The 55,520-nt window shown below is 66.3% G+C and carries 53 protein-coding genes (2 of these 53 cut by a window edge); 14 read left to right on the forward strand and 39 right to left on the reverse strand.

Going from position 1 to position 55,520, the window contains the following annotated elements:
- Positions 1–975, reverse strand: the 5' portion of a protein-coding gene (locus OMP44_RS03910) for an NAD(P)/FAD-dependent oxidoreductase (RefSeq protein ID WP_280306555.1). 675 nt of this gene lie to the left of the window's left edge; only the first 975 of its 1,650 coding nucleotides appear in the window; its start codon is at positions 973–975; the stop codon falls past the left edge of the window.
- Positions 976–1,220: 245 nt separating this feature from the next.
- Between OMP44_RS03910 and rlmE the strand changes: the two genes are divergently transcribed.
- Positions 1,221–1,847, forward strand: a complete 627-nt coding sequence (gene rlmE / locus OMP44_RS03915) for a 23S rRNA (uridine(2552)-2'-O)-methyltransferase RlmE (protein WP_187979574.1) — start codon at positions 1,221–1,223, stop codon at positions 1,845–1,847.
- A gap of 274 nt (positions 1,848–2,121) precedes the next feature.
- On the opposite strand, the gene OMP44_RS03920 is transcribed toward rlmE, so the two are convergent.
- From OMP44_RS03920 to OMP44_RS03940, 5 genes are all read right to left on the reverse strand, one after another.
- Positions 2,122–2,445: a hypothetical protein gene (locus tag OMP44_RS03920; RefSeq protein WP_280306556.1), complete on the reverse strand. Its 324-nt coding sequence runs from the start codon at positions 2,443–2,445 to the stop codon at positions 2,122–2,124.
- Positions 2,446–2,676: 231 nt separating this feature from the next.
- Positions 2,677–4,335: a methyl-accepting chemotaxis protein gene (locus tag OMP44_RS03925; RefSeq protein ID WP_280306558.1), complete on the reverse strand. Its 1,659-nt coding sequence runs from the start codon at positions 4,333–4,335 to the stop codon at positions 2,677–2,679.
- Between the two features lie 101 nt (positions 4,336–4,436).
- Positions 4,437–4,613, reverse strand: coding sequence for a hypothetical protein (locus OMP44_RS03930; RefSeq protein ID WP_280306559.1), 177 nt, complete (start codon positions 4,611–4,613; stop codon positions 4,437–4,439).
- Positions 4,614–4,687: 74 nt separating this feature from the next.
- Positions 4,688–5,698 (reverse strand): alpha/beta hydrolase, encoded by a 1,011-nt coding sequence (locus tag OMP44_RS03935; RefSeq protein WP_280306561.1) that lies wholly within the window; start codon positions 5,696–5,698, stop codon positions 4,688–4,690.
- A 72-nt stretch (positions 5,699–5,770) separates the two neighbouring features.
- Entirely contained in the window at positions 5,771–6,523 is a 753-nt protein-coding gene (locus tag OMP44_RS03940) for a DeoR/GlpR family DNA-binding transcription regulator (RefSeq protein WP_280306563.1), read from the reverse strand.
- Between the two features lie 104 nt (positions 6,524–6,627).
- Between OMP44_RS03940 and OMP44_RS03945 the strand changes: the two genes are divergently transcribed.
- Positions 6,628–7,224 carry an NUDIX domain-containing protein gene (locus OMP44_RS03945; protein ID WP_280306564.1) on the forward strand — a complete coding sequence of 199 codons (597 nt, stop codon included), beginning with the start codon at positions 6,628–6,630 and terminating at the stop codon, positions 7,222–7,224.
- A 36-nt stretch (positions 7,225–7,260) separates the two neighbouring features.
- Here the strand turns inward: OMP44_RS03945 and OMP44_RS03950 are convergent, their stop codons facing one another.
- Positions 7,261–7,821 (reverse strand): DUF1993 domain-containing protein, encoded by a 561-nt coding sequence (locus tag OMP44_RS03950; RefSeq protein ID WP_280306567.1) that lies wholly within the window; start codon positions 7,819–7,821, stop codon positions 7,261–7,263.
- A 38-nt stretch (positions 7,822–7,859) separates the two neighbouring features.
- Complete coding sequence (locus OMP44_RS03955; RefSeq protein ID WP_280306568.1) at positions 7,860–8,492, reverse strand: pyridoxamine 5'-phosphate oxidase family protein; 633 nt, start codon at positions 8,490–8,492, stop codon at positions 7,860–7,862.
- Positions 8,493–8,798: 306 nt separating this feature from the next.
- Between OMP44_RS03955 and OMP44_RS03960 the strand changes: the two genes are divergently transcribed.
- Positions 8,799–9,503 (forward strand): glutathione S-transferase family protein, encoded by a 705-nt coding sequence (locus OMP44_RS03960; RefSeq protein WP_273862181.1) that lies wholly within the window; start codon positions 8,799–8,801, stop codon positions 9,501–9,503.
- Between the two features lie 108 nt (positions 9,504–9,611).
- Here the strand turns inward: OMP44_RS03960 and OMP44_RS03965 are convergent, their stop codons facing one another.
- Together OMP44_RS03965 and OMP44_RS03970 are read right to left on the reverse strand one after the other, a co-directional pair.
- The gene (locus OMP44_RS03965; RefSeq protein WP_273862180.1) at positions 9,612–10,757 is read right to left on the reverse strand and encodes a mechanosensitive ion channel family protein; all 1,146 of its coding nucleotides are present in this window, start codon (positions 10,755–10,757) and stop codon (positions 9,612–9,614) included.
- A gap of 495 nt (positions 10,758–11,252) precedes the next feature.
- Positions 11,253–13,268 (reverse strand): peptidase U32 family protein, encoded by a 2,016-nt coding sequence (locus OMP44_RS03970; RefSeq protein ID WP_280306572.1) that lies wholly within the window; start codon positions 13,266–13,268, stop codon positions 11,253–11,255.
- Positions 13,269–13,627: 359 nt separating this feature from the next.
- Between OMP44_RS03970 and OMP44_RS03975 the strand changes: the two genes are divergently transcribed.
- Entirely contained in the window at positions 13,628–15,001 is a 1,374-nt protein-coding gene (locus OMP44_RS03975; RefSeq protein WP_280306573.1) for an MFS transporter, read from the forward strand.
- Positions 15,002–15,076: 75 nt separating this feature from the next.
- On the opposite strand, the gene OMP44_RS03980 is transcribed toward OMP44_RS03975, so the two are convergent.
- On the reverse strand, positions 15,077–15,976 hold the full coding sequence (locus OMP44_RS03980; protein WP_058790481.1) for a LysR family transcriptional regulator: 900 nt from the start codon (positions 15,974–15,976) through the stop codon (positions 15,077–15,079).
- 97 nt (positions 15,977–16,073) lie between these two features.
- On the opposite strand from OMP44_RS03980, the gene OMP44_RS03985 reads away from it, so the two are divergent.
- Both OMP44_RS03985 and OMP44_RS03990 read left to right on the forward strand, forming a co-directional pair.
- Positions 16,074–16,694: an RraA family protein gene (locus OMP44_RS03985; protein ID WP_280306578.1), complete on the forward strand. Its 621-nt coding sequence runs from the start codon at positions 16,074–16,076 to the stop codon at positions 16,692–16,694.
- Positions 16,695–16,709: 15 nt separating this feature from the next.
- Entirely contained in the window at positions 16,710–17,579 is an 870-nt protein-coding gene (locus tag OMP44_RS03990) for an NAD(P)-dependent oxidoreductase (RefSeq protein WP_280306579.1), read from the forward strand.
- Between the two features lie 58 nt (positions 17,580–17,637).
- On the opposite strand, the gene OMP44_RS03995 is transcribed toward OMP44_RS03990, so the two are convergent.
- Positions 17,638–18,546, reverse strand: coding sequence for a LysR family transcriptional regulator (locus tag OMP44_RS03995; protein WP_280306580.1), 909 nt, complete (start codon positions 18,544–18,546; stop codon positions 17,638–17,640).
- Between the two features lie 103 nt (positions 18,547–18,649).
- Here OMP44_RS03995 and OMP44_RS04000 point away from each other — a divergent pair, with 103 nt between their 5' ends.
- Positions 18,650–20,176 (forward strand): NADH-quinone oxidoreductase subunit L, encoded by a 1,527-nt coding sequence (locus OMP44_RS04000; protein WP_280306582.1) that lies wholly within the window; start codon positions 18,650–18,652, stop codon positions 20,174–20,176.
- The gene (locus OMP44_RS04005) at positions 20,173–22,620 is read left to right on the forward strand and encodes a YbcC family protein (protein ID WP_280306584.1); all 2,448 of its coding nucleotides are present in this window, start codon (positions 20,173–20,175) and stop codon (positions 22,618–22,620) included. The genes OMP44_RS04000 and OMP44_RS04005 overlap by 4 nt, the downstream gene beginning before the upstream one ends.
- A 64-nt stretch (positions 22,621–22,684) precedes the next feature.
- Here OMP44_RS04005 and OMP44_RS04010 read toward each other — a convergent pair whose 3' ends face one another.
- The 3 genes from OMP44_RS04010 to OMP44_RS04020 all read right to left on the reverse strand — a co-directional run bounded on the left by OMP44_RS04010 (position 22,685) and on the right by OMP44_RS04020 (position 24,748).
- On the reverse strand, positions 22,685–23,101 hold the full coding sequence (locus tag OMP44_RS04010; RefSeq protein WP_280306586.1) for an NUDIX hydrolase: 417 nt from the start codon (positions 23,099–23,101) through the stop codon (positions 22,685–22,687).
- Between the two features lie 105 nt (positions 23,102–23,206).
- Positions 23,207–23,410, reverse strand: coding sequence for a hypothetical protein (locus tag OMP44_RS04015; protein WP_280306587.1), 204 nt, complete (start codon positions 23,408–23,410; stop codon positions 23,207–23,209).
- A gap of 183 nt (positions 23,411–23,593) precedes the next feature.
- Complete coding sequence (locus OMP44_RS04020; protein ID WP_280306589.1) at positions 23,594–24,748, reverse strand: epoxide hydrolase family protein; 1,155 nt, start codon at positions 24,746–24,748, stop codon at positions 23,594–23,596.
- A gap of 87 nt (positions 24,749–24,835) precedes the next feature.
- On the opposite strand from OMP44_RS04020, the gene OMP44_RS04025 reads away from it, so the two are divergent.
- The gene (locus OMP44_RS04025) at positions 24,836–25,444 is read left to right on the forward strand and encodes a TetR/AcrR family transcriptional regulator (RefSeq protein WP_187979548.1); all 609 of its coding nucleotides are present in this window, start codon (positions 24,836–24,838) and stop codon (positions 25,442–25,444) included.
- A gap of 118 nt (positions 25,445–25,562) precedes the next feature.
- Here OMP44_RS04025 and OMP44_RS04030 read toward each other — a convergent pair whose 3' ends face one another.
- Positions 25,563–26,513, reverse strand: coding sequence for a LysR family transcriptional regulator (locus tag OMP44_RS04030; protein WP_280306591.1), 951 nt, complete (start codon positions 26,511–26,513; stop codon positions 25,563–25,565).
- A gap of 100 nt (positions 26,514–26,613) precedes the next feature.
- Between OMP44_RS04030 and OMP44_RS04035 the strand changes: the two genes are divergently transcribed.
- Positions 26,614–27,876, forward strand: coding sequence for a cation:dicarboxylate symporter family transporter (locus OMP44_RS04035; protein WP_280306593.1), 1,263 nt, complete (start codon positions 26,614–26,616; stop codon positions 27,874–27,876).
- A 4-nt stretch (positions 27,877–27,880) separates the two neighbouring features.
- Here OMP44_RS04035 and OMP44_RS04040 read toward each other — a convergent pair whose 3' ends face one another.
- From OMP44_RS04040 to OMP44_RS04125, 18 genes are all read right to left on the reverse strand, one after another.
- On the reverse strand, positions 27,881–29,473 hold the full coding sequence (locus tag OMP44_RS04040) for an argininosuccinate lyase (RefSeq protein WP_280306595.1): 1,593 nt from the start codon (positions 29,471–29,473) through the stop codon (positions 27,881–27,883).
- Between the two features lie 59 nt (positions 29,474–29,532).
- The gene (locus tag OMP44_RS04045; RefSeq protein WP_280306596.1) at positions 29,533–30,771 is read right to left on the reverse strand and encodes an OprD family porin; all 1,239 of its coding nucleotides are present in this window, start codon (positions 30,769–30,771) and stop codon (positions 29,533–29,535) included.
- A gap of 247 nt (positions 30,772–31,018) precedes the next feature.
- The gene (locus OMP44_RS04050; RefSeq protein WP_280306598.1) at positions 31,019–31,702 is read right to left on the reverse strand and encodes an urea carboxylase-associated family protein; all 684 of its coding nucleotides are present in this window, start codon (positions 31,700–31,702) and stop codon (positions 31,019–31,021) included.
- A 19-nt stretch (positions 31,703–31,721) separates the two neighbouring features.
- Complete coding sequence (locus OMP44_RS04055; protein WP_280306600.1) at positions 31,722–32,381, reverse strand: amino acid ABC transporter permease; 660 nt, start codon at positions 32,379–32,381, stop codon at positions 31,722–31,724.
- Positions 32,381–33,034 (reverse strand): amino acid ABC transporter permease, encoded by a 654-nt coding sequence (locus tag OMP44_RS04060; protein WP_280306602.1) that lies wholly within the window; start codon positions 33,032–33,034, stop codon positions 32,381–32,383. Before OMP44_RS04060 ends, OMP44_RS04055 begins: the two co-directional genes overlap by 1 nt.
- A gap of 3 nt (positions 33,035–33,037) precedes the next feature.
- On the reverse strand, positions 33,038–33,679 hold the full coding sequence (locus OMP44_RS04065) for an urea carboxylase-associated family protein (protein ID WP_280306603.1): 642 nt from the start codon (positions 33,677–33,679) through the stop codon (positions 33,038–33,040).
- Between the two features lie 10 nt (positions 33,680–33,689).
- Entirely contained in the window at positions 33,690–34,307 is a 618-nt protein-coding gene (locus OMP44_RS04070; protein ID WP_133860910.1) for a DUF1989 domain-containing protein, read from the reverse strand.
- A gap of 8 nt (positions 34,308–34,315) precedes the next feature.
- On the reverse strand, positions 34,316–35,164 hold the full coding sequence (locus OMP44_RS04075; RefSeq protein ID WP_280306606.1) for a transporter substrate-binding domain-containing protein: 849 nt from the start codon (positions 35,162–35,164) through the stop codon (positions 34,316–34,318).
- A gap of 200 nt (positions 35,165–35,364) precedes the next feature.
- Positions 35,365–36,249, reverse strand: a complete 885-nt coding sequence (locus OMP44_RS04080; RefSeq protein ID WP_133860908.1) for a MurR/RpiR family transcriptional regulator — start codon at positions 36,247–36,249, stop codon at positions 35,365–35,367.
- A 130-nt stretch (positions 36,250–36,379) separates the two neighbouring features.
- Positions 36,380–37,087 carry a FadR/GntR family transcriptional regulator gene (locus tag OMP44_RS04085; RefSeq protein WP_280306608.1) on the reverse strand — a complete coding sequence of 236 codons (708 nt, stop codon included), beginning with the start codon at positions 37,085–37,087 and terminating at the stop codon, positions 36,380–36,382.
- A gap of 64 nt (positions 37,088–37,151) precedes the next feature.
- Complete coding sequence (locus OMP44_RS04090; protein ID WP_158897077.1) at positions 37,152–37,490, reverse strand: L-rhamnose mutarotase; 339 nt, start codon at positions 37,488–37,490, stop codon at positions 37,152–37,154.
- Between the two features lie 39 nt (positions 37,491–37,529).
- Positions 37,530–38,540, reverse strand: coding sequence for a zinc-binding alcohol dehydrogenase family protein (locus tag OMP44_RS04095; protein WP_280306610.1), 1,011 nt, complete (start codon positions 38,538–38,540; stop codon positions 37,530–37,532).
- Positions 38,541–38,651: 111 nt separating this feature from the next.
- Complete coding sequence (locus OMP44_RS04100; protein WP_280306612.1) at positions 38,652–39,668, reverse strand: aldo/keto reductase; 1,017 nt, start codon at positions 39,666–39,668, stop codon at positions 38,652–38,654.
- Positions 39,669–39,682: 14 nt separating this feature from the next.
- Entirely contained in the window at positions 39,683–40,627 is a 945-nt protein-coding gene (locus OMP44_RS04105) for an ABC transporter substrate-binding protein (RefSeq protein ID WP_280306614.1), read from the reverse strand.
- Between the two features lie 30 nt (positions 40,628–40,657).
- Entirely contained in the window at positions 40,658–41,644 is a 987-nt protein-coding gene (locus OMP44_RS04110) for an ABC transporter permease (protein ID WP_027602020.1), read from the reverse strand.
- Between the two features lie 36 nt (positions 41,645–41,680).
- Entirely contained in the window at positions 41,681–43,231 is a 1,551-nt protein-coding gene (locus OMP44_RS04115; RefSeq protein WP_280306620.1) for a sugar ABC transporter ATP-binding protein, read from the reverse strand.
- 352 nt (positions 43,232–43,583) lie between these two features.
- A complete protein-coding gene (locus tag OMP44_RS04120; RefSeq protein WP_280306621.1) occupies positions 43,584–44,951 on the reverse strand; it encodes an MFS transporter in 1,368 nt (455 codons plus the stop codon).
- A gap of 48 nt (positions 44,952–44,999) precedes the next feature.
- Positions 45,000–45,923, reverse strand: a complete 924-nt coding sequence (locus tag OMP44_RS04125; RefSeq protein ID WP_280306623.1) for a 2-hydroxyacid dehydrogenase — start codon at positions 45,921–45,923, stop codon at positions 45,000–45,002.
- 101 nt (positions 45,924–46,024) lie between these two features.
- On the opposite strand from OMP44_RS04125, the gene OMP44_RS04130 reads away from it, so the two are divergent.
- Complete coding sequence (locus tag OMP44_RS04130) at positions 46,025–46,933, forward strand: LysR family transcriptional regulator (protein ID WP_252977141.1); 909 nt, start codon at positions 46,025–46,027, stop codon at positions 46,931–46,933.
- Here the strand turns inward: OMP44_RS04130 and OMP44_RS04135 are convergent.
- Genes OMP44_RS04135 through OMP44_RS04145 form a run of 3 tightly spaced genes read right to left on the reverse strand, consistent with a single transcriptional unit; the run spans position 46,930 to position 50,452 of the window.
- On the reverse strand, positions 46,930–48,165 hold the full coding sequence (locus OMP44_RS04135) for an MFS transporter (protein ID WP_187979542.1): 1,236 nt from the start codon (positions 48,163–48,165) through the stop codon (positions 46,930–46,932). The genes OMP44_RS04130 and OMP44_RS04135 overlap by 4 nt on opposite strands.
- Before the next feature lie 47 nt (positions 48,166–48,212).
- A complete protein-coding gene (locus OMP44_RS04140) occupies positions 48,213–49,283 on the reverse strand; it encodes a sugar phosphate isomerase/epimerase family protein (protein ID WP_280306627.1) in 1,071 nt (356 codons plus the stop codon).
- A gap of 2 nt (positions 49,284–49,285) precedes the next feature.
- Positions 49,286–50,452 carry a Gfo/Idh/MocA family protein gene (locus OMP44_RS04145; protein ID WP_280306629.1) on the reverse strand — a complete coding sequence of 389 codons (1,167 nt, stop codon included), beginning with the start codon at positions 50,450–50,452 and terminating at the stop codon, positions 49,286–49,288.
- A 162-nt stretch (positions 50,453–50,614) separates the two neighbouring features.
- Between OMP44_RS04145 and OMP44_RS04150 the strand changes: the two genes are divergently transcribed.
- Positions 50,615–51,610, forward strand: coding sequence for a LacI family DNA-binding transcriptional regulator (locus OMP44_RS04150; protein ID WP_280306631.1), 996 nt, complete (start codon positions 50,615–50,617; stop codon positions 51,608–51,610).
- Positions 51,611–51,703: 93 nt separating this feature from the next.
- On the opposite strand, the gene OMP44_RS04155 is transcribed toward OMP44_RS04150, so the two are convergent.
- Positions 51,704–51,916 carry a hypothetical protein gene (locus OMP44_RS04155; RefSeq protein ID WP_133860897.1) on the reverse strand — a complete coding sequence of 71 codons (213 nt, stop codon included), beginning with the start codon at positions 51,914–51,916 and terminating at the stop codon, positions 51,704–51,706.
- A 283-nt stretch (positions 51,917–52,199) separates the two neighbouring features.
- The gene (locus OMP44_RS04160; protein WP_133860896.1) at positions 52,200–53,087 is read right to left on the reverse strand and encodes a LysR family transcriptional regulator; all 888 of its coding nucleotides are present in this window, start codon (positions 53,085–53,087) and stop codon (positions 52,200–52,202) included.
- 203 nt (positions 53,088–53,290) lie between these two features.
- Here OMP44_RS04160 and OMP44_RS04165 point away from each other — a divergent pair, with 203 nt between their 5' ends.
- Together OMP44_RS04165 and OMP44_RS04170 are read left to right on the forward strand one after the other, a co-directional pair.
- Entirely contained in the window at positions 53,291–54,673 is a 1,383-nt protein-coding gene (locus OMP44_RS04165; protein WP_280306635.1) for a glutamine synthetase family protein, read from the forward strand.
- Between the two features lie 11 nt (positions 54,674–54,684).
- Positions 54,685–55,520 carry the 5' portion of an aldehyde dehydrogenase gene (locus OMP44_RS04170; protein WP_280306636.1) on the forward strand. Its footprint extends 658 nt past the window's final position, so only the first 836 of its 1,494 coding nucleotides appear in the window; the start codon lies at positions 54,685–54,687; its stop codon lies beyond the right edge, outside the window.

The raw sequence follows: 55,520 nt of genomic DNA on the forward strand, positions 1-55,520 counted from the left end.
CTTGGCGTGATGCACCAACTTGTAGTCGGCGGCGCCCAGTTCTGGGTGACCGGCGTACTTGCCCAGGCGGGCCTGGTCGATCATGCCCTGGGGGTGTTCGATGCGGAAGCCAACGGCGAAGGGCTTGGCTTCGATGTACACGCCCTGGCGATGCAGCATGCGGAAGGTGTCGCGCGAGCTGTGGCCCAGGGCGAGCACCACGTGGCGGCTGTGCAGGGTCTCGCCATTGGCCAGCACCACGCCTTCGAGCTGACCGTCGTTGATCAGCAGATCCGTCACCTTGGTTTCGAAGCGGACTTCGCCGCCGAGGGCGATGATTTCCTCGCGCACGGCCGCCACCACGCCGGTCAGGCGGAAGGTGCCGATGTGCGGCTTGCTGACGTAGAGGATCTCTTCCGGCGCGCCGGCGCGGACGAATTCGTGCATCACCTTGCGGGCGTAGAACTTCGGATCCTTGATCTGGCTGTAGAGCTTGCCATCGGAAAACAGGCCCGCTCCGCCTTCGCCGAATTGCACGTTGGATTCGGGGCTCAGCACCTTCTTGCGCCACAGCGCCCAGGTGTCCTTGGTGCGGCTGCGCACCTCCTTGCCGCGCTCCAGCACGATGGGCTTGAAGCCCATCTGGGCGAGCAGCAGGGCGGCGAACAGGCCACAGGGACCGAAGCCCACCACCAGCGGGCGCTCGGCCAGATTCGCCGGGGCCTGGCCGACCGGGTAGTAGCCGGTGTCCGGTGCCGGGCGCACGTGCAGGTCATTGGCCAGGCGCGCCAGCACCGCCGCCTCGTCGCGCACCTCCAGGTCGATGATGTAGATGAACAGGATGACGCTGTTCTTCTTGCGCGCATCGTAGCTGCGCTTGAACACGGTGAAATCGAGCAGGTCGGCGTCGCTCAGCTTCAGGCGCTGGAGGATGGCCTGGCGCAATTCGGCGGGGGTGTGGTCAAGCGGCAGCTGCAGTTCGTTGAGGCGAATCATGGCAATAATCCTGGCCGGTGACTCCGGCAAAGGAAGGGACGAGGAGGGGTAGGGCGGCGATTGTACCCGGCGGCCCCGGCGCTGTCAGGCCGGGACGATGGGCGCTCCTTTGGGCGGTCTGACGGACGCTCGGGCGATCGCCGATTCGTCCAGCCGCGTTATCGGCTTATAATCGCCGCCACTTCGCGGCCGGCCAGACCTGGCGAACGGCCGCTTCTCACCCGCTTTCCCGTGGTAGTTCCAACATGAAAAGATCCAAAAGCAGCCGTCGCTGGCTGGATGAACACGTCAACGATCCCTACGTCAAACGCGCTCAGAAAGACGGCCTGCGCTCGCGCTCCAGCTACAAGCTGATCGAGCTCAACGAGAAGGACAAGCTGATCCGTCCCGGCATGCTGGTCATGGACCTGGGCTCGGCCCCGGGCGGCTGGTCGCAGGTGGCGGGTGGCATCGTCGGCGAGAAGGGCCGCGTGGTGGCCACCGACATCCTGCCGATGGGGGCCCTCGACAACGTCGACTTCGTCCAGGGCGACTTCACCGACGATGCCGTCTTCCAGAAGATCCTCGGCATGCTCGAAGGGCGCCAGCCCGACCTGATCGTCTCCGACATCGCCCCCAACATCAGCGGGGTCGCGGCGGCTGACCAGGCGGCGGCCATGTACCTGGTGGAGTTGACCCTCGACATGGTGCGCCAGGTGCTCAAGCCCGGCGGCAACTACGTGGTCAAGGTGTTCCAGGGCGAAGGCTCCGATGTCTTCCTGAAAGACGTACGCACCTCCTTCGAGAAGGTGTCGATCCGCAAGCCCGAAGCCTCGCGTCCCCGCTCGCGCGAGGTCTATCTGGTGGGCAAGGGTTTCAAGGGCCAGCTCTAGCCCTTGCTGCCGGCGCGGGCCTGTTCGCTGGCCCGCCGGGCTGATCGTCCGCTCCGTATTAATACCTGCCGCTACTCACTGAGGGTCTGCGCCGGATGCTGGATCAGCGCGCAGCGCATCGGCGCGTCCGGCGAAAACCTATTCCCCTCTCAGAAGATGCTGAAAACCCCATAGTCAGGGCCAGGACCGACGGCCCCTCCTCTTGGTCCAGGTCACACAACTGTGAAGCGATGTTTCCGGCGGGAGTTAATTCCTGGGCGACTGCTAGGGTTTCCTATTCATCTGCGCTCAAGCTGGGGTTGCGGTGAGCCTGTGCCGAAAACTGGGGGCGGAAGAGATGGATAGCTATGTATTCGAGACCGCCAGAAGATTGCTGACGGAGGTCTACGGATCGCTGTACGAGCTGGAAAGCGGGCATGGCTTCAGGTGAGTAAAGGCCGAGCGCGGCCAGATCTTCCTGTATCGGCCGGTCGCCGGACTGGCCGAGGGCAATCTGGGCGAGATTGCCTTCGAGGTCGAATCCCACGCCAGGCGCGCGGGCCGAGGGATCGTCGAAACCCGCCAGTTCTTCAGGCAGTTGAAGGTCGACAGTGGTCACGCCACCGAACGCGACAGTCGCTATGACTGGCCGCGGATCGGCTTCACCACTAAAGAAGAAGTCACGCCTATCGTGCTTCAGCTGAAAGCCTTTCTTGGCGTACGCAGCTGAGACTTTCAGGCAGATAGCGCGGCCAGGGATCCTGAATGCGTCCGCCGGCCGCCTTGGCAGCGAAGGTGCCCACCCGGGGTGAACACCCTCGTCAAAGGGCAACGTATTGCCGGCCCGATCTCAGGCCGGCTCTTCGAAACGGGCATAGCCCACGGGTATGCCGCCTTGGGTGGCATGCCGCGAGCTGTCGACCCGCGCAGCGGCGCGCTTGGCCAGCCCCGGTCCCGAGCGTTTGGGAGCGGGGCGCGTCAGGTCCTGCCCGCCCAGGGCGCTGTTCAGGGTGAAGAACTCCATCAGCTGCTGGAGCAACTCGGCCTGGCTGCTCATCTCTTCGGCAGTGGCGGCCAGTTCCTCGGACGCCGAGGCGTTCTGCTGGGTGACCTGACTGAGCTGCAGCATGGCGCCGTTGATCTGCTCGACGCCGGAGGTCTGCTCTTCCGAGGCGGCGGTGATCTCCTGCACCAGGTCGGAGGTCTTGCTGATGGAGGGCACCATCTCGTCCAGCAGCACGCCGGCACGCTCGGCCAGGGCCACGCTGCCCTGGGCGACGTTGCTGATCTCCTGGGCGGCGACCTGGCTGCGCTCCGCCAGCTTGCGCACCTCGGAAGCCACCACGGCGAAGCCCTTGCCATGCTCGCCGGCGCGCGCCGCCTCGATGGCGGCGTTGAGGGCCAGGAGGTTGGTCTGGTAGGCGATGTCGTCGATGATGCTGATCTTGGCGGCGATGGTCTTCATGGCCACCAGGGTGTCCCTGACGGCCTGGCCGCCTTCGTTCGCCTCGCGGTTGGCCTTGCCGGCCATGCCGTCGGTGACCTTGGCGTTCTCGGTGTTCTGGGCGATGGACGCCGACATCTGCTCGACGCTGGCGCTGGTTTCTTCGACCGAGGCGGCCTGTTCGGTGCTCGCCTGGCTGATGCTCTGGGCGGTGGCGGAGATCTCCTCCGAGGCGCTGGCCAGGCCATCGGAGGCGCTGCGGACGTCGCTGATGATCTGCGACAGGCGCTGATTCATGCCGTCCATGGCGCGCAGCAGCGCGGCGGTCTCGTCCCGGCCTTCGGCGTCGATGCGCTGGGTGAGGTCGCCTGCCGCCAGGCGATCGGCGATCGCGACGGCCGCGCGCAAGGGGCGGGTGATGCTGCGACTCATCAGGAAGCCGAGCAGGATGCCAAAGGCCACGCCCACCGCGATGATGCCGATCAGCATGACCCGGCTGCGGGCATAGATCTGGTCGGTGAGGTCGTTGGCGTCGCTGGCGTTCTGCTCCTTGCGCTTGGACAGTTCGGTCATCAGCACACCTACCTGGTCGCCAAAACGGCGAACACTGACCAGCTGACTATCCAGCTCAGGATCGGCATCACGCAGCGTCCGCTTGCCGGCGATCGCCATGGCCTGGTCCAGCTGAGAGGTATAGCTGCCGAGCAACTCGTCGATCTGCCGGAAATTGGCGGCCGATGCCTCGCTGCTAAAGAGAGGGCGGGCCTTGGCGAGATTGTCCCGCACATTGGCCAGCCCCAGCTTGACCTCCGCCTGGGCACGAGTGCGATCCTCTTCGGAGGTTGCCAGCAGGTAGTTGCTGCGCGCGCGGCCGATGAAGACCAGATTCATGTTGGCCTCCTTGATGTAGGAAAGCCCGAGCAATTCGTTCTGATAAAGCTGAGTCGCGAGATCGTTGATCTGACTGCTGTTGCTGAGGCCCGCCAATCCCACCACCAGGCTGATGGACGCCACGGCGATGAAGGACACGATGAGGCGGGTGCCAATCCGGAAATTCTTGAACATCTGAAAGCTCCTCGGAGAAGGACTAGCGGTCACAGCTAGCTGCAAGCGACGACGGGATAGTGACGTCAATAGTCAGGCTTTCGGTGCGAATATCTGGAAGTTTATGGTGGCTTTTTGCCGCCTTTACAAATGGCAGCCAATTCGCCGAACTTTCCTGAAGTTTGGCCAATAAACGTTGTTGCAATAGCTTTTCCGGAGGCGGTAAATGTAGCGACGGCGATCTGAGAACTCATCGACCAGCTGGCCTGATCATTCGTCTTCGCACCCAAACGGCTCACTCGCGCCTCGTCCATGACCGCCTTGGCCGGTGAGCCTTGGCACGTGCGCCAGACGGCGATGGCAGCACCTGGCTTTATGCCTGGTGTTGCCACAGGGCCTCGATGAAGCCGCGAATCTCTTGGGCCAGGTCGTCATCCTCTGCTGTTCCGCCCATGAAACCGCCGTGGGGCATGCCTTCGCCGAGGTAGAACTCGACAGGCACCCGGGCGCGGCGCAGCCCACGATGCAAGCGCGCCGCGTTGGACAGGAACAGGTCGCGGGTACCCGTTTGCAGGAAGGTGGGCGGCAATCCCTCAAGCTGACCGAACAAGGGCGAAAGATAGGGGTGGGCGAGATCGGCGTCGCCTGCATAGAGTTGATTGATGGGCATCAGGGGGAGGGGCAGCATCACATCCACATGGCGGTTGGTGTGGAAACTGTCGCCGGACTCGGTCAGGTCGACCTCGGGTGACAGCAGCACCAGCCCGGCGGGCATTGGCAGACCTTCGTCGCGACCGCGCAAGAGCATCGCCAGCGCCAGGTTGCCACCTGCCGAGCGTCCGATGAGAACGATATCGGCAGGCGAGTACTTGCTCAGCACATGCCGATAGGCCGCAAGGCAGTCATCCAGCGCGGCAGGATAGGGAAAGTCAGGCGGCAGGCGATAATCCACGCCGAAGCACCGAACGCCGTAGCGGTCGGCCTGTTGCTGCGCGCCGACGCGGCAGGCCTCGCCACCGCCGAACAACAGGGCACCACCGTGCAGGTCGATACAGGCTCGCTGGGGGTGTGCCGATCCTTCGGGCGTGGCGACATGGATTTCGGTATCACCGAGGATCAGGGTGTCGACACTGGCGCGGGGGTGGCTCGCCATGCCTTTCACCGCCAACGCATAGTGGTCGTTCACCTGGTCCTTGAGCGCTTGCCAGGCTGCCTTGTCCGCTAACGGCGGTAGCGGCTGAAGCGCATTGACCGGAAGACCCTGGGCAGTGACCAGGCGTTGCAGCGCAGCCCTCGCCGGCGCGCTGATCGAGGTGGGAAAGGGCACGATGCGTTGCGGCACCAACACGCCTTCAGACGGAAGGGTGGTCACGGCCTTGGCCATAAGCGACTCCGGTATTGGGTGCAGTGGGGTACGGCGATGGAGGGGCGAGTCGCCACTCCCAGTAGTCGGGCATCAGGCATGAATCACGGACATTGCAGCGCTCAGCGCGCCGAGCACCTCAGCGTCAGGCGCCGCATCCGTTATCAGCGTACTGACGTCGGCCAGCGGGATGATGCCGTAGGGCGAGGCCGCGCCGAGCTTTTCCCGCGTCGCCAGAACGAAGGTCTCCGCCGCCTGGCGGCTGATGATCCGCTTGATCGCGGCTTCTTCGCCATTGCCCGTAGTGGCGCCCGTTTCCGGATGCAGGCCGGTCACGCCCATGAAGTAGCTATCCACGCGCACCCGGGCGATGGCCTCCGCGCAGGCCGCCCCCAGGGTGACGATGGAATGCTTGAACAGGCGGCCGCCCACGAGCTCGACCTCGATCAGCGGATGCTCGACCAGCTCCACCGCGATGTTCGGGCTATGGGTTACCACGGTAATCGCAAGATCCTTGGGCAGCTGGCGGACGAGTTGGACATTGGTCGTGCCGCCATCGAGAAAGACAATCTGCCCTGGCTGGATCAAGCGCGCACCCGCCCGGCCGAGGGCCACCTTGCTGGCCGTGGAAGCCTCTTCGCGCTTGGCGTAGTCCGCGACCGCCGCCGAAGCCGGCAAGGCACCGCCATGCACGCGTTGCAGCACACCGTCAGCCGCCAGCTCCCGCAGATCGCGGCGAATGGTGTCTTCCGAGACCCCCAGCTGCTGGCTGAAGGTCTTGGCGACCAGCCGTCCTTCCTGGCGCAGTACCTGCTGGATAAGCGCCTTGCGTTCACGGGTGAGCATTCGGGGCTCCTGCACGAAAATTCTTGACGTTGCACGAAACTGCACGAATTCTACCGCGAAGCCCCAAGGCGGTAAACACCGCTCGCCAACCCAGAGGACTGCCCATGAGCATCGCCCCGCGTATTCGTGTCGAAGAGGTCGAGGTTTTATCTGACGACTGGTTCGTGCTGAAGAAAACCACCTTCGCCTTCCTGCGCAGTGACGGCACCTGGCAGCGGCAATCGCGAGAGACCTACGATCGCGGCAATGGCGCGACCATCCTGCTCTACGATCCCCAGCGGCGCACCGTGGTGCTGACGCGCCAGCTGCGCTATCCGGCTTTCGTCAACGGGCACGACGACCTGCTGATCGAGGCACCCGCCGGCCTGCTCGACGCCGCCGAACCCGAGGTGCGCATCCGCGCCGAGGTCGAGGAGGAGACGGGCTTTCAGGTGCGGGAAGTGCGGCAGGTGTTCGATGCCTTCATGAGCCCCGGTTCGGTGACCGAGCGGCTGCATTTCTTCGTCGGCGAATACGCCTCGGGCGATCGCAAGTCGGCCGGGGGTGGCAATGTCGCGGAGGGCGAGGACATCGCCGTGCTCGAAGTCGAGCTGGAGGAGGCGCTGGCGATGATCGATGCCGGGATCCTGCGCGACGGCAAGACCATCATGCTGCTGCAGTACGCGGCCCTGAGGCTCATGCCGCGCCTGGCGGTCAGCTGATCGCCAGGGCTGCCTTGGGCGTTCGCCGCCTGGCGGCTAGGACGACGCCCCAGGGCGCAGGTAGGGCAGCACCTGGGCGATATAGTCGGCCTTGCCCAGCTCGACACCCTGGGCGCGCAGGATGGCGTAGGCGGTCATCACGTGGAAGTAGAACTGCGGCAGGGCCCAGTCGCGGACGTACTGTTCGGTCGTGAAGTCGAATACCAGGCCCTGGGGCAGTTCGTGGGCGACCGGTGCGCCTTCCTGGATGGGACGGCCTGTGCCTGCGATCGCCTCTATCCTGTCCAGGGTTTCGCGGATGCGGGTCTGAGCCTGGGCGAGGGTGCCCGGTTGTTCGCCGGCGTTGCGGCCTTCGTTGAGCAAGTCGGTCAGTTCGGGCGGAAAGACCTGGTCGTGCAGTCTCAACATTCCTTCCTGGGCCTGGACGCAGGCGAAGCGGATCTGGGTGGCGAGGGGAGACATGTCGGGCGCCAGGCGGGCGGTCAGCAGCGTCTCGGCCGTGCCATCCGGCCGTTGGGCCTCGGCCTTGCCGAGCCAGGCCGACAGGGCGCCAAGCAGATTCCTGTAGGTGGGAACGAGGATGTCCGTGAGGGTCATGGCAGTTCCTTGCTGGGTCTGAAGCAGGGTGGGTCGGTCTAGTAGAGGGTGTTGGCGATGCGCTGCGGCAGGGCCCGGTCGTAGGCATCGCCGTCTATCTGGGTCGGACATAGCTGCTTGAGGATCGACCCGGGAGAGGGCAGGGCACTGCGCGGCAGGTGCCTGGTGGCATCCCACAAGCCGGCCCTGATCACTGCACGGCTGCACTGGAAGTAGACACTGCTGACTTTGATCTCCAGTACCGTCCGTGGGCGCTGGCCCTTGACCTCGAAGCGCGCCAGCAGCGCCGGGTCGACGGCTATACGGGCGGTGCCATTGATCCGTAGCGTCTCGCCAATGCCGGGAATCAGGAACAGCAGCGCTACCTGGGGATCCTGGAGGATGTTGCGCAGCGTATCCAGGCGGTTGTTGCCCCGGCGATCCGGCAGGTAGAGCGTCCTGGCGTCCTCGACCTGCACGAAGCCGGGCGCATCGCCGCGCGGCGAGGCATCCAGTCCCTGGGGCCCTGAGGAGGCCAATACCACGAAGGACGCCGCCTCGATGAAGGGCTGGTAGGCAGGGTGAATGTGGTCTGTTTCCTTGAGGATCGAGGGTGCCGCGACCTCGCCGTAGAGACTTTCCAGCGATTCCAGCGAGGTGATGTAGTCCTGTTCCTGGTTGTCCTGCTCCATGTAAGACTCCTGGTTTGAGGTGCTCTGCGCGCCTTCTCACGCGTGGCTCTTCCGGTGCCAAACGTTCGCGACAGGCGAAGGGTTGGCTGAACTGTAGCCGATACGGTGGAGCAGAGCCCGGTCGGTGGGCAGGTTCCCGCGAGCGTCGCTTGGCTAGGGGTCTTCGCCATAGCGACCCAAAGAAAGCGCAAGCGGCTGGGTACTTATAGCGGTTTGCCGCTGTCCCAGAAGACCTGATCGGCGCCTGTACCTGTTCCAACAGTCGCCCACGAACCCCCCCATTGGCTGACTAAGAGGAACCTCCTGATGACCCAACCCTTACGCCTGTACGAACTGACCGGCGCCGACGACAGCTGCCGCTTCAGCCCCTATTGCTGGCGCATACGGCTGGCACTGGCGCACAAGGGGTTGCCGGTGGAGACCGTGGCCTGGCGCTTCCACGAGAAGGAGGCCATCGCCTTTTCCGGCCAGGGCAAGGTGCCGGTGCTGGTCGACGGCGACCAGTGCGTCAGTGACAGCTGGACCATCGCCGAGTATCTGGATCGCCAGTACCCTGAGCGGCCTGCCCTGTTGGGCGATGCCGCGCTCAAGGCAACGACGCGCTTCATCAACCAATGGGTCGCGGACAGTGTCCATCCGGCGCTGGCACGGTTGATCCTGCCCGACGTCCATGGGGTGCTGGCTGAAGCCGACCAGGACTACTTCAAGCGGACGCGCGAGGCGGCATTCGGCGTGTCGCTGGAGGCCCTGGCTGGGCAACGCGAAACCTCGCTGCAAACCTTCCGCGACGTCCTGAAACCCCTGCGCAGCACCCTGGCGGTGCAGGATTACCTGGCCGGCGAAGCCCCGGCCTATGCCGATCACATCGTCTTCGGCGCCTTTCAGTGGGCGCGGATCGTCAGTGCCCAGGCGTTGCTGGCTCAGGACGATCCCATCACCGCCTGGTGCGAGCGGATGCTCGACGCCTACGCTGGCGTTGCGCGCCACACACCCGCGGCAGCCGAACGGTAGTTCGCCGCCGCGCCTGAGCCGGCGGCTCGCCCGGGCCAGCCGTCGAGGCGTCCACCATAACGAACGCCCCGACGGCAGCGCCGGCACCCCTGGGTTCCTGGCGGAATGCTACTGGATCACTGGCCGGTGCTGGCCAACCGACTCATTCTCTTCCTGCCGATCCCGCTCGGCCATGAAGTCCCCGGGCAGGGATTCGACGTACAGGCTTCTGCTGGAGAGGGCAAAGCGCACGCCGATCTTGGCGAAGGCTTCCATCATCTCCAGATTGATCGCCTGCTGGATGTCCATGTACAGGTTGTAGCTGGCATCCAGGACGATGTAGACGACCTCGAAGTCCAGCGAGCTGTCGCCGAAGGCCAGCAGATGGGCCCGGTCGAAGCGCGTCTTGTCCTGCCGCTGAATGATGTCTTTCAGGGCGGCAGTAACCTGTCTGATCTGCTTCGGCTGGCTGGCATAGGTCAGGCCGAACTTGAAGACGATGCGACGCTCCTGCAGCTTCTTGTAGTTCTGGATGGTGCTGCCGATCATCTCGGCGTTCGCCATGACGATCTGTTCGCCGCCCAGACTTCTGATCCGGGTGGTCTTCAGGCCCACGTGCTCGACGGTGCCCGCCAGCGAGCCGACGACGATGAAGTCGCCCACCTCGAAGGGCTTGTCCACCGCGATGGAGAGGGAGGCAAACACATCACCCAGGATGTTCTGCACTGCCAGGGCGATGGCGATGCCGCCCACGCCGAGGCTGGCGACAAAGGCGGTGATGTTGACGCCGAGATTGGACAGCATCGCCAGGCCGACCACGGCCCAGAGCAGCACCTTGGCGCCCCAGAGTGACAGGGTGGCCAGGGCGCTGCCCTGGTAGACGTCGGCCTGGCTGTGCTTGACGAAGTAGTGGTGCACCGCCAGGGCCACCGCCCGGTTGGCCCACAGCCCGGCCTGCAAGGCCGCCACCACGAACCAGAGGCTGCTGACCCGCGTCAGCCAGCGCTCGGGGAGATCCAGTATCCCCACGCCGATCAGGATGGCGGCCAGCAATAGCAGGGTATTGCTGGTGCTGGAGAGCACCTGGATGGCGATATGGCTGACATGGGCACCCGGTTTCTCGGCGCGGGTCCGCAGATTTCTCAGGACGAAGCCGATGATGGTGCGGGCGAGGGTGAAGCTGAGCAGGATGATGCACAGCATGGCGAGCCAGTTGGCCAGCGAGATGCCGAGCAGACTGGTCGATAGCAGGGTGTTGAAAAATCCGAGATCCATAAAGCAGGGGGTCTTCTAGCCGGTTCAGAAATCGCCACGACTCGGCCGCGCAGGCGCGGTCGCGACTCGTTTTATCCCAGCGCGCTCCTGGTCAACTGGAACACAGGACGCCGTCCGCCGGCTCGGCCATTCAGCCAGGAAACCGCGGCAGGCATCAGCCAGGTTGGAGTCCATTGCGGCGGTGCCGTGCACTTTTTTTCCGGGTCCGGGACCGTTCGGCGCGTGCCGATCAATCGGCTATCAAGCGCGAGCGCCTCTGGCCCGGTGGTTGCGGCGGCCGGTGCCAAGGTGACAAAAAGTAGACTCACCCACTCTCGACGGCAGGTGGTAAAGGAGAGGGACAGGCGGGAGGATCGAGCGCCGGTCGCGCTCAGGGAAGCAGCAAGTGGCGGCCCGACCGGGTGACCGACAGCGTTCCGGCCGGCTGGGCCCCCGGGGGTGATTACCTGGTGTGCGAGACCTCGGTGCAGATCAGTCCCGAGCGCCTTGCCGGGCTCAGTGACTGTATCCGGTCGGCTTGTTGCGGATGGTCTTGAGCAGGTCTTCCGGGCTGATGCTGGCCAGTGCCTTGGCCGCGGCCTGGCTGCCCGGCAGCGGCAGGTCGAGGATATGGCCCTTCATCTTGCCCACCACATGCATCTCGCAAGGCTTGCAGTCGAACTTCAGGGTCAGCACCTCGTCGCCGTGGACCAGTTGCATGGGCGCGACCTTGGTGCGCACGCCGGTGACGCCCTTGGCCTGCTTGGGGCAGAGGTTGAAGGAGAAGCGCAGGCAGTGCTTGGTGATCATCACCGGCACCTCGCCAGGCTCCTCGTGGGCCTCGTAGGCGGCGTCGATCAGTTGCACGCCATGGCGGTGGTAGAAGTCGCGGGCCTTCTGGTTGTAGACGTTGTAGAGAAACGACAGGTGCGACTCGGGATACACCGGCGGCGGACTGGTCTCGGCCTTGCGGCGGCCGCGCGGGTAGGCGGCGATGCGCGCCGCGGTCAGCTGCTCGATGGCCTCGCGGCGCAACGCCTTGAGTTGCGAATTGGGTACGAAGAAGGCCTGGGGGGCATCCAGGGTCACGTTCAGCGCGTGGTACTCGGTGGTGCCCAGCTGGGTCAGCAGATCGCGCAGACCCTCCAGCGCCTGCTCCGGCTTGTTGGCCATGCCGAAGGGACCGTCCAGGGCAACGGTGACGCTCACGCCTTCCTCGCTGATGGCGGTCAGCTGCAATCGCTGCTCGCGCAGCTCGGCCTGCCAGCGCACGCCGATGCGGCGCTCGGCGCTGGTCTTGAGCAGGGCCTGCTGCCAGTTGTGGTCAAGGTTGCGCGACAGCGGATGATTCGGTCGCAGGCGGAACAGCCCCTCGGGCATCTCGTTGGGTTCGACGCGATAGCGATAGCGCTTCGCCCCGTCTTCTTCGAATTCACCTTTCAGTTCGGCAACGTTGGCGCGGAAGCCCACCACCTCGCGCTTGACCAGCACGTTAAGCCCGTCGCCGTTGGACAGCGGCTCTTCGGTCACGGCGATGAAGTCGCGCTTGCTGACCTTTTCCACCTGCCCCACCGGCAGCCCGGTAAAAGTCGGCGAGTCGAAGGCGCCGATGTCCACCTTGCGGTCGGTGACGAAGTAGTCGGTGCTGCCGCGGTGGAAGGTCTTGTCCGGATCGGGCACGAAGAAGTGCGCCGTGCGGCCGCTGGAGGCGCGCGCCAGGTCGGTGCGGTCTTCGAGGATCTCGTCGAGCAACTGGCGGTAGTAGGCGGTGATGTTCTTCACGTAGCCCATGTCCTTGTAGCGCCCCTCGATCTTGAAGGAGCGCACGCCGGCCTCGACCAGGGCACGCAGGTTGGCGCTCTGGTTGTTGTCCTTCATCGACAGCAGGTGCTTCTCGAAGGCCACCACCCGACCCTGGTCGTCCTTCAGGGTGTAGGGCAGGCGGCAGGCCTGGGAGCAGTCGCCCCGGTTGGCGCTGCGGCCGGTCTGGGCATGGGAGATGTTGCACTGGCCGGAGAAGGCCACGCACAGGGCGCCATGGATGAAGAATTCGACGGCCGCGTCGGTCTCGGCGGCGATGGCCGCGATCTCCTGCAGATTCAGCTCGCGCGCCAGCACCAGCTGGGAAAAGCCGGCCTGATCGAGAAACTTGGCCCGCGCCAGAGTGCGGATGTCGGTCTGGGTGCTGGCATGCAGCTCGATCGGCGGGATGTCCAGTTCCAGCACGCCCAAATCCTGCACGATCAGCGCATCCACGCCGGCCTCGTACAGCTGGTGGATCAGCTTGCGCGCCGGCTCCAGCTCGTCGTCATGCAGGATGGTGTTGATGGTGGTGAACACGCGCGCGTGATAGCGCCGGGCGAATGTCACCAGCTCGGCGATCTCGCTGACCTCGTTGCAGGCATTGTGCCGCGCCCCGAAGCTCGGCCCGCCAATGTAGATGGCATCGGCCCCATGCAGGATGGCCTCTCGCGCGATACCGACATCGCGGGCCGGGCTGAGCAATTCCAGATGGTGCTTGGGCAGGGACATGGCAGTTCTTCTCGATCAGGCGCGGCACGGCAAGGCGCGCATTGTAGCGGGCGAGGGGGAGGAGGGCACGCCCGGGGTGCTGGGTGGTTGACGGCAGTCCATCAACTGGAAAGAGGATCTACAGACTCGTCTGCCGATTAAGGGTTATCCGTGTTTCCGGCCGGCATCCCGGTGGGGGGAGCGCAGCGGGGCAGACGGAGTTGCGGCTGCCAAGGGCTCAAGCACCGACATTCCACCGGATATGGCGTAAGCGCATTCCAAAGGAGAATGAATGCCTGTTCCTCTTTATCGCTTTTTTCCATTAATGGGTCGTCGTAAAACCTCCGTCACCTTTAATAAACATAAAAATCGGAGGACTCATGACCGAATCCCTGGCTTCAAAGCCGGCGCCGGCAGTAGCGGAGCGGTCAGCGCTACAGACGCGGTCCAGGACCCGCTATCGCTGGGTGGTACTGGCGGTCATCGTGGTCGTGTACATGCTCGCTGCAGCCGACCGGGCCAATATCGGCATCGCCTTGCCCTATATCCAAAAGGAGTTCGGCGCGACCAATGCCGAGGTGGGTCTGCTGGTCAGTGCCTTCTTCCTGTTCTACTCGCTGGGTCAGATACCGGCAGGCTTTCTGCTGAGCAAGGTCAGCGTACGCGTGGTCGCTCCCGCAGCGATTGGGCTGACGTCGCTGGTGACGCTGCTGATCGGCACCTCCCACAGCATCGGCATGCTCAGGCTCTATCGCTCGGCCCTGGGCGTGGCAGAAGCTGCCTTGCCGCTGTCGATGCTGAGCACCATCAACCGCTGGTTTCCGCCGCGGGAAAAGGGCACGGCTACCGGGGCGTTCCTGTCCGCCGCGAAGATGGGTGCGGTGATCGCACCGCCACTGGGGGCGGCGCTGATTCTGCTCGATGGCTGGCGCACCATGTTCATCGCCTTCGCCCTGCCAGGCGTGCTGCTGGCCTTGCTCTGGTGGTGGCTCGTCCCCAATGACCCGCGGGCCTGCAAGCAGGTCAGTGACGCCGAAGCCGAGCACATCGAAGACCAGACGACTGCGCACAGCGAGTCGGTCCGTAAGCACCGGGATTTCGGCAGGCTCGACCGCGCGCTGCGCTATGAGCGCACCCCCGTCCTGGATACGTCCCGCTCCGTGTTCAGATCCTGGAATATCTGGGGGTGTGGTCTGGGCTACCTGCTCATGACCGGTGTGGTGAACGTGCTCCTGGCCTGGCTCCCCAAGTACCTGGGTGAGGTGAAGCACTTCGAACTGATGCAGGTCGGCTTCGTGGCGTCCTTGCCCTTCGTTGGCGGGGTGCTTGGCAACATCGTCGGCGGCTGGCTGTCGGATCGTATTCTGGATCGCCGTCGCAAACCGACCATGATGATCAGCGCGGTAGCGACCTGCGTGATGATGGTCGCGCTGGTTTACGCGCCCAATGGGCTGCTCGCGGTCGGTCTGTTGCTGTTCGGTACCGGCTTTCTGCTCAATATCGGCTACTCGTCGTTCTCGGTCTATTCGATGGGACTGACGACCAGAACGACCTATCCGGTGGCTGCATCCGTGGTCAACAGCGCGGGTCAGGCAGGGGGTGCCATGGCGCCGCTGATCACCGGCTTCCTGCTGGACAGCTACAGCTGGACGGCAGTGTTCATCTTCCTCGGCGTCTGCTCCCTGGCCGCGCTGGCCTTCGTGCTGACCATTTCCGAGCCGGCTACCGCGCCTGTCGGCGAGTCGGGTGCCTAGCGGGTCGAGTAGCCCGGCAAGGTCTTGACCATTGCCCCGCGAAAGTTACGCGCGGGGCGATGCAGCGGTCCCTGACTAACGCTGCAACTGTTTCGTGAAGTCGCAGAGTTGCGTCGCCAGCGTGGCAATCTCGGCGACGAAGGTCGAGGGCCGGTCGTTGCGGTACATCGCCATGTAGGGAACCGGTGGCAGCTCGGGATCGGTCTCGACGATGACGAGCTTGCCTTCGTCCACCAGCGGGCGGAAACACTCGCGCGGCAGATAGGTGACGCCCAGGCCCGCCGAGGCCAGGCCGAGCATGGCGGTAAGGCTGTCGGAGGAGAGGATCCTCGGTAGCTCTATGCCGCGTGCATGCAGCCAGCGGTTCACGAACAGGCCGGACCCTGACTTCTTGCCCTGCATCAGCATAGGATACTTGGCCAGCTCGGCCAGGCTCACCACGCCTGAACTCCGCACCAGTCCCGGCGCAGCCATCCAGGCATTCTCCACGGTCGCCAGGGGCACGCTGGTGACCTCAGGTGCCGTGAAGGTGTCCGGGATCACGATGAGGTCGACCAGGTCGTCCATCAGCCGCTCGTGCAGGTTGCGACTCATGTCGACCTCGGGTTCCACGGTCAGCCCGGGGAAGTCCGCGACCAGTCGCGTGACCAGGCGCGGTAGCCAGGTCCAGGCGGTGAGTTCGGTAACGCCCAGTCGCAGGCGGCGGGTGGTGACGTGCTTGCCATCCTTGAGCGAGGTGATGCGTTCGTTCAGATCGAGCATCTCCCGCGCGATGACCAGCAGCTCCTCGCCCTCGGCGGTGAAGCGGGCACCCCGCTGCGAGCGATCGAACAATTGCAGGCCGGTGGAGGACTCCAGCTCCTGCACCCGTTTCGAGATGGCCGACTGGGTGGTGTTGAGGTGTTCCGCAGCCCTTTCGAAGGTACCCAGACGTTCGATCCAGTGCAGCGCCAGCAATTGCCGTAGCGTGACCATTGGCATTCCTTCAGGGCATGAGTGGTCATACCTTAATATCGCTTTTTCTATTTGGCCACCGGCCTATCCTCGACGTCATCCAACAAGAGGAGCCCCCATGAACGTCATCGCTTCCCGTCCGACCGCGCTGGTCGAAGCCTTCGCCCGCACCTCCACCTCCATCATCAGCGACTGTCTCGACCGGCTTCCAGGCGCTCGGCTGCGACCCTTCCACCGGATCGAAGGCACCATGGCGGGCCTTGCGCTCACCGTCAAAGTACCGGCCGGCGACAATCGGGCGATCCACCAGGCGCTGGAGCTCCTCGTCTCTGGCCAGGTGCTGGTGGTCGATGGCGGCGGCGACCTGAGTCGCGCCCTGATGGGCGACATCATGGCGGCTATCGCGGAAAAGCGCGGTGCCGCGGGGGTCGTCGTCGATGGGGCGATCCGCGACCTGGCGACGATCAGCAAGGGCAGCTTTCCCATCTTTGCGCGTGGGGGCTATCACCGGGGTCCCTACAAGAACGGCCCGGGCGAGATTAACGTGCCGGTGAGCATTGGCGACATGATCGTGTCACCAGGAGACCTCGTCGTGGGTGACCATGACGGCATTGTCGCCTTTCCCATCGCCCAGGCGGCGGAGTTGCTCGACCGTTGTCTGGCGACCGAGCGCAAGGAAGCGGAGATGCTCGCGCAGATTGCAGCTGGAACCTACCGGGGCGCCTACGCGGCCCATTGATTATGGAAGAAGCAAATGAGGCTAGCGATTATCGGCGCAGGCGAAGTGGGTCTTACCTATGCGCACCCCTGGGTGGCCGCGGGCCACGAGATCCTCTTGTGTGACCTCAGGCCCTCACCCAGAGCCCAGGCCTTCGCGAAAGAACATGATCTGGCACTCTTCACCTCGATAGAGGACGCGGTGGCCGCTTGTGACGTCGTCGTCTCCTGCGTTTTCGGCACCGTCTCGCTCCCGGTCGCCGAGCAGGCGCTTGCCCTTATGCAGGCGGGTGCGCTGTTCATCGACATGACCACCGCAGATCCGGAGCAGATCAGGCGAGCCGCGGCCATCGCGGCCGAGCGCTCGATCCCCTATGTGGACGTGGCCATCCTGGGGGCCATTGCGTTGACGCACGCGAAAACCAATCTGCTGGGCGCCGGCATTGGCCTGGACCGCGCGGTCGTCCTCTTTGCGGAAGCCGGCGCACCGCTCAAGCCGGTCGAGGGAGGCGCCGCGGGCGATGCGGCCGCCCTGAAAATCCTGCGCAGCGTGTTCACCAAGGGCCTGGAAGCCCTGACCATCGAGTGCTTCATGGCGGCCGAGAAGCAGGGCGTCACGGAACAGCTCCACGATGCTCTGAGCGATATCGACCAGGCTTCGCTCAGGGACTTTCTCGGCACCCTGATCAGGACGCATGTGGTCCATGCTCCGCGCCGTCTCAAGGAAGTGGAAGAGGCCGAACGCCAACTGCGGGCTGCCGAGCTGCCGGTGGCGGTGCTGCCCGGGGTCAGGGAAGTGTTTGCACGGACAGCCGCTCAGCTCGCACACGAGCCTGTCGACACGGCATCGCCGACTCTCGACCAGGCCTTTGCCTGGCTGTTCAAGGCCAATGGCGTGGTGAGGTAGCGGGTACTTGATTAAGCACCGAGCGGCTATGACCGCTCGGCGATTTCAGTACCTGGGGTCAAGGCGCCTCTGGCCCAGAGATCGCATCCGGCACCGCCGCCCGCCCCAGCAACTCCTTCAGAATACTCAGGCGAAATTGCCGCTGCAGCGTTACCGCATAGAAGCGTTCGGCGATCTCGGGGACTTCGGCGTAGAGCTGCAGGGCGCCGCTGCGCAGTTCGTCCTGCACCACCACGGCGGGCAGCAGGGCCAGGTCGCCGGAGTCGCGGGCCAGCAGACGCAGCAGGGCCATGTCGTCGACCTCGGCGCAGATGCGCGGCGTCAGCCCCTGGCCGCTGCAATAGACGTCGAACTGGCTGCGCACATCGCTGCTGCGCCCGGGCACGATCAGGCGGGCCTGTTGCAGGTCGCGGTGGAGATCGAAGGGGCGACTGTCCTGGCGCGGCGGGCCGATCAGGCACACCGGCTGGCGATGGAGCAGGCGGCATTGCCAGGTGCGCTGGCTGTCGGCGCTCACCGCCTGGTTGGTCAGCACCACGTCCAGCTTGTGCAGGGCCAGGCGCTCCAGCAATTCGTCAACGCTGCCGGATTCGAGGGTCAGCACCAGGTCTTCACGACCGAGGAAGGGGCGCAGCAGGTTTTCCTGGAAGTTGCGCGAGAGGGTCGCCACGGAGCCGATGCGCAGTGTCTGGTTGGCTTCCTGAGTGTTCTGCAGGGTGTCCTGCAACTCGCTGCCCAGGGCGAAGATCGTGTCGGCGTAGTCCAGCACCAACTGCCCGGCTTCGGTCAGCCGCAGGCTCCGTCCGGAGCGAATGAACAGGGGGTGGCCGAGCTGGTCTTCCAGCACGCGGATCTGGGTAGAGAGGGCGGACTGGGAGACATGCAGCGCCTCGGCGGCACGGGTGAGATTGCCTTCCTTGGCGACGGCCCAGAAGTAGTGCAGGTGATGGAAATTGAGTCGGCGCATGCTTCGTTCTTAAAAAGTGAACGCTAGGTTCTGATCAATCTATTTTAAATAATTCGTACACATCCGGACACTGTCGCTATCTGGTGTTCATGGAGTGTGCACGATGTCTGGCCTGCTGTTTTCCCTCGCCCCACTGTTGCCCTGGGTTTATGCCCTGGCGCTGTTGCCCGCGCTCTTCCTCGCTTCACCGAGCCAACTGTGGATACCTGCGCGGGTCGCGGGTTATCTGGGTGTCTTGCTGGTGCTGGCGGCCTGGCTACAGGCGCTCGTCGGCACCCAGGATCCTGATCGCCTCGGCCTGGCGATGGTCGGACTCATCAGCCTGCTGGCGCTGGTGATCATCGAGTATTCCCGGCGCTATCTGGAGGGGGAAGCAGGGCAGCGGCGCTACGTGCTCGCCCTGCTGGCCACCCTGGCGGCGGTGGCGACGGTGGTCACCAGCGGCAACCTGCTGTTGATTACCGGGGCCTGGATCCTGTCCAGCCTGTGCCTGCACCAGCTGCTGACCTTCTACCGCGAGCGCCCGCAGGCCGTCGTCGCGGCCCACAAGAAATTCCTCGCCAGCCGCCTCGCCGATGTCAGCCTGCTGCTGGCGACCCTGTTGCTGGTGCAGGCCGGCGGTAGCAGCCAGCTCGCGCTGATCCTTGCCGCGGTGAATGCCCAGGTGCAGGCGGGGGGTGCGCTCGGTTGGGAGCTGCAGGGCGCGGCGCTGCTGCTGGCGTTGACAGTGATCCTGAAATCGGCCCAGTTGCCGGTGCATGGCTGGCTGATCCAGGTGATGGAGGCTCCCACGCCGGTCTCGGCCCTGCTGCATGCCGGGGTGGTCAACCTGGGCGGCTTCGTGCTGCTGCGCTTCGCCCCGCTGTTTTCCGCCGCGGTTCCGGCGCAGAGCCTGCTGGTGCTGGTCGGCGGCCTGACCGCGGTCCTCGCGGCCCTGGTGATGATGACCCGGATCAGCATCAAGGTCCGCCTGGCCTGGTCGACCTGCGCGCAGATGGGCCTGATGCTGCTGGAATGCGGGCTGGGGTTGTACGAACTGGCGCTGGTGCACCTGCTGGCCCACTCGCTCTACAAGGCCCATGCCTTCCTGGCCGCAGGTGAAACGGTCGCCCACGCCCGCCAGCATGCCCTGCAGCCGCAGGCCGCGGCGCTCGACTTGAACGGGCTGTTGCGCGCACTGCTGGTGGCCGCGCTGATGCTGGCGCTGCTGCAAGGGCTTTGCGCCTGGCTGCTGCCCGGTCATGCGCTGCCCCTGGTGGCCCTGACGCTACTGGCGATCGGCCTGGCGCCCTGGATCCTGCGCCGCGACCAGCCAGCCCATGGCTTGCTCATGTTCGGCCTGCTGCTCGGCGCTTACCTGCTGTGGCATCAGGCGGCCGGCTGGATCCTCGGCCAGCACCTCGCTGCGGCGCCGCTGCCGCTGGCCCTGGTGGCGATGGTCATGCTGGTCGGGCTCTACCTGCTGCAGGGCCTGCTGCTGGCCCGGCCGCGCGGCGCCCTGGCGCAACGTCTCTACCCGCTGGCCTTTGCCGGCTTCTACCTGGATGAGCACTTCACCCGCCTGACCTTTCGCCTGTGGCCGGCGCGTGTGCCCCAGCCCCTGAGCGTAACCCTTGGAGACCGCGCATGACTGCCTTCGAAACGCTTTCCAGCCCCAAGCACCAGGCGCTGCACGAGGCGGCCCGCCTGGCCTGTGCGCGCATCGCGCCGACCTGGCCGCTGGATCGCATGATCGCCGTCAACCCGCTGTGGGAGCGGCGCGATCAGGCCTGGCAGAGCGTGGCCGCGCAGCTGTGGCAGCGCGCCGGCAGCCGCCTGACCCTGGACGCCGCCGACTATCGCCAGGCCTGGCAGGACGGCCGCATCGCCGAGCGCCATCTGCAGCAGGCGCTGGCCGAGCAGGGGGAATCCTGCAAGCCGGTAAGGCTGCTGGAGGTACTGGACGCCCCCGTGGAGGTCGGCCACGGTCTGCCGCTGCTGGAAGACTTGGCAGAGCCGGGGATCCCGCTTCCGGGCTGGCCGGCGCTGATCACCCACCAGATCGGTCAGAGCTGCGCGGCCTGGTTCGATCACGAGCAGGCGGATTGGCGTCCGGCAGAGGGTGGCGGGCTCTATCAGACCTGGCGCGCCAGCCTGCTGGCCGACCAGGGCCTGAGCGTCCTCAGTGGCTGCCGGGATCTGCACCAGCGGATCGCAGCGTTGCCGGCGCAACCCGAAGCGGCCCTGGAGGCGGCGGTCGAACACCTGGGACTGCCAGCCCCAGACTGGGCGGCCTGGTTCGACTGCCTGCTGCTGCGCAACCTGGGCTGGGCCTCCTGGTGCGCCTATCGGCGCTGGCAGGCCCGGCTGCAGGGCGAGGACGACCAGACGGTGCTGGAGCTGCTGGCCATCCGCGCGGCCTGGGAATGGCTGGTGGATGATCGCCGGCGCGATGCCGAGAGCCGCTGGCACAGTTGGCGCGCGGCCTGGGAGGAGGGCTCGCAGCGGATGCCTTCGGCCAACTGGCAGGCCCTGCAGCTCTGGCAGCGCGCCGACGAGCTGGCCTGGCAGGAGCATCTGCAGCAGACGCTGTGCCTGAGCATCCCGGCAGCCTTGCCCCCGGTGCCGCTGGCCAAGCTGTTCTTCTGCATCGACGTGCGTTCCGAGCCCCTCAGGCGTGCCCTGGAGCTGACCTGTCCGGCACTGGAAACCGGCGGTTTCGCCGGCTTCTTCGGGCTGCCCATCGCCTATACGCCGCTGGGTACCGGTGCCACGCGCCCGCAGTTGCCGGGCCTGCTCGCGCCGCAACTGCAGGTCAGCGAGGGCAGTGGCGATACCACGCGGGATCGCCAGCTGGCACAGCTGCGTCAGGGGCGCCTGGCACGGCAGGGCCGCTGGCGGCTGTTCGAGCGGCTGCCGGCCTCGACCTTCACCCTGGTGGAAAGCGTCGGGCTGGGCTACGCCGGGGCGCTGCTGGGACGGACCTATGGCCTGGCCGGTGGTGCGCCTTCGCCCGAACTCAGCGCCTGGCGTCGTCAGGAACGGCAACAGCTGCAACCACAGCTACCGGCGATGTCCCGGCTGCAGCAGGTCGACCTGGCCGAGCGCATTCTCAAGGCCATGGGGCTCAACGGGCCTGTGCCGTCCCTGTTGGTGCTGCTCGGCCACGGCAGCCAGAGCGCCAATAATCCTCAGGCAGCGGGTCTGGACTGCGGTGCCTGCTGTGGCCAGAGCGGCGAGATCAATGCGCGGCTACTGGCCGGCCTGCTCAACGAACCCGAGGTGCGTGACGGGCTGCGGGTGCGCGGCCTCGACCTGCCGCCGCACTGCCAGGTGCTGGCCGGGCTGCACAACACCACGACGGATGAGGTGCAGGTCTTCGGGTACGAGGGGCTTCCCGCAGAGCTCCAGCCCAGCTGGCAGCGCCTGCGGCTGGCGCTGGACAGCGCCAGCGCCGAGGTGCGGCGGCAGCGGGCTGGCAAACTGGGCCTGGCACCGCTGCCGGAACAGCCGGACAGACTGCTCGGCCAGCTGCGCCGGCGCGCTCGGGACTGGGCGCAGACCCGGCCGGAATGGGGCCTCGCCGGCAATGCCGCCTTCATTGCCGCGCCGCGGGCGTGCACCCGCGCGGTGGACCTGGAGGGCCGCGTCTTCCTGCACGACTACGACTGGCGGCAAGACCAGGAGGGCAGGGTGCTGGAGCTGATCATGACGGCGCCCATGGTGGTGGCGCACTGGATCAACCTGCAGTACTTCACCTCGACCACCGACAACCTGCGCTTTGGCAGCGGCAACAAGTTGCTGCACAACGTGGTGGGCGGCCATATCGGCGTGTTCGAAGGCAACGGCGGCGACCTGCGCATCGGTCTGGCGCGCCAGTCGCTGCACGACGGCCAGCGGTGGATGCATCGTCCGCTACGCCTGCACGTGGTGATCGAGGCGCCGCGCGCGATGATCGATCAGGTGATCGCCAACCAGTCCGTAGTGCGCGATCTGGTGCGCAACGGCTGGTTGCACCTGCTGCGTCTGGATGGCCTGCCGGCTTGCCTCGAGGTGCGTACGGCCGGGGGATGGCGGCCCTTGCCCAAGGTCTGACGCTGGCCAGGCCAGGCCAGGCCAGGCAAAGCTGAAATTCGGGGCCAAGGCGCAGGGCTGCTCGCTAAGGGTGCAGCAGTCGCCGCCCCAGCAGTGGAAGAATCACGTCGCGGGTCAGGGGCGCCAGCGGCAGATCGCCGGGTTCGTCTACGGCTACCCACACCGCCTCTTCGATTTCGGCGGCAGGCACCGCCTGGTCTCCCGCACCCATGGCTACCTGATACAGCGCGCAATCGACCCTAAAACCGGGTTCATTGGCGGCCGGCGCCTGGTAGTTGCCGAGAAAGGTCGCAGCCTCTGTCGTGATGACCAGGCCAAGCTCTTCCTCCAGCTCGCGGATCAGCGCCTCCAGGGGTTGCTCCCCCGGATCCACCTTGCCGCCCGGTTGCATGAAGGCGGTGGTGCCCCGCTTGCGCACCAGCAGCACCTGCTGGCGGTCGTTCAGGAGGATGGCGGCGGCGATGTGCAGGATTGGGGTCAAGGTGAGCGTCCCGATCAAGGTGGGCGGGTCACCGTGCCGGGAGACGGACAGAAAGGCAACCGTCGGCGATTCTGGCTACCCCTGGCTTGGGGTCCTGCGTGGCGCTCAAAGGTCGGCATGCAGTGCATAGCCATTGAACCCGGCAGCGAACAGCAGGGCGCCCCAGAGGAAGAGGTCCGTCTGCAGGAACTCGCGCTTTATGTAAACGAGCTTCATGCCGTGTTGCAGAGGCAGGGAGGGATCGACCAGCCACCCCAGCAGGACGGTCGCCACGCCCAGTAGCATGGCGATAGCGCCGATACGCTTCACGACCTGCCTCACCTTAACAACCCTCTCCGCGAAAACGGCATTCAGCGAATGATCGCCGGGAGTCAAGGGTATCGATCGATAAAGGGCCGCGTGTAAAACTTCCTGAACGCTTGTAAACAAGTGTTAAAGCGCGACCCGGGGCCTTTGCGTGAAACTACTACGGCACAGCCTTGGAGCGCGCCCTCAGCGCATCGTCCGGAAGGCCTCCCGCAGGTGACCGACGAATTCTCGCGGATTCTCCATCGCCGCGAAGTGCCCACCCCGATCGGCTTCCGCGAAGAACCGCAGATCGGCGAAGCGCCGCTCGGCCCAGCGGCGCGACAGCCGCAGTTGCTCGCCGGGGAACATGCTGACGCCCGCGGGCAGGGGCAGCGGCGCGCTGGCCATGCCGTTCGCCATCTCGCGTCTGGCCTCCCAGTAGAAACGCGCCGAACTGGCGCCGGCATTGGGCAGCCAGTAGAGCATGATGTCATCGAGCAGATGATCCAGCGGCAGGACGCGCTCGGGTTCGCCCGCGCTGTCCGAGACGTCCTGGAACAGGGCGTAGATCCAGGCCGCCAGGCCTACCGGCGAGTCGGCCAGGGCGAAGCCCACCGATTGCGGGCGGGTGGTCTGCACCTTCATGTAGCCCGAGTATTCGCGCTCGTAGCGGGCGGCGTCGGCGAGCATCCGCTGCTCGTCCGGCGTGGCCGCCGCGACCTCCTCGGCAGTGGGCTGGAACATCACCATGTTCAGGTGCACGCCGGCCAGGCCCGCCGGGCGCTTATGGGCCAGGGCGGTGGTCACCGCGGCGCCCCAGTCGCCGCCCTGGGCCAGCCAGTGATCGCCGTAGCCGAGTCGGCGCATGAGTTCGATCCAGGCCAGGGCGGTGCGGCTCACTCCCCAGCCGGGCTCGCTGGGCTGATCCGAGAAGCCGAAGCCGGGTAGCGCGGGAATGACCAGGTGAAAGGCGTCCGCGGCTTCACCGCCATGGGCGACCGGATCGCTAAGCGGCCCTATCACGTCGCGAAACTCCAGCACAGAGCCTGGCCAACCGTGGGTGAGCAGCAGGGGGGTAGCCGTCGGTTCGGGAGAGCGCACATGCAGAAAGTGGATGCCGAGGCCGTCGATCTCGGTGCGGCTGCTGCCCCAGCCGTTCAGCAGGGTCTCGGCCGCCCGCCAGTCGTACCCGCCGCTCCAGCGCTCCACCAGGGCCTGCAGGCGCTCCCGTTGCGGCCCCTGACTGCCATCGTGGACGGTCTCGCGGTCGGGCCAGCGTGTAAGCCTGAGTCTTGCTGCCAGCTCATCGAGCTGGGCTTGAGGTACGCGGATGGGTAAGGGCTGGATGAGATCGGTCATGGAGAGCCTCGCAAGGAAGGGCGCAATCAGATAACTGAACGTTATCGTTCAGTTTACAGGGGCTGTCAATCCGCTTAAGGTTCGCCCATGACCGAAATGACCAAACCACGCGGCGGGCGACCCCGGCGCGAAGAGGCCGGCGCTGTCGATCGCCGCCTGCTGGATGCTGCCTTCGAACTCTTCCTCGCCCAGGGCTTTGCCGGGACCTCCTGCGAGGCGGTGGCGCGACTGGCCGGTGCGGGCAAGGCCAGCCTCTATGCGCGCTTCGCCAACAAGGATCAGCTGTTCGAGGCGGTGATCCGCCGTCATTCGGCAACCCTGCCGCAGCTCGAACCCGTGCCCTCCGGCCTGCCGCTCGCGGAGCGTCTGCGGCTGGCCGGTCAGGACATGCTGGAGCACGCCTCGCGGCCGGAAACCCTGGCGATGATGCGCCTGGTGATCGCCACGGCCGATCGCTTTCCGGCAGTAGCGGCCGAGGCGACCCGGATCGGCTGGGAGGCGGGTCGCCTGCGGGTGCGACAGGCCATCGAGGCGGGTCCGGATCAACCGGACGATGTCGAGCGGCTGCTCGAGGGATTCATCGATCTGGTCTTCGCGCCGCATCAGTTGCGGGCGCTGCTGGGCGATGATCCCAGGGCACTGCGGGCTCAGGCGGCGGAGCGGATCGAGCGGGCCATTCGGCTGTTGCTGGGGTGAGGGTGTCTGGCGGCTCCCGCTCGGTCGTTGGCTGGCACATCGAACCGCCCAAGCCCGGATCGGAATAACCGGGCAGGCTCCCAGGTTCACAAGGATGAGATGGGCTACTGCGCGGCGTTCAGCCCCGCGCCCGCCGCTGTGGTCTGCCCGCCAGGTGCCGGGCCAGGACGATGAAGTTCTGCAGGGCGGGCGAGGGATTGAAGGCGCGACAGGCCAGGGTGATCGGGGCGGCCAGCCGGGGGCGGGCGTCCAGGATGGGGCAGTAGCAGATGCTGGACCTGTGCAGTTCGGTCATGGACGCCGGTACCGCGGAGATGCCGGCGCCGGCCGCCACCAGGCTCAGGTTGGTGAGCATGCGATCGACTTCGAAGGCGACTTTGGGTTCGAAGCCGGCATGGCGACAGGCGCCCAGCAGCTTGGCATACATGCCCGGCGCGCCCGGCTTGCGCACCAGGATGAAGGCTTCATCAGCCAGGGCGGCCAGCGGCAGTCCGCGTTGCGCCAGGCTGTCCAGCGCCGCTGCGCCGATCCCCGCGATGAGTCGATGATTACTCGGCAAGGCGAGCAGCATCGCCTCGTTGAGCAGGCGGTGATAGGAGACGCCGTCCGGCGCGCTGACCGGGGCGCGCAGGATGCCGAGGTCCAGGCGGCCTTCCGCCACCCGCTGGGTGAGGCCTTGGGCGTTGTCCTCGGCGATGACGATTTCCACGTCCGGGTAGCGCTCCCGGTAGGCGCGGATGACGCGGGGGATCATCGCATGGGCGGCCGCCGAACTGGTGAAACCCAGCGTCAGGGTGCCGTCGATGCCCTTGGCGACCCTCGCCGCGCGATGCGCGCCCTGGCCGACCCGGGCCAGGATGTCACGGGCCTCCTGCAGGAAGGCCGCGCCGCCAGCGGTCAGCACGACACCCTTAGGGTGACGCAGGAAGAGGGCGAAGCCGAGTTCGTCTTCCAGGGCCCGGATCTGCTGGCTGAGCGGCGGCTGCTGCATGTGCAGGCGCGCGGCGGCGCGGGTGAAGTGCTGCTCTTCGGCCACCGTGACGAAGTAACGCAGATGCCGCAATTCCATTCGCTCGCTGACCTCGCTGACGCCGGTCTGGATGACCGATCGGTTAGGATGGGGCGCAAGGTGTCTGGCGCCTCGCACAATAATAACGACAGGAATCCGGATGATCGCGCGGATCGCTCGCAACGGCAGTGTGCAGCTAGGCGTGGCCCTCGTGCTGCTCGGTCTCTGGCGTCCCGAGCTGGCCGCGGCCATGAAGCCCTTGAGCGATCTGTTCCTGCGCACCCTTGGCCTGGCCATCCCGCTGCTGATGTTCGCGCTGATAGTGTCGGCCATTGCCCGCCTGGGTCGGGGCGTCGGCGCCATGGCGGCGCGCATGGTGCTGTACTTTCAGGTGATGTCCCTGCTGTCCCTGCTGTCCCTGCTGTCCCTGCTGGTCGGTCTGATCGTCGGTCTGGTGATCCATCCCGGCAGCGCCGTCGCGCCTGGCCCGATATCGATCAACTGGGGCAGTGCCGAACCGGCGGACCTCCTGTTGCCGGCTGCTCCCTCGTCGATGCCAGGCCTGCTCGACAGTCTGCCAGGTACCCTGCTAGGCGCCTTTACCCAGAGCGCCATATTGCCGCTGCTGTGCCTGGCCATCGCCCTGGGACTCATCCTGCGTACCCTGGGTGAGCGTGGCGCACCCTGGCTCGCCGGGATCGAGCGGACCCTGGGGTTCATGCTGCGGCTGCTGCGCCTGTTCCTCCGCCTGGCGCCCCTCGCCGCCTTTGCGGCCATGGCCTTTACCGTTTCCCGTTATGGCGGCGCCTCCCTGTGGCCGCTGTTGAAGTTTCTGCTCGCGGTCTATCTGGCCGCCCTGTGTTTCGTCTGCGGCGTGCTGGGGCTGGTGGCGCGGCTCTGTGGCTTTTCCCTGTTGCGCCTGATCCTCTGGCTGAAGCACGAGTTGCTGCTGGTGGCGGTGACCGGTTCCTCGGTCGCGGCCTTGCCCCTGCTGATCGGCCGCCTCGAACGCGCCGGTTGCCCGACGGAGCTGGTGCGGTTGTCATTGACCACCGGCTACACCTTCAACCTGGCAGGCTCGAATCTCTATATCGCCGTGGCGCTGCTGTTCCTCACCCAGTTCGCCGGGATCGAGCTGTCGGCCGCGCAATTGGCGAGCTTCCTGCTCGTCGGCCTGATCACCACCCTGGGTTCGACGAGTGTTGCCGGCTCGGCCTTCCTGACCCTGGCGGCGACCCTGTCGATCCTGCACTTCGTGCCAGTGGAGGCGGTCGGCCTGCTGCTGGGCGTCGAGCGGCTGATGAAGTGCCGCTCGCTCACCAATGTGCTGGGTAACTGCGTCGCCTGCCTGGCGCTGGCGTGCTGGCAGGGGACGCTGGACCGGCCGCAGCTGGCGGCGGCCCTCGCCCGTGGACGGCACTAGGCGATCACGGCTTCAGCAGCTTGGCAAAGGCCTGATCGAGCGCGGTGTCGGCCTCGGCGAGCCGCTGACGCCGGGCCTTGGTCCAGTCGACATCGGTCTGCAGGGCCCGCTTCGCCTCGCCGAGCATGCGCTGCACCTCGGCCGGTTGCGGACCGCCGGTGCCGACCCGGGTCTTGACCATGCTGGTCGGCGAGAGGGCATTGCGGAATTCGGCCTCCTGCAGCGGCAGGCTGGTTTCCTTCCACTGGTACTTCTCAGCGGCCTGGGTGTAGAGCTGCCGGGCCTTGGCGAAGGGGAAGGTCTTGGGCGTGTAGCCTTCGTTGCGGGCCTCGGTGACGATCAGCGAGGCGAAGCTGTGACCGATGCGGAAGGGCACCTTGTGCGCTCGTTCCAGGGTGTCGGCCAGCTCCATCGAGGTGGTCCATTCGTTCTCCAGCTCTTTCAGGGCGCGCTGCGGATTGACCTTCAGGGCCTCGAGCACGCGGTCCATGCTGGTGAACATGCCGATGGCCGAGTCATAGAAATTCAGGTCGTCGAAGGCGAACTTGTAGTCCGTCATGCCGGTGGTCACGTTGTGCGCGCGCAGGGTGATGGTCTGCGCCAGGCCGATGGTGTCCGAGGCGGCTTCCCGGGTGCGCATCAGCAGTCCGGGATTGCGCTTCTGCGGCATGGCGCTGCTGGTGTAGGTGGAGCCTTCCTCCAGCAGCAGCCAGGGGCGGATCTGGTGGTACTGGGTATGGATGTCGCCGATCATCGCCCCCAGCCGGATCGCCGAGGAGGCGGCGATGTCGGCCGCCTCGATGGGGATGTCATAGGTGGAGACCTGGCTGGAATCCAGCGAATTCTGCCGCACCCCATCGAAGCCGAGCAGGGCGGCGAGACGCTCGCGGTTCAGCGGATAGGCGGAATTGGCCAGCACGGCGGTGCCCATCGGGCTGAGGTTGAGGCGCTGATAGAGCTGGGCGATGCGCTGGGCGTCGCGGGCGAAGGAATCGGCGTAGGCGAGCAGATAGTGGGCGTAGGAGATCGGCATCGCCTGGACGCCGTTGGTATAGGCCGGCACCAGGGTATCGACGTTGGCGGCGGCCAGGGTCAGCAGGCGCTGACGGGTCGCGTTCACGGCGTCGCTGTAGGCCAGCACCTGGCCACGCAGGGACGCCAGGCGGTAGGTGGCATAGATGTCCTGGCGACTGCGGCCCGAGTGGATCAGCGAGGCTTCCGGCCCGATCTTGTCGGTCATGATCTTTTCCAGCTGGAGGATGTCGGTGGGTCGCTTGCCGTCCGGCTGCCCTCTCTGGTCGATGGCGAATTCGACCCCGCTGGCGATCTTGCGCCCCATTTCCGGGGTAACGATGCCTTCCTCTGTCAGCATCACGATGGAGGCTTTGTTGATGCGGTTCAGCCCGTCGAACTGGTCTTCGACGCCGCCAGCGCGGGTGCCACTGTGGGTCACGGTGCCGCCGATCCTGGCGACCTCGGCCTTGCACTCGGCGGTGGTCTTGCAAGGGGCGTCAGCGGTATTGGCGGCCAGTGCCGGGGTACCGGCGGCCAGGGCGACGAGCAGGGCGAGCGGCAGCAAACGCGGGGTAACGGGCATGGAGGAAAGTCCTGTCGGGATGGGATCGAGGCCGGCGCGGTCCGCAGCCGGCGGTGGGGTCAGAGCAGGGGCAGGGTGTAGCTGAGGATCAGGCGGTTCTGGTCGAGCTCGGTGTCGTTATGGCTGCGGTAGCTGCCATTGCGCCAACGCACCTTGAAGTTCTTCAGCGCGCCGGTCTGGAAGGTGTATTCCAGCTCGGTATCGCGTTCCCACTCCTGACTGGCGAAACCGCCGGGCCCGTCGAAATGGTCGCCCCTGAGATAGCGCGTCATGAAGGCGAGGCCCGGGAGGCCCCAGGCGGCGAAGTCGTAGTCGTAGCGCACCTGCCAGGAGCGCTCGCCCGGATTGGCGAAATCCGGCGACAGCATCACGTAGTTGACCAGGTACGAATCGGTGCCGTTGAGATGGGGGAAGCCGGTTTCGCCGTGCATCTGCTGGTAGGCGGCGCCGAAGGCATGGTGACCCAGGTTGTAGGTGAACTTGGCGCCATAGGCATCGTTGTCGACGTTGCTGCCGCCGTCCTTGCGCGAGCGGGCATAGCGCAGATCCGTCTCCAGCGACTGGCCCTTGCCGAGCGGCAGGACGTGCAGCACGTTGAACATATGCTGTTCGTAGTTCTGGTCGAGGTGACCGTAGTCGTAGACGGTAGTGAGCTGCTGGCTCCATTTGTAGCTCAGGCCGGCGAAATCGAACTGGTCGGACGCGCGGCCGCCGCTGATACCGCTGCCGCCTACGGTCATGTCCTCGTTGGCGCTGTCGTTGCGAACGCGGTTCTGGGTCAGCCGCCCGGCGTTGAAGGTCAGGTTGTCCAGTTCCTTCGACACCAGCTGGGCGCCCTGGAAGGTCTGCGGCAACAGGCGGGAGTTGCTGCTGCGGATGGTCTGCAGCCGGGGGATCAGGGTGCCGACCTGCAGGGTGCTCCTGGACACCCGCACCTTGCCGGTCAGCCCGAGCTTGCTGTAGTCGTCGGGCGCTCGCCGGTCGCCCACCGGCAACAGACCGGTGTTCTGCCGGTCCGGCCCCGAATCCAGCTTGAGGCCGAGCATGCCCAGGGCGTCGAGGCCGAAGCCCACCGGCCCCTCGGTGAAGCCGGATTCGTAATCGAGAATGAAGCCCTGGGCCCATTCCTCCCGCTTGGATTGCCGGGCGCCCGACTGGCGATAGTCGCCGTTGAAGTAGAAGTTGCGCAGTTCCAGGTCGGCCTTGCTGTCGGCAAAGAACTCGGCGAAGGCATCGGAGGGTAGAAAGGAGGCGAGGGCGGCGGTACCGACCCCGAGGGCTAGCGGTGGCATGCGCATGGTGAGATTCCTTGACGCGTTATTGTTATTGGGCGCGTTTCGTCGTGAGGCGGTGGCCGCTCACGACGGGAACCTTAAGGACTTTGCTGAAAGATTAAAAATATATGAAAAGTCGGTGCTTGATACTTTAAGGATATGGTCAGCGCGCCTAGTTCTCGATCAGCCTGATTGATTGCCTACTGGACGTAGCCCACCGGGATGCTGGCGGGGCCTGGCGTCTCCCGAGGTGACGCCAGGCCAGCGCGGCTCAGCCCGAGCGTGCCGCCAAATGGGCGGGCACCCAGGGACCCCGGAGCGGAATATGGGGATAGGCGTCGTCGAGGATGCGCAGCTCGGCGTCCTTGGGCGTGTTGTCGCCTTCCCCCTGGATGCTGACGATATCCTGGGGGCAGGCCGAGAAGGCGACGAAGCAGTCCATTTCCGCGCGCAGGGTGATGAAGTCGCCTGGGCGGGTCACCGTGGGCAGGGTGTCCAGGTGGATATTGTCCGGCTGTACCCGGATGTTCATGAAGATATTGAAGGAGGCGAGGCTGCGCCGGGGCGGCGTGACGCCCAGTTCCAGCATGCCCTCGACCAGGTTGTCGGTGCAGTTCCGGTGGTAGTGGCTGCACCCGAGCAATTCGTAGCGACGGCGGTCGCAGGCCGCCATGAAGGTATCGTGGACCCCCGGGGAGGTGTCTTCGACCACGGTCAGGATCGGGTGGCGCTCGCTGGTGACGAAGCTGTCGCCGACCACGGGATTGAGGTGCTGGGTATAGACCCGGGTGGCCTCCATGCACATGTATTCGTTGAGGTCATAGGCATTCCAGGCCCAGCAGTCGACGACCTGGGTACCGTGGGTATTGATGACCTGCACGCTTTGGCCGGCGCGTAGGCGGACGGCCTTGCCGTGACCGGCGGGTACGACGATGGAAGCGAGGGGATGTGACATGGATGAACCTCGTGGGTGACTAGTGGATGCGATGGCGGGTGAGGCGGCGCTCCCAGGCGGCGGCGGCCGCATCGATGGCGAGTGTGACCAGCCAGTAGCTCAGGGCGACCGCCAGATAGATTTCCAGGGGGGCGTAGCTTTCCGAAATGGCCTGCTTGGCCGCGTACATGAACTCCTCGACCGAGACCACCGACAGCAGCGCCGAATCCTTCAGCAGGCCGATGAACAGGCCGGTCGCCGGCGGCAGGGCCACGGGGAGCGCCTGGGCCAGGGCGACATGGCGGAAGCTCTGCCAGCGGGACATGCCCAGGGCGCTGCAGGCCTCGAATTGCCCTGGCGGAATGGCCGCGAAGGCGGCGCGCAGCACCTGGGCCAGATAGGGACCGTAGTACAGGGTCAGGGCCGTGACCCCCACCAGGGGCGAGGACAGGGTGAGGCCGTATTCCGGCAGGATGAAGAAGAGCACATAGATCAGCACCAGCAGCGGCAGGCCCAGGATGAGGTCGGTGTAGCCGCGCGCCAGCAGCTGGAGCAGTGGCTGGCGGCCGCGCAGCCGGATCCAGGCCAGCAGGGCGGCCAGGAGCAGGGCGGGCAGCGCCGTGATCAGGGAGAGTTGCAGGGTGTAGACCAGGCCGGCGAGCAGCGACGGGGCGTAGGCCAGGATGATGCCCAGATCCATCAGGCGTTCCTCGCGGTGGCGAAACGCCCTTCCAGGCGCCGAGCGAGCAGCAGGATCGGCCAGCACACCAGCAGGTAGCCGGCGACGACCGGCAGCATCACCGGTCCGGCCTCGTAGGTGCGGGCGATGATCAGCTGTCCGGCGTAGGTCAGCTCGGTCACGGCGATCACGGACGCCAGGGGCGTGGTCTTGACGATCAGCGTGAATTCGTTGACCAGCGCCGGCAGGCTGCTGCGCAGCGCCTGGGGTGCCAGGACGTGACGCCAGCACTGCAGGTGGGAGAGTCCCAGGGCCAGGGACGCCTCGGTCTGGCCACTGGCCAGGTTGCGATAGCTTCCCCGCAGGATCTCCGCGGTATAGGCGGCGCTGTTCAGGCCGAGCGCGAGCACGGCGGCCAGCAGCGGTTTGCCGCCCAGGCCGAGCAGCGGCATCGAGAAGAACACCAGGAACAGCTGGACGATGGAAGGCGTTCCGCGCATCAGGCTGATGTACAGGCTGCCCAGCCGGCTGGGCAGCCAGGCCTGGTGTTGTCGCAGCCACCAGATGAGGTGACCGACGCTGAAGCTGAGCAGCGCCGCGGCCAGCGTCAGCTCGAGCGTGACCAGCAATCCGGGCCTCAGCTCCGGCAGGATCTTGAGCATCTGTTCCAGCACGGCTTACTCCGGGAAGTCGCTCAGGCTTTCCGCGACCGCGAGCGCCACGGCGCCGACCTGGTCGTTGCCGGGATTGCCCGTGCAGCAGGTCGAGACGACGAAGAGCATGTCCTGCACCACGCGGCAGGTGATCCGGTCGCCCGCCTTGGTCCGGTTCGGCTGGGGATGCAGGCTGCCATCGCGTTCCAGCACGACATGCATGAACAGGTTGACGGGGTCCGGAAGCTTGGGCTGGCGCCGCCCCAGCCGCGCGAGCTCGGCCTGTACCGCTTCGACGCAGCCGGTCTGCGCATAGCCGCGGCTGCGCAGGAAGGCGCTGGTGGAGGCGGGCAGCAGCAGGTCGTGGGTGCCCAGGCTGTCCTGGCCCAGGACCATCACCGGGCGCCGCCGATTGTTCACCAGCCGCATGCCCGAGCCGAGGACATAGGAGTTGCTGAAAACCCGTGTGTGATGGACCGAGAGATGCACCAGGGGATCCTCCTCGCTGAAGCCGAACAGGCTGGCCACCACACCGGCGTCCAGGGCTTCGATGCGCAGCAACTGACCCCGCTTCACGGCGATCGAACCGGCGCTTCCGGCGCGGATCTCGACCCGCTGCACGGGCAGCGGCGCGCGTTCGTCGAGGTGTTCTTTCATCAACAGCATGGGGCGGTCCTCAGGCGGGAGTGGGGGCGGTGTCGGCGATGCGGATATCAATGGGCGTCACGTGCAGGCCATTGCCCGGAATGATGTCCTGCGGACAGGAGGACACGGCGCAGACCAGGTCCTTGAGTGCCCGGAACACCACGTGATCGCCTGCCTTGCTCCTGGGGTCGGTGACCTGCATGCGGCCGTCGGCGGTTACCGGTCCGTTCTGGAACAGGTTGAAGGGCTCCGGCACGTTGACCGCCAGCAGGCCGTAACCGGCCAGGCCTTCGTGCAGGTTGTCCAGGCAGTTACGGTGGCCATCCACACCGAAATCGACGCTGAAGCGGGTCGGATCGCAGGCGGGCACGTTGGCATCGTGGACGCCAATGGTGTCGGCGATCACTTCCAGCAGCGGCTCGTCGGCGGTGGAGTAGAGGCAGTCGCCGACCGCGAAGAACAGCGAATTGAGCCGGCGGCGGGTGTGCACCGGGGACAGCTGCTCCTCCAGGCGGCCCCGCACGACGGCGACGAAGTCCGCCGCCTGCTGACCGTCGGTGTCGATGATGGTGAGGTACTGGCCGGCACGGATCTCGAAAGTCCGGCCGTGCCCGGCCGGGACGTGCACGTGATGGGTTGGGCAAGGCATGGGAAGACTCACTGGCGGGGGATGAAGTCGGCGGTGGGCAGGTCGAAGCTGACCCCGAGGTAGCGCTGTTGCAGCGTTTTCAGTTCGCCGGATTGCTCGAGGGCGATGATTTCATCGCTGATCACCTTGTTCAGGCGCGCGTCGCCCTTGCGGGTGGCCCAGCTGATCCACTGGCTGTCACCCAGTTCGCCGACCTGCTTGACCTTGCCGGGCAGCTGCTTGGTCAGACCGCCCAGCACGGTGAGATCGTCGAAGACGAAATCGGCGCGGCGGGTCATGAGCGCGGCCAGGGTCTGGTCGACGCTGTCGACACTGATGATCTTGATCGGCGGGAGCTGCCGCGCCTTCAGTTGACCGTTGAACTGCTTGAGCAGCTGTTCAGGCGCGGTGGTGGCCTTGACCGCAGCGGTCAGGCCGGAAAGGGCTTCGACGGTCAGCGGGGTGGCCGTCACCCGGGTCTCGTCGGCCCGCACCAGGACCGCGTTGACGCTCTTGCCGAAGGGCACGGTGAAGAGAACCTTGGCGGCGCGCTCGGCGGTAACGTTGAGCGAGGAGCCTTCGGCGTCGACGGAGCCGGCGATCAGCGCCGGGATGATGCCGCTGAAGGCCATCTTCTGGTATTCGAGCGCGACGCCCAGGCTGGCGGCCACCCGCTGCATGATTTCCGTTGTATAGCCAACGATGGTGCCGCTGGCGTCCGTGTACTCGTAGGGCGCGAAGGTGGGATCTATGGCCACCACCAGCTTGCCGCGGGCTTTCACGTCATCGAGGGTATCGGCGCTGGCAGCGCCCAGCAGGCCGAGCCCGAAGGCCAGGGCGGAAAGCGTCATGGCACAGCGGTAAGCAAGAGAGGTCATGGGAGCGCCTAGGTCGGAGGGGTGACCCAGGCCTCATCGCAGAAAGCATGCCATCTCGGGCGGCTGCCGTAGCGAGCGCCGTAACCCCTTGAAGAAACTAATGTTTCTTTTTAAATGTAATGGAAACTTTTGTTTCTTATGTTTCGGGACGGATTCGCTCCGCTGCCTTTATCCGGTGCATGACGAATTGAAATGGTGCGTCAGCGGGGGTTGTCCAGCTCTTCCAGTTGCTGGTGCAGACGCTCGGCGGTCTCCAGGTGGGAGATCTTGCGGCCAGTCAGTTCCTTGCCGACCAGGGAGCACAGCAGATTGGTGATGGCCGAGACGCTGCTGTTGCTGTCGAACATCAGGGTGCTTTCGGTGTGGCAGCGGATCACCCAGTTCGCCAGCTGAGCGGGGCTACCGGCCAGGACATCGGCCAGGTAGAGCATGCGGACCCCCAGCTGGCCCATCACGGCCATGGTCTTCTCGAGTTGCGGCATCCTTCGCCGCAGCCCGATGCAGATGGCGACATCGTCCGGCCCCAGGCTGGCGAGATATTCGGCCAGGCTGTCGCCGGGTGAGGGCAGCAGCAGGATGTCGCCGCGGACCTGGATCAGATGGCTGCGGACCATGTGGGCGATGGTCTGGCTATGCCGAAAGCCGATGATGACCACCCGCCGGGCACCGACGATGGCGTGCACGGCGGCGAAGAGTTCGTCCTGATTCAGCGACTGATAGGTCTGCCGGACGTTGGCCAGTTCCTGCTCCAGATGATGCTGCAGGAGGTCATCGACCGTGCGCTCGGCGGCGCCACGGTCCTGCAGATAGAGCGGTGAGCCCTCTCCACGCAGCGTCCGGGCCTGGCGCCGGGCTTCTTCGTAGGAGGCATAGCCCAGCGTACGGAAGAAGCGTGTGGCGGTGGCCTTGGAGACGCCGGCACGGGTGGCTAGCTCGGTGGCGGTCTGCATGGCGAGCTGGCCAGGCGCGGCCAGGATCACGTCGGACAGCTTCTGCTCCACGACCGACATCTGTTCGTAGCGTGCCTTGATCCGACTCTCCAGGGAGGTGGGTGGCGGTAGCCGAGTCTGGTCGGATGGCAGCATCGAGCGGCTCTGGTCTGCGAAGGGAGGCTGCAGTCTAGCGGCAAAGGCGTTGCCGAGCGTAGTGCTCCCGGGTAGCCGCCGACGCTGGCGGTGCGGCAGGTATTGAGCCAGGCCCGCGGACGCGGCGTCCTCAATCCTCGCTGGAGGCGAAGCCCTCGAGCCAGCGCGCTTCCGAACAGAGCAGGTGGTGGCGCATGGCTGTCTGGGCACCGATCAGGTCGCGGGCTTCCACCGCGCGCAGGATGGCTTCGTGTTCGGCCACGGCGACGCCCCAGGTCTTCTGGCTTTCGGTCTGCTCGGCGACGTGGGTGGAGAGGGGGCTGTGACGCTCGTCGAACAGCGAGGTGATGATGCGCACCAGCGTGGAGTTGCCACTCATCCGGGCCAGGCGGCAGTGGAACTTGCGATCGTCCTCCATGGGCGAAAGCCCCTGGGCGATCTTGTCGCTCATGTTCCGGATGCACTTCGCCAGGTAGCGGTAATCGGCCTTGCCACCCAGGGAACAGGCCAGCACGATGGTCGCGCCCTCGATCATGGCCCGGGCGTGCATCAACTCCGAAGGACTTTCGCCAAGGGTGGAGGTCCGGGCGCCATTGTTCAGCAGCGCGGCGTTCACATAGATCCCGGAGCCCTGGCGGACCTCGATGCTGCCTTCGATTTCCAGGGCGATCAGGGCTTCGCGCAGCGACGGCCGGGAGACGCCCAGCAACAGCGCCAGGTCGCGCTCCGGCGGCAGGCGGGTACCGGCTTCGATGGCGCCCTCGCGGATATGCTGGCGCAGGCGATCCGCGATCTTCTGGTAGAGCTTTCTTTCGGTGGTGGCAGTGGGCAGCGTCATCGATGAAACCTGCATCTTCAAGGGCTTCAGTATCTCATGGGCTACCCGGTTCGGCGCCAGCGGCTCAGGGCAGGGCGGCCAGCTCGAATAGCGGGGTCGCCAGCTGCCATTTCTCCGATCCCGCCTCGGGCGAGGACAGCTGATAGCGCGCCATCAGGGTTTCCCATTCCTGGATCCTGGGATTGCGCTGTTCCAGCTCGTGCAGGCGGTCGAAGGAGAAGCCCGGCCCGGCTTCGAGCAGCATGGTCAGCCGACAGCCGAGGCGCCAGATGGTCATGTTGGCGACGCCGGCTTCGCGCAGATGGGCGATGACCTCGGGCCAGACCGCCGCGTGCTGGCGTTCGTATTCGGCGATGAGCGCGGGGTCGTCCCGCAGGTCCAGCAGCAGACAGTAGCGTGTCATGTTCTCGCTCCTCGGCCGGTGCTGGCCGATCAGACCCGTTCAGATTTCGACGATGGCTTTGACGACGCCGCGGGCCGGGTCCAGTAGCTCCGCGAAGCGGGTGGGGAGTTCGGCCAGTTGCAGGCGGTGGGTATTGAGTGCCGCGTCCGGGATCAGGCCCTCGCGCAGGCAGCGCTCGACATGCTGGAAATCCTCGGCGGTGGCGTTGCGACTGCCCAGCAGGGTGGTCTCGCGCTTGTGGAACTCGGGATCGGCGAAGCGGATGTGATCCTTGACCACCGAGATCAGCACATAGCTGCCGGCATGGGCGACGAATTCGAAACCCCGCTCGATGGCGCGGGCGTTGCCGGTGGCGTCGAACACCACGTCGAAGAAGTCGCTGTCGGTCAGCCGCGCCAGTTCGTCCTTGTCGCCTTCACCGACGGTGACCGTGGCCGCGACCTGCAGGTGCTGGCGACAGAATTCCAGGCGATCGGCGCGGGTGTCGAGGACGGTGACCTGCGCCCCGGCGATGCCGGCGAAGATCGCCGCCGCCATGCCGATGGGGCCGGCGCCCACCACCAGCACGCGCTGGGCCTGGCCCAGCCCCGAACGGCGCACGGCATGGGCGCCGATGGCGAGAAATTCCACCATGGCCGCCTGGTCGAGGGTGAGGCCCTCGGCCTTGAAGACGAAGCGGTCGGGCAGACTGAGGTACTCGGTCAGGGCGCCGTCGCGGTGCACGCCCAGGACCGCGATCCTGGTGCAGCAGTTGGTCTTGCCCTGGCGGCAGGCGATGCACTGGCCGCAGGACAGGTAGGGCACCACATAGACGATGTCCCCCGCCTGCAGGCGCCCGCTGTCGTCGGTTTCCTCGACGACGCCGGAAATCTCGTGGCCCATCACCCGTGGGTATTCCAGATAGGGCTGGTTGCCTTCGTAGATGTGCAGGTCGGTCCCGCAGACGCCGACCCGGCGAATGCGGATCAGGGTTTCGCCTGCGCCACGGGCGGGCTTGGGGGTATCGCGGGAGACCAGCAGGCCGGGTTTTTCACAGATGACGGTCAGCATAGGAAGACTCCGCATCGCTCGGGATGCACATTGGATTCATGGCGCGGCGCGCGCCGGGAATGGCAGTCAGCGTCCGGCGCCCGGGAGCGGGGCGGCAAGGGCTGTGCAATCTCATGCCGGGGCTCCTGCCACGGGGGCGTCGGCGTCCAGCAGGCCGCGCTGCTTGAGGGTGCTCCAGAATTCCGCCGGAATGGGCGTCTGCAGCCAGGCCAGGTTGCTGGCCACCTGCTCGGCGCTGCGCGCGCCGATGACCGCCGAGGCGACCGCCGGATGCGCCAGGGGAAATTGCAGGGCCGCGGCGGCCAGCGGGATCGCGAAATCGGCGCAGACAGCCTGCAGGGCCCGCACCTTGGCCACCACCGCTGACGGCGCGGCGCCATAGTCGAAGTGCTGGCCACCGGCGAGGATCCCGGAGTTGAACACCCCGCCGGCGACGATGGCGTGGCCCTGGGCCAGGCAGCGATCGAGCAGGGGTCTCAGGCTCTCCTGCTCCAGCAGGGTGTAGCGACCGGCCAGCAGGGTGCAGTCCAGCGGGCACTCGTCGAGGCTGTCGACCACGACCTCCCATTCGTTGACGCCCAGGCCGATGGCCTGGATCTGGCCTCCGCTGCGCAACTCCTCCAGCGCGCGGAAACCGCCGCCGCGGGTCAGCGCCTGCCAGTGCCGGTCATGCCGCTCGCCATGGGTGCGGCGGCCGATGTCGTGCACATAGAGGATGTCGATCCGCGTCAGCCCCAGTCGCTGCAGGCTGTCTTCATGGGACCTGAGGATGGCGTCGTAGCTGTAGTCGTAGACCGGCTTGAAGGGCAGTGGCCGGGCCCAGCCGTCGTCGTTGGCGCGCTCGCTGCCGTTGGGCGCGAGCAGCCGGCCCACCTTGCTGCTGAGCACGACTTCATCCCGCGGCAATTCGTCGAGAAAGGCCCCGAGGCGATGCTCCGAGCGGCCATAGCCATAGAAGGGCGCCGTATCGAAATAGCGGATGCCCTGCCGCCAGGCGCCGGCCAGGGTGTCGACGGCCTGCTGCAGGGGCATGTCCCGGTACAGTCCGCCCAGCTGGGAGCAGCCGAGTCCGAGCACCGGCAGGGCCAGCGGGCTTTTCGCCAGGGGACGCCGTTCGGAGAGATTCATCGCCAGGCCTCCGCTCAATAGAGCACGTTGCGTGCGTCAGGGCTGTCCAGGTTGGCCTTGTCGATGAGCAGGACGCCGGTGTCGATGAACTTGGGTACCTTCTGCTTCTCGATGACCTTGATCACCGTGGCGACCGATTCCAGGCCCATGCGATAGGAACTCTGCACCACGATGGCGTCCAGGGTGCCGTCGCGCACGAAGCTCTGCAGATCTTCGTTGCCGTCGAAGCCGATGGCCTGCAGCTTGCCGGCCTTGCCCGACTGGGCGATGGCCCGCGCCATGCCGACCGCGGTGGGTTCGTTGGCGCCGTAGATGCCCTTGAGGTCAGGATTGGAGGCCAGGACGTCGGTGGTCTGGTTGAGGGCGTTGGCCATCTGCGACTGGGAATAGAAGGGGCCCACCACGGTCAGCTGCGAATGCTGCTCCAGGTATTTGCGGAAGCCGCCGACCCGGCCCGTTTCCGAGCCGGTGCCCGGCACATAGGACATGATGGCGATCTTGCCGGTCTTGCCGACCTTCTCGATCATGCGCTGGGCGGACAGCTCGCCGGCCTTGTTGTTGTCGGTGGAGAGAAAGGACTGGTAGTAGGGCGCGCCGCTTTCCGCGACCGAGGAGTCGATCAGCACCACCGGGATATGGGCTTCCCAGGCCTGCTTGATGGCCGGCACCAGGGCGTCCGGGTCGGACGGCGCCAGCACGATGCCCGAGACGCCGCGGTTGACGGCATTGACCACCATGTTCACCTCGTCGGCGATCGCCGATTCCGAGGCCGGTCCCTGGAAGGTGACCTTGTAGCTGGTGTGTTGCTTGGCCGTCTCCTGCACGCCCTTCTGCACGTTCTGCCAGTAGTTGGAGTTGGCACTCTTGACGATGACGGCGATCTCGCCGTTACCGGCCAGCGCCAGGGAGGTCGCGGCGGAGAGGGCGACACCCAGGACCACTTTCTTGAAGTTTTTCATCGGTCGTTCCTTGTTGTTGTTATCGAGGGTTCACTTCTTGCGGTTGCGGAGCTGGTCGATACAGACGGTCAGCAGGATCACCAGGCCGATGATGATCTGCTGGGTGAAGCTGGAGACGCCGAGCATGTTGAGGCCGTTGCGCAGCACGCCGATGGTGAAGGCGCCGATCAGGGTGCCCGACACGCTGCCGATGCCGCCGGAGAGCGAGGTGCCGCCGATCACCGCGCTGGCGATGGCATCCAGTTCGTACATCACCCCTTCGTTCGGCTGGGCGGTGACCAGGCGCGACATCAGCACCGCGCCGGTCAGGCCGGCCAGCACGCCGGACAGTACATAGGTGAAGAGGGTGACCGCACGCACCTTGACCCCGGAGAGCCGGGCCGCTTCGGCGTTCGAGCCCACGGCATAGATGTGGCGGCCCAGGCGGGTGCGGCTGAGCACCAGCCACAGGGCGATGGCCAGGACGATCATGATGATTACCGGGTAGGGGATGCCCGGAAAGATCACGTTGGGAAAGCCGTCGTCGCCGATGCGTTCGATGCGGCCCAGGGTACCGTTGCCGAGCACGCCAAAGGCCGCGCCGAGGCCGGAGATGGGCTGGGCATCGGTCAGTCGCAGCGCCAGGCCGCGGGCCACCAGCATCATGCCCAGGGTGGCGATGAAGGGCGGCAGCTTGACCAGGGTCACGAACAGGCCGTTGATCGCACCGCAGATCCCGCCGACGATCAGGCCGACCAGGATGCCCACCTCGATGGACGCTCCGGCCTTGACCGCCATGGCGTTGGCCACGCCGGCCAGGGCCAGCACCGAGCCCACCGAGAGGTCGATGCCGCCGGTGATGATCACCGCCGTCGCACCGAGGCCGAGAAAGGCGATGGAGGTGACCTGCAAAGCCACGCTCATGCCGTTGCCCATGGTGAGGAAGGCACTGCTCATGGAGGAGAACACCGCGATCAGGGCCAGCAGGCTGACCAGGGCGCCAAACTTCTGCAGAAATTCTTTTTGTTTTTCGGTCATTTCTCTGTCTCGCTCGACACGCGTGGCGAGCTGCCGTCAGTGCGACGTGCAGCCGGAGGCGTAGTGCATGATCTGGTCCTGGGAGGTGGCCCGGGTCTCGACGTCACCGGTCAGGCGACCTTCGTGAAAGACCAGGATCCGATCGCTCATGCCGAGCAATTCCGGCAGCTCCGAACTGATCAGGACGACGCCGATGCCCTGGGCCGCCAGCTGGTCCATCATTTCGTAGATGGCGTACTTGGCGCCGACGTCGATGCCCCGGGTGGGCTCGTCGAAGAACATGATCCGGGCGTCCCGGAACAGCCATTTGCCGATGATGATCTTTTGCTGGTTGCCGCCCGAGAGGTAGCGGGTGACCTTGTCGATCGAGGGCGTGCGGATGTCCAGCCGCCGCACGTAGTCCTGGGCGACCCGCGCCTCCTCTTTGAAGCGGATGAAGCCCAGCGGCCCGCAGAGGGCATCCAGATTGGCCAGGGTCAGGTTGTGCGCCAGGGTCATCTTGACCGCCAGGCCGTCCTTCTTGCGGTCTTCGGACAGGTAGGCGATGCCCTGGTCGATGCCGTCGCGCGGACTGCGGATAGTGACCGCGCGGCCATTGATTTCCACTTGGCCTGCATCCAGCCGATCGGCGCCAAAGATCGCCCGGGCGATCTCGGTGCGCCCGGCGCCCATGAGGCCGGCGAAGCCGAGGATCTCACCGCGGCGCAATTCGAAGCTGATGTCCTGAAAGACCCCCTTGCGGCTCAGGCCTTGCGCCCGCAGCAGCACCTCGCCGGTGGGCGCCGAGGTGCGCGGCGGAAATTTCTCGTCGAGGGAGCGCCCGACCATGCCCGCCACTATGGCGTCGACACTGGTGTCGGCAAAGCGCTGGGTGGAGACGTAGCGACCGTCGCGCAGGATGGTCACCCGGTCGACGATGTGGCGCATCTCGTCCAGCCGGTGGGAGATGTAGAGCATGCCGACGCCGCGCGCCTTGAGGTCCTGGATGACCTTGAACAGCGCCTGGGTCTCGCTTTCGGTCAGCGAGGAGGTCGGTTCGTCGAGGATGAGCACCCGGGCGTCCAGCGACAGCGCCTTGGCGATCTCCACCATCTGCTGCTGGGCCACCGACAGCTTGGCCACCGGGGCGCGGGGGCTGATGGCCACGCCCAGGCGGGCCAGGCAGGCTTCGGTGTCCGCCTGCATCTTGCGTCTGTCGATCAGGCCGAAGCGCACCGGCTCGCGGGCCAGGAAGATGTTTTCCGCCACCGTGAGGTGGGGCACCAGGTTGAGTTCCTGGTGAATGATGGCGATGCCGACATGCTCGGCTTCCGACACGGACTTGAAGTGCCGCTCTTCGCCCAGGTAGCGGATCCGCCCCTCGTCCGGCGGCTGCTGGCCGCTGACGATCTTCATCAGGGTGGACTTGCCGGCACCGTTCTCGCCGCAGATGGCGTGGACCTCACCCGGGTAGAGGCTGAGGCTGACGTCGTCGAGGGCCACGACGCCGGGAAAGCGCTTGGAAATGTTTTCGAGCGTCAGACAGGGCGCGGGCGCGGCCGGTACGGGGCCGCCACCTTCGCCGCGGGGCGATGGGGTATCCAGCATGGTGCTCTCTCTTTTTGTTGTTCTAGGGTCGTTGCCCTATGTGAGATCCATGGCAGGGAAAGCTACACCCCCGTTCGGATATCTGGCAAGACCAATTTGATTTTTTAGAATTGGTCTTGCCAGATTGGGGCCGGATTCGCACGTTGCTCGCAGGCCCGGCGGGGGCAGTCCTCACTCAGGCGGAGGCTTTCGCAACAGCGACGAGGCGTACGAGGCGGGAAAATGAAAACGGCCACAGGCAAGGCTGTGGCCGTCTTGATCGAGTGCCGTGGTCAGAGGCGCCGGTGGGACCGCCGGACTCGTCGCCTGCCGCTCTGGGCGAGGCGACCAGCGGACAGCACTGACGCCTTGCTCAGGCAGGAGCCGCGTCGGGCTTGAGTTCGAGGCGCTCGAAGCGGCGGGCGAGCACGGTGTAGGCGAAGATCCCCAGCACGCCATGGGCAGCAACGAACCAGAGCGCCAGGTCGAAGGAGCCGGTGCGGGCGAGCACCAGCCCGATCACCACCGGGGTGACGATACCCGCCAGATTGCCCAGGCCGTTGAAGACGCCACCGCTCAGACCCACCATGCTCTTCGGCGCCGTGTCGGACAGCACCGCCCAGCCGACGGCGGCCAGGCCCTTGCCAAAGAAGGCCAGCGCCATCAGCGCGATGACCGTGGCATTGGCCTCGGCGAAGTTGCAGAGCACCAGGGTGGTGGAGAGTGCCATGCCGGTCACGAAGGGGATCTTGCGGGCCAGCGAGGGGTGGGTTCCGCGGCGTATCAGGTAGTCAGACAGCATCCCGCCCAGCACGCCGCCGCTGAAGCCGCAGATGGCCGGCAGCGCCGCGACCCAGCCGGCCTCCATGATGGTCATGCCGCGGCCCTTGATCAGATAGATGGGAAACCAGGTGATGAAGAAGTAGGTGAGGGCGGTGATGCAGTACTGACCCAGGTAGATGCCCCACAGCGTCCGCTGAGTGAACAGTTGCATGATCTGCCGCCCCTTGGGTCTTTCCCGCTGGCTGATGCGCTGCTGCTCCAGATCGACCAGGGCGCCCCCGTCGCTCATGGTCGCCAGTTCCGCGGCGGTCAGGCGGGGATCGCTCAGCGGCTCGCGGTAATAGGCGAACCACACCAGGGTCAGCAGCAGGCCCAGGGAGCCCATCCAGAGAAAGACGTTCTCCCACCCGAGGGCGTGGGTCAGCCAGGCCATCAGCGGGGTGAACACCACCACCGCCATGTACTGGGCCGAGTTGAACAGGGCCGAGGCCGTGCCGCGCTCACGGGTGGGAAACCAGCAGGACACGATGCGGTTGTTGGCCGGGAAGGCGGGTGATTCCACCAGGCCGAGCATGAACCTCAGGCAGAACAGCGCGACCGCCGCCGAGGCGCCGGCGAAACCCAGGCCGCCTACCGTGCCCTGGAGCAGGGTGAACACTGACCACAGCAGCAGGCTGCAGCCATAGACCCGCCGTGCGCCGAAGCGATCCAGCAACCAGCCGCCAGGGATCTGGCCGAGGGCATAGGCCCAGGCGAAGGCCGAGAAGATCAGGCCCAGGGCCATGGGGTCGATGCCCAGCTCGGCGATCACCCCGGTACCGGCGATGGAAAGGGTCGCCCGGTCGGCATAGTTGATGACGGTGACCAGGAAGATCAGCGCCAGCACCGCGTAGCGATGGCGTCCGAGGGCGTTGGTAGCGGTAGTGGCGAGCGGCGAGGTGAGGGGCTTGCTGTGCATGTCTGGGGCGCCTCCGTGTTGTTATTGTGCAGGGCGACAGGCGGCTGCCTAGCCGACGGCGGCTTCGCTGGCGAAGCACTCGGCGAGGTGGCGCAGGACGATCTCGCCCATGGCCAGGCGGGTCTGCTCGGTCGCGCTGGCGTGGTGTGGTTGCAGCACGACGTTGTCGAGATCCAGCAGGGCCGGCGGGACGTGGGGCTCGTCGGCGAAGACGTCCAGGCCGGCGCCGGCGATGCGGCGTTCCTGCAGCGCCCGTACCAGGGCCGGTTCATCCACCAGCTTGCCGCGGGCGACGTTGATGAAATAGCCCTGGGGTCCCAGCGCCTCCAGCACCTCCGCGGTGATCAGCACCCGTTCCTGATCGGCCGAGGCGGCGAGGATCAGCGCATCGCTGTCCCGCGCCAGGGCAAGCAGATCCGGCTCGTGGCGATAGGGGAGCTGGAGCTGCGCCTGGGGATCGGCATAGGCGATCCGCATGTCGAAGGCCGTGGCGCGTCGGGCGATCGCCCGGCCCACCTGCCCCAGACCGATGATGCCCAGGCGGATGCCCGTCACCTTGCGCGCCAGCGCCTGTGCCGTCTGGCCCCACTGGCCCGCCCGGACCAGCCGCTCTCCCAGGCCGAGGTCGCGCAGGGTCATCAGCAGCAGCCCCAGCGCCATGTCGGCGACATCGTCGGTGAGGACCCCGGGTGTCGTGGTGACCCGGATGCCACGTCGCGCGGCTTCGTCCAGATCGACGGCGTCGGTCCCCACGCCGGCGACGGCCACGATCTCCAGCCTGGGCAGGCGATCCATCAGCGTCCTGGCGCAGCCCCTGGCGCCGCCGGTCACGACCCCGCGAATACGGGGGGCGACCTCGTCCAGCAGCGCCTCGGGATCTTCGGCGAGATCGAGTCGGTGAATCTCGTAGGCTGCCCGGAGTCTCGCATCGATGGGGGCGGGTACGGCCTGGGTAAGCAGCAATGCAGTCATGGTGGAGTCTGATCCTTTGCCGGATGTTGCCGCCGAGCATAGGAACTGCATCGATATACGTCTAACATAGATGCTGGATGGATTGATGCGCGGATTGAATCGTGGAATTACATCAGTTGCGCTGCTTCGTCGCCGTCGCCGAGGAGTTGCACTTCGGCCGTGCCGCCCGGCGGCTGTTCATGACCCAGCCGCCGTTGAGCCGGCAGATCCAGCTGCTGGAACGTGATCTCGGTGTCCAGTTGCTGGAGCGCTCCAACCGCCAGGTACGCCTCACCGCGGCGGGCGTCGGCTTCCTGCGCGACGCCCGGCACGTCCTGCTGTTCGCCGAGCGGGCGGGAGAGACCGCCCGCAGTCTGGCACGGGGCAGCAGCGGCCGGCTCAGCCTGGGCTTCACCGCCGTCGCGGGTTATCGCCTGATCCCCGAACTCGTGCGGCACCTCCAGGGCGCCCTGCCGGAAGTGGATCTCGTGCTGCAGGAACAGGTCACCACCGACCAGACCGAGACGCTGGCCGCGCAGATGATCGACGTGGGTTTTCTACGCCAGCTGGCGCCGCGCGGACCGCTGCGGGGAGAGCGGGTCTGGCGGGAGCCGCTGCTGCTCGCCTTGCCCCTTGGCCATCCGCTGGCGGCACAGCGGGCGGTGTCGGTGCGGGCGCTGGAACATCAGCCCTTCGTCATGTATTCGCCCGGCGAAGGTCGCTATTTCTACGACAGCATTGCCGGCCTCTTCGCCAGTACCGGTGTCCGGCCACGCTTCGTTCAGCACTTGGGCCAGACCCATTCCATCCTGGGCCTGGTCCGCGCCGGGGTTGGCGTCGCGTTGTTGCCGGCATCGGCGGCGCATCTGCACGTCGATCAGGTTTGCTTCCGTCCGCTGACGGACGCCGAACTCCACGCGGAGGTCTGGATGGCCTGGCGAGAAGACAACAGCAATCCCGCCTTGCCGCTCTTTCTGCATCAGGCGCGCCGCTACTTCATCCACGATCCGGAGGCCGAGGAGGCATCCTAGCGCACGGGCGCAGCCGCGCCGGCACGCGCCGGGCGGGCGTCGCGGAAGCTGACCAGAAAGGCCAGCAGCACGCCCAGGGAGAACACCGCCGGGAACAGCCAGATGCCCTGCCAGTCGTGGCCGGCGGCGCTGGCATAGTGATCCGAGACCATCCCGGCCACCCGGAAGCCGACCAGCATGCCCACGCCATAGGTGGCCAGGGTGATCAGGCCCTGGGCCGCACTCTTGTTCGCTTCGCCGGCCTTGGCGTCGGTATAGATCTGCCCGGACACGAAGAAAAAGTCGTAGCAGACCCCATGCAGGGCGATGCCGAGCAGCAGATAGGCGAGGGCGTCACCCTGGGCACCCAGGGCGAAGCAGCCATAGCGCACCGCCCAGGCCAGCATCCCCACCAGCAGGGTGCGCTTGAGGCCGAAGCGGCGGATGAACAGCGGCAGGAGCAGCATGAAGCCCACCTCGGACACCTGGCCGAGGGTCATCATGCCGGTGGGGTTGGCCACCCCCAGCTCGGCGAGAAAGAGGTTGGCGTTCTGGTAGTAGAAGGCCAGCGGAATGCAGATCAGCACCGAGGCGGCAAAGAACACCGCGAAGCTGCGGTCCTTGAGCAGGCGCAGGGCGTCCAGGCCGAGCATCGCGCCCAGTCCGCCGCGGGTGGCCGGCAGCGGCGCGGTGCGCGGCAGGCTGAAGCTGTAGAGGCCGAGGAGGAGGGAGGCCGCGGCGCCGAGCAGGAAGGTGTTGCGCAGGGCGCCGGCGGCGATGCCGCTGCGGCTGTCCCAGGCGAAGACGAAGCTGATCGCGAGGCCCGCGGCGATCCAGCCCAGGGTGCCCCAGACGCGGATCCTGGCGAACTGCCGGGCCGGATCGGCCAGGTGGCGGAAGGCCACGGAATTGGCCAGCGCCAGGGTCGGCATGTAGCAGAGCATGTAGGCCAGCACCAGCGGATAGAAGGTGGTGAAGTCGGCCGCCGCATAAAGTTGGTAGAGCAGCACCGCACCGGCCAGGTGCAGCAGGCCGAGGATGCGCTCGGCGTTGAAGTAGCGATCGGCGATCAGGCCGATCACGAAGGGCGCCAGGATCGCGCCCCAGGACTGGGTGGCGAAGGCCTGGCCGATCTGGCCGCCATTGGCGCCCAGGGTGTTGCCGAGAAAGGTCGCCAGGGTGACGAACCAGCTGCCCCAGATAAAGAACTGCAGGAACATCAGGGTGCTCAGGCGTAGCGAAAGTGCGTTCATCGTCGTTTCCTTGTTGTGGGTTATGTGACGAAAAAACGAGGGGGTCCTTACTCCAGGCCGAGCATTCGCCGATTGCGCGCCGGATCGGCCTCGCTGCCGGCGAAGTCGTCGAAGGCGCGGGTAGCCGGCTGGATCAGGTGCCGCTGGATGAAGGGCGCTCCTTCGGCCGCGCCCTGGGACGCGTCCTTGAGGCAGCACTCCCATTCCAGCACCGCCCAGCCGTCGAAGCCGTACTGGGTGAGCTTGCTGAAGATGGCGCCGAAATCGACCTGGCCGTCGCCCAGGGAACGGAAGCGCCCCGGCCGCTCGGCCCAGTCCTGGTAGCCGCCATAGACGCCGCTGCGCGCATCGGGACGGAATTCCGCGTCCTTGACGTGGAACATGCCGATGCGCGCGTGATAGCGGTCGATGAAGCCCAGGTAGTCCAGCTGCTGCAGGACGAAATGGCTGGGGTCATAGAGGATCCGCGCCCGGGGATGGTCGTCGACCGCCGCCAGGAAGCGCTCGAAGGTGGCGCCATCGTGCAGGTCCTCGCCAGGATGCAATTCGAAGCAGAGGTCGATGCCTTCTTCGCCGTAGACGTCGAGGATGGGGCGCCAGCGACGAGCCAGCTCGGCGAAGCCTTCGTCCACCAGACCCGCCGGCCGCTGCGGCCAGGGATAGACATAGGGCCAGAGCAGGGCGCCGGAAAAGCTCGCCACCGCCTTGAGACCGAGGCGGCGGCTGGCCTTGGCGGCCAGCTTGAGCTGCTTGACCGCCCAGGCCTGGCGCTCTTCCGGGCGGCCGCGCAGTGCCGGCGGGGCAAAGGCGTCGAAGGCCTCGCTGAAGGCCGGATGCACGGCGACCAGCTGTCCCTGCAGGTGGGTGGAGAGGTCGCTGATGGCCACTCCGGCGTCGGCGCACTGCCCGAGCAGTTCGTCGCAGTAGTCCTGGCTGGCGGCGGCGCGCTCCAGATTCGGGCACTGCCGGCCCAGCGTCGGCAGCTGGATGCCCCGGTAGCCGAGGTCCGCCGCCCAGCGCGCCAGGTTGGGCAGGGTGTCGAAAGGCGGCTGGTCATCGAGAAACTGGGCGAGAAAGATCGCCGGGCCCTTGAGGCCGGGACGAGCGTTGGCGGCCATGTTCAGGCTCCTGGGGTCGGTAAGGGGGTCCAGGCGCCCTGGCGCCGATGGCTGGCCAGGGCGGTTTCGATAAAGGCCAGCCCGCGCCAGCCCGTATGGATGCCAGGCAGGCCTGCCGCGGGATCGGCGGGATCGCGAATGGCCGCGGCCAGCTGGCGATAGAGATTGGCCAGGGCTTCGAGATAGCCCTCCGGGTGCCCGGCGGGCAGGCGCAGGCGCTGCTGGGTGCCGGCACTCAGCCAGGGCAGACCGAGGCCGGCGCGCAGGTCCTGCGGCGGTTGGTCGAGGCTGCGCTGTAGCAGGCTGTTGGGTTCCTGCTGCCGCCATTCCAGACTGCCGCGCTCACCGTAGAGGCGGATGCGCAGGCCATTTTCCTCGCCGATGCAGACCTGACTGGCCAACAGGCTGCCGCTGGCGCCCGCGGCGGTTTCGAACAGCACCATGACATCGTCGTCCAGCCGCCGACCGGGCAGGTGGCTGCGCAGCTGGGCACTGAGACGGGTGATGGGCTGGCCGCCGATGAATTCGGCGAGGCTGAAGGCATGGGTGCCGATGTCGCCCAGGCAACCGCCCGGGCCGGAGGCGGCCGGATCGTCGCGCCAGGCCGCCTGCCGATTGCCGGTGGCGGCCAGGTCCTGGGCGAGCCAGCCCTGGGGGTATTCCACATGGATCTTGCGCAGGGCGCCCAGCTCTCCGCGGGCGACCCGCTCGCGGGCCTCCCATACCAGCGGATAGCCGAGGTAGCTGTGGGCCAGGGCGTAGCGCAGGGGCAGGGCGGCCAGCGTGTCCGCCAGGCGCTGTACCTCGGCCAGCGAGATGCCTGCGGGTTTTTCCGAGAAGACGTGGAAGCCGGCGGTCAGGGCTGCCTGGGCGATGGGCACATGGAGGTCGTTGGGCGTGACGATCACCAGCAACTCGACCCGCTGCTCGGGGGGTAGCCGGGCTTCATCGGCCAGCAGGGTCTGCCAGGAGGCATGGACCCGCGCGGGCGCCAGACCGAGTTCCCGTCCAGTCGCGCCGTTGTTGGCGGGATCACGACTGAAGGTGCCGCAGACCAGTTCGAGCGCGCCATCCAGGGCGGCTGCGCGCCGGTGGGCCGCGCCGATGAAGGCGCCCGGGCCGCCCCCGATCATGCCGTAGCGGACCTTGCCGCCGGTTTCCGCCTGCATCCTCTTACCCTCGGTTTATTGTTGTGTTGAGTGTAACCGGTTACATCTGCGGTTATTTGGAGCCCGTGGCGGTCGTTAGTCAAGCGCCCGGCGGACGTACGGCTTGCCCGCACGCAGGGCTTTGCGCACAGTGACAACCTTTCCCACGCTCACCGAGGCCGCATGTCCAACATCCGCCGGGTCGCCGAACTGGCCGGGGTATCGGTCGCTACCGTGTCGCGCACCCTGAAGAATCCCGAGGTGGTGGCGCCAGCGACCCGCGAACGGGTGCAGGCCGCCGTGACCGCGGCCAACTACCGGCCCAACGGGATGGCGGTGCAGTTTCGCTCGCGCCGCACTGGCAACCTGGTGGTGCTGGTGCCGCTGATCGCCAACAGCTTCTTCGCCCGCGTTATCGCCGGGATCCAGCAGGCGGCCCAGGCGGCGGGGTACCGGGTGCTGCTGTGCGATACCGCGGGGGACGAGGCCCGCGAGCGCGAGTACGCCGAACTGGTCTATGCGCGGCAGGCGGATGGGGTGATCCAGTTGCGCGCCTTCGATCCCTTCGCCGGTGACCCTGACGCACCGCCGGTGGTGAATGCCTGCGAGGTGCTCGCCGAGCACACCTGGCCCAAGGTGCGGCTGGACAATCGCGCCGCCGCCCGCAGCCTGACCGAACACCTGCTGGCGCTCGGTCACAGACGCATCGCCCTGATCAAGGGGCCGGAAGACAGCCCGCTGACCCTGGAGCGCCTGGCCGGTTACCAGGAGGCGCTCACCCGGGCCGGCATCCCGCCGGACCCGGATCTGCTGCACCCGGGCGATTTCACCCTGGCCGCCGGCGCCGCCGCGACCAAGACGCTGCTGGCGCTACCGGAGCGGCCCACCGCGCTGTTCTGCTGCAGCGACGAGATGGCGATCGGCGCCCTGCAAAGCCTTCGCGGCGCGGGCCTGCGAGTGCCCGAGGACCTGTCGCTGGCGGGCTTCGACGACATCGCCTTCGCCGCGTACAGCGATCCCCCGCTGACCACCATCGCCCAACCGGCGGAGGCCTTCGGCCAGCGTGCCGTCGCCCTGCTGCTGGAGATCCTCAGCGGCGCGGCGCCCACCACCCGGGAGGTGGTGCTGCCCTTCGAACTGGTGGTGCGGGGGAGTACCGGGGTCTGCCGCGGCCGCTGACACTCGGGCGCGGCAGAGCCGGCTATCGTCGCTCGGGTTGTCCGGGATCGCGCCGGACAGTTCGTCGCCCTGGAACACTGCGGCCGCTGCCCGCTAATGCGGCTCGGTCGCCAGTCTTACGGCGACTTCCTCGACCAGCTGGATGGTTTCTGCCGTCAGGGCTTCAAATTGAAAGAGGATGTCCTGCAATTCCGGGCTGCCCATATCCACTTCGCGGAGCTGATCGATTCTCCGCGTCAGCAACCGGTGAATGTTCAACAGGCAATCGCGGTCGGGATTGTCGGGTATGGCGAGGCGGTTGCTCATCCTTGTCTCCGTGTTAACTGACCACCATGACCCTCGATATCGTCTGGCAAGCGGGTTTGTTGAGGTGGTTCGTCGCCGACGACGTGCGTCAGAATGCTGCTTCCAGGGGTTGACGCAGCACCGCGGATAGCCAGCGAACAAGGTGGTGGGTGCTAGTCACCCGTTCTGCGGAACCATCGTGAATGATTCGGCGAAACCCCAAGCCAGGCTCGACGTTGATAGCACCCAGACGGTGAAGGGTTCAGGGGCAGGACTTCTTCGATCGACGAACCAGCGCTTCGCGTCAGGCCTGGCAAACATCCGCTATCCGGGCTTTCAACAGATTCGCCAGCTCATCGAAGAGGATCTGCACCGAGCGCAGCGACAGATTGTCCGGGCGGGTCAGCAGCCAGATATCGGTGTCGCAACCGGGCAGCGCCGGACCCAGGCGCTCGACGCCGTCCAGACTGCTGATCATGAAGTCGGGGAGGGCGGCCACCCCGAGACCGGCGCCGACCAGGCTGCCGACCGAGGACATGCTGCTGCAGCGATAGCGCGGAGTGAGGCTGGGGTAGGCCTGGCGCAGCCAGGTGACCGAGACGTGATCGGCCAGGGAATCGTCCGGGGCGATCCAGGGCAGTTCGGTGGCCAGCTGGCCGTAACCGGCGCGATAGCGCTCGTGGCCGCAGACGAAGTAGGAACTGCGACCGAGCCGCCGGCCGATCAGGTGTTCCGGCGGGGCGTTGGACAGGCGCAGGGCGATGTCCGCATCCCGCCGGCTCAGGCTGGCGAAGGTGTTGGAGGTGGCGACTTCCAGGGCGACCGCCGGATAGCGCGGCATGAGCTCGGCGAGCCCCGGCAGGAGCAGGCTGCGCAGCACGGCATCGGTGCAGGTCAGACGGACCGTGCCGCTGATGACGTTCTCGCCCTGGGTGAGGGCGATGCGTGCTGCCTCCAGCGCCTGTTCGGCGCGCTCGGCCTGTTCGGCGAGGGCCTTGGCGCTCTGGGTCGGGGTGTAGCCGCGGCGGGTCTTGTCGAACAGCGCCACCTGCAGATTGGCTTCGAGCTTGCGGATGGCGCGAAAGACCGTGGAGACGTCCACCTGCAACTGCTCGGCAGCCCTGGCCAGGGTCCGGCCGCGCACCAGGGCGAGGATCAGCTTGAGATCGGCATGGCCTATCTGATATTGCATCCGTGCATTCTTCCTTTGCCGATTCGCCGATATGGGTTGCGCTCATGCCAATTTATACTGGCCCAGCCCGTCGAGGGCAATCAGGTGGAAGGGCGGACCTTGGCAAAGAGGGTCGGCGCCTGCAGCAACCACCGCCCACAGCCACGCTGCCAGACCCGCACGAGCAAGCACAACCAAGCGGGCCAGCGTCAAGGATGCCTCCCATGAATTCGATATCCCCCCGCGTCGTCCAGCTCACCGAAGCCAACGGCTTTCTCAAGGAGCACCCGGAAATCCAGTACGTCGATCTGTTGATCACCGACATGAACGGCGTCATCCGGGGCAAGCGCGTCGAGCGGGCCAGTCTGTCCAAGGTCTATGAGCGCGGCATCAACCTGCCGGCCTCGCTGTTCGCCCTGGACATCAACGGCTCCACGGTGGAAAGCACCGGCCTGGGCCTGCACATCGGCGATGCCGATCGCACCTGCTTTCCCATCCCCGGCACCCTGAGCTACGAGCCCTGGCAGAAGCGCCCGACCGCGCAACTGCTGATGACCATGCACGAGCAGGACGGCTCGCCGTTCTTCGCCGATCCGCGCGAGGTGCTGCGGCGGGTGGTGAAGAAGTTCGACGACCTGGGCCTGACCATCTGCGCCGCCTTCGAACTGGAGTTCTACCTGATCGACCAGGAGAACGTGAACGGCCGGCCGCAGCCGCCGCGCTCGCCGATCTCCGGCAAACGACCGGTCTCCACCCAGGTCTATCTGATCGATGACCTGGACGAGTATGTGGATTGCCTGCAGGACATGCTCGAAGGCGCCAAGGAGCAGGGGCTGCCGGCCGATGCCATCGTCAAGGAATCCGCGCCGGCGCAATTCGAGGTCAACCTGCATCACGTCGAAGACGCCATCAAGGCCTGCGACCATGCGGTGCTGCTGAAGCGGCTGATCAAGAACATCGCCTACGACCATGAGATGGATTCCACCTTCATGGCCAAGCCCTATCCCGGCCAGGCCGGCAACGGTCTGCACGTACACATCTCGCTGCTGGACAAGCAGACCGGGCAGAATATTTTCGCCACCTATGATCCCGAGCGCCATGCGCCGCTGCGCCATGCCATCGCCGGCATCCTGGAAACCCTGCCGGCGTCGATGGCCTTCCTCTGTCCGAACGTCAATTCCTACCGCCGCTTCGGTGCCCAGTTCTATGTGCCCAACGCCCCGAGCTGGGGCCTGGACAACCGTACCGTGGCGGTGCGTGTGCCCACTGGCAGTAGCGAGGCGATCCGCATCGAGCACCGCGTCGCCGGGGCCGATGCCAATCCCTATCTGATGATGGCCTCGATCCTCGCCGGCATTCATCACGGCATGACCCAGGGCCTGGAGCCCTGCGCTCCGGTCAGCGGCAACTCCTACGAACAGCTCGAACAGAGCCTGCCGAACAACCTGCGCGATGCCTTGCGCCGGCTGGACGACAGCGCGGTGATGAATCAGTACATCAGCCCCGAGTACATCGACATCTTCGTCGCCTGCAAGGAGGCCGAGCTGGAGGAGTTCGAGACCACCATCTCCGATCTCGAATACAACTGGTATCTGCATACCGTCTAGGAGGCGTGATCATGACCGTGCTGACGCAACAGGACTGGGAGCAACGCACCCAGGCATTGACCGTCGAAGCCCGTGCCTTCATTGACGGCCGCTACCAGGCCGCCCTGGGCGGTGCGACCTTCGACGACCTGAGTCCGGTGGATGGTCGCCACCTGGCGCGGGTGGCCAGTTGCATGGCCGAGGATGCCGAACTGGCCGTACGAGCTGCCCGGGAGAGTTTCGCCCGGGGCGACTGGGCACATCAGGCGCCGGCGCAGCGCAAGCGGGTGCTGATCGCCTTCGCCGAGCTACTGCTGGCCCATGCCGAGGAGCTGGTCCTGCTGGAAACCCTCGACATGGGCAAGCCGATCAGCGACTCGCTTGCCATCGACGTGCCGGCGGCAGCCAACGCCCTGCGCTGGAGCGCCGAGGCCATTGACAAGGTCTATGACGAGGTGGCGCCCACCCCGCGCGACCAGCTGGGCCTGGTGACCCGCGAACCGGTAGGCGTGGTCGCGGCCATCGTGCCCTGGAATTTCCCCCTGATGATGGCTTGCTGGAAGCTCGGGCCGGCGCTGGCCACCGGCAATTCGGTGATCCTCAAGCCGTCCGAGAAATCGCCGCTGACCGCCATCCGTATCGCCGCCCTGGCGCTGGAGGCCGGCATCCCGGCGGGGGTGTTCAACGTGCTGCCCGGCTACGGTCACACCGTCGGCCAGGCGCTGGCGCTGCATCCGGACGTCGACACCCTGGTCTTTACCGGTTCCACCCGCATCGCCAAGCAGCTGCTGGTCTATGCCGGCGAGTCGAACATGAAGCGCGTCTGGCTGGAGGCGGGCGGCAAGAGTCCCAACATCGTCTTTGCCGA

It is taken from the genome of Pseudomonas flavocrustae (assembly GCF_029872515.1).
GTDB classification, from domain to species: Bacteria; Pseudomonadota; Gammaproteobacteria; order Pseudomonadales; family Pseudomonadaceae; genus Chryseomonas; species Chryseomonas aestiva.

Excerpts from the sequence above, each read along its gene's own strand:
- OMP44_RS04120 (WP_280306621.1), bottom strand. The coding sequence starts at position 44,951 with ATGCACAGCAAGCCCCTCACCTCGCCGCTCGCCACTACCGCTACCAAC.
- OMP44_RS03995 (WP_280306580.1), bottom strand. The coding sequence starts at position 18,546 with ATGCGCCGACTCAATTTCCATCACCTGCACTACTTCTGGGCCGTCGCC.
- OMP44_RS04070 (WP_133860910.1), bottom strand. The coding sequence starts at position 34,307 with ATGCCTTGCCCAACCCATCACGTGCACGTCCCGGCCGGGCACGGCCGG.
- OMP44_RS04105 (WP_280306614.1), bottom strand. The coding sequence starts at position 40,627 with ATGAAAAACTTCAAGAAAGTGGTCCTGGGTGTCGCCCTCTCCGCCGCG.
- OMP44_RS03935 (WP_280306561.1), bottom strand. The coding sequence starts at position 5,698 with ATGGCCAAGGCCGTGACCACCCTTCCGTCTGAAGGCGTGTTGGTGCCG.
- OMP44_RS04160 (WP_133860896.1), bottom strand. The coding sequence starts at position 53,087 with ATGCAATATCAGATAGGCCATGCCGATCTCAAGCTGATCCTCGCCCTG.
- OMP44_RS04115 (WP_280306620.1), bottom strand. The coding sequence starts at position 43,231 with ATGCTGGATACCCCATCGCCCCGCGGCGAAGGTGGCGGCCCCGTACCG.
- OMP44_RS04110 (WP_027602020.1), bottom strand. The coding sequence starts at position 41,644 with ATGACCGAAAAACAAAAAGAATTTCTGCAGAAGTTTGGCGCCCTGGTC.
- OMP44_RS04050 (WP_280306598.1), bottom strand. The coding sequence starts at position 31,702 with ATGTCACATCCCCTCGCTTCCATCGTCGTACCCGCCGGTCACGGCAAG.
- OMP44_RS03980 (WP_058790481.1), bottom strand. The coding sequence starts at position 15,976 with ATGGTCACGCTACGGCAATTGCTGGCGCTGCACTGGATCGAACGTCTG.
- OMP44_RS04125 (WP_280306623.1), bottom strand. The coding sequence starts at position 45,923 with ATGACTGCATTGCTGCTTACCCAGGCCGTACCCGCCCCCATCGATGCG.
- OMP44_RS04040 (WP_280306595.1), bottom strand. The coding sequence starts at position 29,473 with ATGCCCGTTACCCCGCGTTTGCTGCCGCTCGCCCTGCTCGTCGCCCTG.
- OMP44_RS04005 (WP_280306584.1), top strand. The coding sequence starts at position 20,173 with ATGACTGCCTTCGAAACGCTTTCCAGCCCCAAGCACCAGGCGCTGCAC.
- OMP44_RS04000 (WP_280306582.1), top strand. The coding sequence starts at position 18,650 with ATGTCTGGCCTGCTGTTTTCCCTCGCCCCACTGTTGCCCTGGGTTTAT.
- OMP44_RS04090 (WP_158897077.1), bottom strand. The coding sequence starts at position 37,490 with ATGACACGCTACTGTCTGCTGCTGGACCTGCGGGACGACCCCGCGCTC.
- OMP44_RS03970 (WP_280306572.1), bottom strand. The coding sequence starts at position 13,268 with ATGTCCCTGCCCAAGCACCATCTGGAATTGCTCAGCCCGGCCCGCGAT.
- OMP44_RS04095 (WP_280306610.1), bottom strand. The coding sequence starts at position 38,540 with ATGCTGACCGTCATCTGTGAAAAACCCGGCCTGCTGGTCTCCCGCGAT.
- OMP44_RS04025 (WP_187979548.1), top strand. The coding sequence starts at position 24,836 with ATGACCGAAATGACCAAACCACGCGGCGGGCGACCCCGGCGCGAAGAG.
- OMP44_RS03955 (WP_280306568.1), bottom strand. The coding sequence starts at position 8,492 with ATGGAGCAGGACAACCAGGAACAGGACTACATCACCTCGCTGGAATCG.
- OMP44_RS03965 (WP_273862180.1), bottom strand. The coding sequence starts at position 10,757 with ATGGATCTCGGATTTTTCAACACCCTGCTATCGACCAGTCTGCTCGGC.
- OMP44_RS03985 (WP_280306578.1), top strand. The coding sequence starts at position 16,074 with ATGAACGTCATCGCTTCCCGTCCGACCGCGCTGGTCGAAGCCTTCGCC.
- OMP44_RS04085 (WP_280306608.1), bottom strand. The coding sequence starts at position 37,087 with ATGACGCTGCCCACTGCCACCACCGAAAGAAAGCTCTACCAGAAGATC.
- OMP44_RS03925 (WP_280306558.1), bottom strand. The coding sequence starts at position 4,335 with ATGTTCAAGAATTTCCGGATTGGCACCCGCCTCATCGTGTCCTTCATC.
- OMP44_RS04045 (WP_280306596.1), bottom strand. The coding sequence starts at position 30,771 with ATGCGCATGCCACCGCTAGCCCTCGGGGTCGGTACCGCCGCCCTCGCC.
- OMP44_RS03990 (WP_280306579.1), top strand. The coding sequence starts at position 16,710 with ATGAGGCTAGCGATTATCGGCGCAGGCGAAGTGGGTCTTACCTATGCG.
- OMP44_RS04140 (WP_280306627.1), bottom strand. The coding sequence starts at position 49,283 with ATGGCCGCCAACGCTCGTCCCGGCCTCAAGGGCCCGGCGATCTTTCTC.
- OMP44_RS03940 (WP_280306563.1), bottom strand. The coding sequence starts at position 6,523 with ATGCTCACCCGTGAACGCAAGGCGCTTATCCAGCAGGTACTGCGCCAG.
- rlmE (WP_187979574.1), top strand. The coding sequence starts at position 1,221 with ATGAAAAGATCCAAAAGCAGCCGTCGCTGGCTGGATGAACACGTCAAC.
- OMP44_RS04080 (WP_133860908.1), bottom strand. The coding sequence starts at position 36,249 with ATGCTGCCATCCGACCAGACTCGGCTACCGCCACCCACCTCCCTGGAG.
- OMP44_RS03950 (WP_280306567.1), bottom strand. The coding sequence starts at position 7,821 with ATGACCCTCACGGACATCCTCGTTCCCACCTACAGGAATCTGCTTGGC.
- OMP44_RS04075 (WP_280306606.1), bottom strand. The coding sequence starts at position 35,164 with ATGACCTCTCTTGCTTACCGCTGTGCCATGACGCTTTCCGCCCTGGCC.
- OMP44_RS03945 (WP_280306564.1), top strand. The coding sequence starts at position 6,628 with ATGAGCATCGCCCCGCGTATTCGTGTCGAAGAGGTCGAGGTTTTATCT.
- OMP44_RS04065 (WP_280306603.1), bottom strand. The coding sequence starts at position 33,679 with ATGCTGTTGATGAAAGAACACCTCGACGAACGCGCGCCGCTGCCCGTG.
- OMP44_RS04165 (WP_280306635.1), top strand. The coding sequence starts at position 53,291 with ATGAATTCGATATCCCCCCGCGTCGTCCAGCTCACCGAAGCCAACGGC.
- OMP44_RS04020 (WP_280306589.1), bottom strand. The coding sequence starts at position 24,748 with ATGACCGATCTCATCCAGCCCTTACCCATCCGCGTACCTCAAGCCCAG.
- OMP44_RS03960 (WP_273862181.1), top strand. The coding sequence starts at position 8,799 with ATGACCCAACCCTTACGCCTGTACGAACTGACCGGCGCCGACGACAGC.
- OMP44_RS04155 (WP_133860897.1), bottom strand. The coding sequence starts at position 51,916 with ATGAGCAACCGCCTCGCCATACCCGACAATCCCGACCGCGATTGCCTG.
- OMP44_RS04150 (WP_280306631.1), top strand. The coding sequence starts at position 50,615 with ATGTCCAACATCCGCCGGGTCGCCGAACTGGCCGGGGTATCGGTCGCT.
- OMP44_RS04055 (WP_280306600.1), bottom strand. The coding sequence starts at position 32,381 with ATGGATCTGGGCATCATCCTGGCCTACGCCCCGTCGCTGCTCGCCGGC.
- OMP44_RS04030 (WP_280306591.1), bottom strand. The coding sequence starts at position 26,513 with ATGGAATTGCGGCATCTGCGTTACTTCGTCACGGTGGCCGAAGAGCAG.
- OMP44_RS04100 (WP_280306612.1), bottom strand. The coding sequence starts at position 39,668 with ATGAATCTCTCCGAACGGCGTCCCCTGGCGAAAAGCCCGCTGGCCCTG.
- OMP44_RS04135 (WP_187979542.1), bottom strand. The coding sequence starts at position 48,165 with ATGAACGCACTTTCGCTACGCCTGAGCACCCTGATGTTCCTGCAGTTC.
- OMP44_RS04035 (WP_280306593.1), top strand. The coding sequence starts at position 26,614 with ATGATCGCGCGGATCGCTCGCAACGGCAGTGTGCAGCTAGGCGTGGCC.
- OMP44_RS04145 (WP_280306629.1), bottom strand. The coding sequence starts at position 50,452 with ATGCAGGCGGAAACCGGCGGCAAGGTCCGCTACGGCATGATCGGGGGC.
- OMP44_RS03975 (WP_280306573.1), top strand. The coding sequence starts at position 13,628 with ATGACCGAATCCCTGGCTTCAAAGCCGGCGCCGGCAGTAGCGGAGCGG.